Origin of the sequence: Demequina ureilytica (assembly GCF_048553575.1) — a bacterium.
Lineage (GTDB): Bacteria > Actinomycetota > Actinomycetes > Actinomycetales > Demequinaceae > Demequina.
Genome location: NZ_JBLZIE010000001.1, coordinates 1,389,037 through 1,446,707, shown reverse-complemented (window position 1 = coordinate 1,446,707; position 57,671 = coordinate 1,389,037). Strand labels below are relative to the sequence as shown.

At 67.8% G+C, this 57,671-nt stretch carries 37 protein-coding genes (1 of these 37 running past the window's edge); 13 read left to right on the top strand and 24 right to left on the bottom strand.

What is annotated here, in order from left to right:
• Positions 1-1,741 carry the 5' portion of an Rne/Rng family ribonuclease gene (locus tag ACNI3K_RS06590; protein ID WP_419391043.1) on the bottom strand. 842 nt of this gene lie to the left of the window's left edge, so only the first 1,741 of its 2,583 coding nucleotides appear in the window; it begins with the start codon at positions 1,739-1,741; its stop codon lies beyond the left edge, outside the window.
• 403 nt (positions 1,742-2,144) lie between these two features.
• On the opposite strand from ACNI3K_RS06590, the gene ACNI3K_RS06585 reads away from it, so the two are divergent.
• From ACNI3K_RS06585 to ACNI3K_RS06565, 5 genes are read left to right on the top strand one after another with little or no spacing between them, the layout of a single operon-like run.
• Positions 2,145-3,614, top strand: a complete 1,470-nt coding sequence (locus tag ACNI3K_RS06585) for a cytochrome ubiquinol oxidase subunit I (protein ID WP_419391042.1) — start codon at positions 2,145-2,147, stop codon at positions 3,612-3,614.
• 12 nt (positions 3,615-3,626) lie between these two features.
• Complete coding sequence (gene cydB, locus ACNI3K_RS06580; protein ID WP_419391041.1) at positions 3,627-4,652, top strand: cytochrome d ubiquinol oxidase subunit II; 1,026 nt, start codon at positions 3,627-3,629, stop codon at positions 4,650-4,652.
• 3 nt (positions 4,653-4,655) lie between these two features.
• Positions 4,656-6,242, top strand: coding sequence for an ABC transporter ATP-binding protein/permease (locus ACNI3K_RS06575; protein WP_419391040.1), 1,587 nt, complete (start codon positions 4,656-4,658; stop codon positions 6,240-6,242).
• A complete protein-coding gene (gene cydC / locus ACNI3K_RS06570) occupies positions 6,239-7,921 on the top strand; it encodes a thiol reductant ABC exporter subunit CydC (protein ID WP_419391039.1) in 1,683 nt (560 codons plus the stop codon). The genes ACNI3K_RS06575 and cydC overlap by 4 nt, the downstream gene beginning before the upstream one ends.
• Positions 7,914-9,527 (top strand): sensor histidine kinase, encoded by a 1,614-nt coding sequence (locus tag ACNI3K_RS06565; RefSeq protein ID WP_419391038.1) that lies wholly within the window; start codon positions 7,914-7,916, stop codon positions 9,525-9,527. Before cydC ends, ACNI3K_RS06565 begins: the two co-directional genes overlap by 8 nt.
• On the opposite strand, the gene ACNI3K_RS06560 is transcribed toward ACNI3K_RS06565, so the two are convergent.
• From ACNI3K_RS06560 to ACNI3K_RS06515, 10 genes are all read right to left on the bottom strand, one after another.
• Positions 9,528-10,115 carry a hypothetical protein gene (locus ACNI3K_RS06560; RefSeq protein ID WP_419391037.1) on the bottom strand — a complete coding sequence of 196 codons (588 nt, stop codon included), beginning with the start codon at positions 10,113-10,115 and terminating at the stop codon, positions 9,528-9,530.
• Positions 10,116-10,182: 67 nt separating this feature from the next.
• Positions 10,183-18,303, bottom strand: coding sequence for a ThuA domain-containing protein (locus ACNI3K_RS06555; RefSeq protein WP_419391036.1), 8,121 nt, complete (start codon positions 18,301-18,303; stop codon positions 10,183-10,185).
• Between the two features lie 561 nt (positions 18,304-18,864).
• Positions 18,865-19,482, bottom strand: coding sequence for a response regulator (locus ACNI3K_RS06550; RefSeq protein ID WP_419391035.1), 618 nt, complete (start codon positions 19,480-19,482; stop codon positions 18,865-18,867).
• Positions 19,483-19,518: 36 nt separating this feature from the next.
• Positions 19,519-20,448 carry a bifunctional DNA-formamidopyrimidine glycosylase/DNA-(apurinic or apyrimidinic site) lyase gene (gene mutM, locus ACNI3K_RS06545; protein WP_419391034.1) on the bottom strand — a complete coding sequence of 310 codons (930 nt, stop codon included), beginning with the start codon at positions 20,446-20,448 and terminating at the stop codon, positions 19,519-19,521.
• 33 nt (positions 20,449-20,481) lie between these two features.
• Complete coding sequence (gene rnc / locus ACNI3K_RS06540) at positions 20,482-21,219, bottom strand: ribonuclease III (RefSeq protein ID WP_419391033.1); 738 nt, start codon at positions 21,217-21,219, stop codon at positions 20,482-20,484.
• Between the two features lie 31 nt (positions 21,220-21,250).
• A complete protein-coding gene (rpmF, locus tag ACNI3K_RS06535) occupies positions 21,251-21,445 on the bottom strand; it encodes a 50S ribosomal protein L32 (protein ID WP_062132798.1) in 195 nt (64 codons plus the stop codon).
• A 2-nt stretch (positions 21,446-21,447) separates the two neighbouring features.
• Positions 21,448-21,960, bottom strand: a complete 513-nt coding sequence (locus tag ACNI3K_RS06530) for a YceD family protein (RefSeq protein WP_419391032.1) — start codon at positions 21,958-21,960, stop codon at positions 21,448-21,450.
• 158 nt (positions 21,961-22,118) lie between these two features.
• Positions 22,119-22,598: a pantetheine-phosphate adenylyltransferase gene (gene coaD, locus ACNI3K_RS06525; RefSeq protein ID WP_419391031.1), complete on the bottom strand. Its 480-nt coding sequence runs from the start codon at positions 22,596-22,598 to the stop codon at positions 22,119-22,121.
• Complete coding sequence (gene rsmD / locus ACNI3K_RS06520) at positions 22,595-23,155, bottom strand: 16S rRNA (guanine(966)-N(2))-methyltransferase RsmD (RefSeq protein ID WP_419391030.1); 561 nt, start codon at positions 23,153-23,155, stop codon at positions 22,595-22,597. The genes coaD and rsmD overlap by 4 nt, the downstream gene beginning before the upstream one ends.
• A gap of 36 nt (positions 23,156-23,191) precedes the next feature.
• Positions 23,192-24,208, bottom strand: a complete 1,017-nt coding sequence (locus ACNI3K_RS06515) for a sodium:calcium antiporter (RefSeq protein WP_419391029.1) — start codon at positions 24,206-24,208, stop codon at positions 23,192-23,194.
• A gap of 212 nt (positions 24,209-24,420) precedes the next feature.
• Between ACNI3K_RS06515 and ACNI3K_RS06510 the strand changes: the two genes are divergently transcribed.
• The gene (locus ACNI3K_RS06510; protein WP_419391028.1) at positions 24,421-26,250 is read left to right on the top strand and encodes a cellulase family glycosylhydrolase; all 1,830 of its coding nucleotides are present in this window, start codon (positions 24,421-24,423) and stop codon (positions 26,248-26,250) included.
• Between the two features lie 2 nt (positions 26,251-26,252).
• Here the strand turns inward: ACNI3K_RS06510 and ACNI3K_RS06505 are convergent, their stop codons facing one another.
• Positions 26,253-28,511, bottom strand: coding sequence for an ATP-dependent DNA helicase RecG (locus ACNI3K_RS06505; protein WP_419391027.1), 2,259 nt, complete (start codon positions 28,509-28,511; stop codon positions 26,253-26,255).
• Positions 28,508-30,010, bottom strand: a complete 1,503-nt coding sequence (locus tag ACNI3K_RS06500) for a DAK2 domain-containing protein (RefSeq protein ID WP_419391026.1) — start codon at positions 30,008-30,010, stop codon at positions 28,508-28,510. The genes ACNI3K_RS06505 and ACNI3K_RS06500 overlap by 4 nt, the downstream gene beginning before the upstream one ends.
• Positions 30,011-30,270: 260 nt before the next feature.
• Here ACNI3K_RS06500 and rpmB point away from each other — a divergent pair, with 260 nt between their 5' ends.
• On the top strand, positions 30,271-30,462 hold the full coding sequence (rpmB, locus tag ACNI3K_RS06495) for a 50S ribosomal protein L28 (RefSeq protein ID WP_419391025.1): 192 nt from the start codon (positions 30,271-30,273) through the stop codon (positions 30,460-30,462).
• A gap of 68 nt (positions 30,463-30,530) precedes the next feature.
• Here the strand turns inward: rpmB and ACNI3K_RS06490 are convergent, their stop codons facing one another.
• Genes ACNI3K_RS06490 through ACNI3K_RS06480 form a run of 3 tightly spaced genes read right to left on the bottom strand, consistent with a single transcriptional unit; the run spans position 30,531 to position 33,531 of the window.
• Positions 30,531-31,148, bottom strand: a complete 618-nt coding sequence (locus tag ACNI3K_RS06490; protein WP_419391024.1) for a hypothetical protein — start codon at positions 31,146-31,148, stop codon at positions 30,531-30,533.
• Positions 31,149-31,203: 55 nt separating this feature from the next.
• The gene (locus ACNI3K_RS06485) at positions 31,204-32,148 is read right to left on the bottom strand and encodes a thiamine-phosphate kinase (RefSeq protein WP_419391023.1); all 945 of its coding nucleotides are present in this window, start codon (positions 32,146-32,148) and stop codon (positions 31,204-31,206) included.
• 9 nt (positions 32,149-32,157) lie between these two features.
• Complete coding sequence (locus tag ACNI3K_RS06480) at positions 32,158-33,531, bottom strand: MATE family efflux transporter (RefSeq protein ID WP_419391022.1); 1,374 nt, start codon at positions 33,529-33,531, stop codon at positions 32,158-32,160.
• Between the two features lie 83 nt (positions 33,532-33,614).
• Here ACNI3K_RS06480 and ACNI3K_RS06475 point away from each other — a divergent pair, with 83 nt between their 5' ends.
• The 5 genes from ACNI3K_RS06475 (at position 33,615) to ACNI3K_RS06455 (ending at position 47,936) form a co-directional block, all read left to right on the top strand.
• On the top strand, positions 33,615-34,082 hold the full coding sequence (locus tag ACNI3K_RS06475; protein ID WP_419391021.1) for a DUF3515 family protein: 468 nt from the start codon (positions 33,615-33,617) through the stop codon (positions 34,080-34,082).
• Between the two features lie 122 nt (positions 34,083-34,204).
• Positions 34,205-41,491 (top strand): PQQ-dependent sugar dehydrogenase, encoded by a 7,287-nt coding sequence (locus ACNI3K_RS06470; protein ID WP_419391020.1) that lies wholly within the window; start codon positions 34,205-34,207, stop codon positions 41,489-41,491.
• Between the two features lie 454 nt (positions 41,492-41,945).
• Complete coding sequence (locus ACNI3K_RS06465; RefSeq protein WP_419391019.1) at positions 41,946-42,887, top strand: sugar phosphate isomerase/epimerase family protein; 942 nt, start codon at positions 41,946-41,948, stop codon at positions 42,885-42,887.
• A 639-nt stretch (positions 42,888-43,526) separates the two neighbouring features.
• Positions 43,527-46,862, top strand: a complete 3,336-nt coding sequence (locus tag ACNI3K_RS06460) for a PQQ-dependent sugar dehydrogenase (protein ID WP_419391018.1) — start codon at positions 43,527-43,529, stop codon at positions 46,860-46,862.
• A gap of 111 nt (positions 46,863-46,973) precedes the next feature.
• Entirely contained in the window at positions 46,974-47,936 is a 963-nt protein-coding gene (locus tag ACNI3K_RS06455) for a sugar phosphate isomerase/epimerase family protein (protein ID WP_419391017.1), read from the top strand.
• Between the two features lie 63 nt (positions 47,937-47,999).
• Here ACNI3K_RS06455 and ACNI3K_RS06450 read toward each other — a convergent pair whose 3' ends face one another.
• The 4 genes from ACNI3K_RS06450 to murA are packed head-to-tail and all read right to left on the bottom strand — an operon-like array spanning position 48,000 to position 52,126.
• Positions 48,000-49,097, bottom strand: coding sequence for a D-alanine--D-alanine ligase family protein (locus ACNI3K_RS06450; protein WP_419391016.1), 1,098 nt, complete (start codon positions 49,095-49,097; stop codon positions 48,000-48,002).
• A 4-nt stretch (positions 49,098-49,101) separates the two neighbouring features.
• Entirely contained in the window at positions 49,102-50,103 is a 1,002-nt protein-coding gene (locus ACNI3K_RS06445) for an NAD(P)H-dependent glycerol-3-phosphate dehydrogenase (RefSeq protein WP_419391015.1), read from the bottom strand.
• Positions 50,100-50,813, bottom strand: coding sequence for a lysophospholipid acyltransferase family protein (locus ACNI3K_RS06440; protein ID WP_419391014.1), 714 nt, complete (start codon positions 50,811-50,813; stop codon positions 50,100-50,102). The genes ACNI3K_RS06445 and ACNI3K_RS06440 overlap by 4 nt, the downstream gene beginning before the upstream one ends.
• Positions 50,814-50,815: 2 nt before the next feature.
• Positions 50,816-52,126, bottom strand: coding sequence for a UDP-N-acetylglucosamine 1-carboxyvinyltransferase (gene murA, locus ACNI3K_RS06435; RefSeq protein ID WP_419391013.1), 1,311 nt, complete (start codon positions 52,124-52,126; stop codon positions 50,816-50,818).
• A gap of 180 nt (positions 52,127-52,306) precedes the next feature.
• Between murA and ACNI3K_RS06430 the strand changes: the two genes are divergently transcribed.
• Positions 52,307-53,188, top strand: a complete 882-nt coding sequence (locus tag ACNI3K_RS06430; protein ID WP_419391012.1) for a PfkB family carbohydrate kinase — start codon at positions 52,307-52,309, stop codon at positions 53,186-53,188.
• A gap of 3 nt (positions 53,189-53,191) precedes the next feature.
• Here the strand turns inward: ACNI3K_RS06430 and ACNI3K_RS06425 are convergent, their stop codons facing one another.
• The 4 genes from ACNI3K_RS06425 to ACNI3K_RS06410 all read right to left on the bottom strand — a co-directional run bounded on the left by ACNI3K_RS06425 (position 53,192) and on the right by ACNI3K_RS06410 (position 57,610).
• Complete coding sequence (locus ACNI3K_RS06425; protein ID WP_419391011.1) at positions 53,192-54,139, bottom strand: arabinan endo-1,5-alpha-L-arabinosidase; 948 nt, start codon at positions 54,137-54,139, stop codon at positions 53,192-53,194.
• A 68-nt stretch (positions 54,140-54,207) separates the two neighbouring features.
• Complete coding sequence (gene arfA, locus ACNI3K_RS06420) at positions 54,208-55,719, bottom strand: arabinosylfuranosidase ArfA (protein WP_419391010.1); 1,512 nt, start codon at positions 55,717-55,719, stop codon at positions 54,208-54,210.
• Positions 55,720-55,760: 41 nt separating this feature from the next.
• Positions 55,761-56,576 (bottom strand): carbohydrate ABC transporter permease, encoded by an 816-nt coding sequence (locus ACNI3K_RS06415; RefSeq protein WP_419391009.1) that lies wholly within the window; start codon positions 56,574-56,576, stop codon positions 55,761-55,763.
• Positions 56,577-56,671: 95 nt separating this feature from the next.
• Positions 56,672-57,610 (bottom strand): carbohydrate ABC transporter permease, encoded by a 939-nt coding sequence (locus ACNI3K_RS06410; protein ID WP_419391008.1) that lies wholly within the window; start codon positions 57,608-57,610, stop codon positions 56,672-56,674.
• Positions 57,611-57,671: the final 61 nt, after the last annotated feature.

Sequence of the window (57,671 nt, the reverse complement as noted above, 5' to 3'; positions counted from 1 at the left end):
GGTCCATGCCCTTGGTGAGCATCTCGTCCACGCGGAGATCGGCGAACAGGTCTCCATCGCCCATGTACTTCTGCAGTCGCGGCAGCAGGTCGGGCGCGACCTGGCCCACGTAGGCGCTCAGCGAGTTCCAGGTGTCATCACCTTGAATCGTGAGCGACTCGAAGTCCTCGTTGAAGATGTCACGCACCACACGAATGGCCATGTCGGGCTCTCCGCGCAGCAGCGTGGGGCCCTTGTTGGACTTCGCCTCGGCCTGTATGTTGTCCCACTGGCGCTTGAGGCGCTCGACGTCGGCGCGCAGCTCCTCCTCGGAGGCGCCCTCGGCGGCGGTCCGCACGATGACGCCGGCGTCCGCGGGAATCACCTCGCGCAGCAGCTTCTTGAGGCGCGCGCGCTCGTTGTCCGGCAGCTTGCGGCTGATGCCGGTCACTCCCCCGGCGGGCACGTACACGAGGAAGCGCCCCGCGAGCGAGATCTGGCTCGTGACGCGAGCACCCTTGTGGCCGATGGGGTCCTTGGTGACCTGCACCATGACGGTGTCGCCGGGCTTGAGCGCGAGCTCGATCCGGCGCGGCTTGCCCTCGAGGCCTGCAGCGTCCCAGTTGACCTCGCCGGCGTAGAGCACGGCGTTGCGACCGCGACCGACGTCGACGAAGGCGGCCTCCATGCCGGGCAGCACGTTCTGCACGCGGGCCAGGTACACGTTGCCCGCCATGGACTGCTGCGCCTGGTGAGACACGTAGTGCTCGACGAGCACCTCGTCCTCGAGCACGGCGATCTGCACGCGGTGGTCCTTCTCGCGCACGATCATGTCGCGCTTGACGGACTCCCGGCGCGCGAGGAACTCGGCCTCGGAGATCGTGGGACGACGGCGCTGGCCGTCGCGGTTGTCGCGACGGCGCTGACGCTTGGCCTGAAGGCGGGTCGACCCCTGCAGCTGATCGTCTGATCCGGACTTGTCACCGGAGTTGGAGCTGGAGTTCGAACCGGAGCCGGAGCCCGAGCCGTTACTCGAGCGTGAGCCGCGGCGACGGCGGCGTCGCCTCGACGATCCATCGCCCTCGTCGTCGCCATCGTCATCCTGATCCTCGGCGGCCGAGCGATCGCCCGAGTCGCCCTGGTCGCCGCCCTTCGCGTCATCAGTCGGCTCTTCGTCGGACGAGCCGTCGCCGTCGGAACGCTTCTTGCCGCGCCCGCGGCCTCCGCGCCTGCGGCGGCGCTTGCTGCCGTCACCGTCGCCATCTCCGTCGGGTCCGTCGCCGGAGCTCTGATCGTTCTTGCTGGACGGCTGCTCGCCGCCGTTGCCGCCGGAACCAGCGTCGCCGGGCTTGCCTGACTTCTCCGACGTGCTTGAGTCGTCGGCCTTGTTCGGCTTGTCCGACTGGCCTGCCTTGCCGGACTGTGCGCCATCTCCAGACTGACCTGTGCCGTCGGCGCCGGCCGTGCCCTCTGACTTGACGGGCGCATCGGCCTGATCAGCGGCGTCCTTCTTGGCTGCGGCACTCTTGCCGCCCCTGCCCCTGCCGCCGGGCTTCTTCTTGGGCGTGTCGCCTTCCGAGCTGTCCGTTGCGGCCTTGCGCCCGCGGCGCGCGCTGGCGCCGGAGGTCGCGGGGGCATCGGCCGTTGTGGAGGCCTTGGGGGGGCCAGCAGGGGCCGATGCGCGCCGCGGCGCGGCAGGCTCGGGGGCCTGGAAGATAACGGCAGTCGAAGGTGTCTCGGGGCTGGTCTTGTCCTCGCTCAAGGCGGGTACCTCTGATCGATCCGGCCCACACACCGGACCGATGCTCTCTCGTCGGTCGTGACTCGCGTGATGCGGCCACCGAAGTCTTCAGGTCGCGGCGGACAGCGGCGCCTGCTCGAGAGCGCCTATCCCCGATGTCCCCCGCCGGCTGTAGCCAGCGGAAGACCATGGCGGGACTGGCAGCTGTTGCAGATACTGCGTCTGTCGCGCGGTAGGCACCCGGTGTGGCTGGGTGCGACCTGCCGACCATTGTGGCACAAGAAGTGCACAACGCCCGGATCATGCGGCGCGTGCCGAGCCGAGGGCCGATCCGGGACCAAGGTCCCGGGGTCCCACGCATACTCCCCCGGGTAGGTTATGTGCGGCGACTTCCCCGTGCCGCGCCTGACCCTGGAGGCCCTGAATGGACGTGCTTGAGCTTGCCCGCTGGCAGTTCGGGATCACGACGGTGTACCACTTCATCCTGGTTCCCCTCACGATCGGGCTGTCCACGATGGTCGCCATCCTGCAGACGGCCTGGGTGCGCACGGGCAACGAGAAGTATCTGCGCCTCACCAAGTTCTACGGCAAGCTGCTGCTGATCAACTTCGCGCTCGGCGTTGCCACCGGCATCGTCCAGGAGTTCCAGTTCGGCATGAACTGGGCCGAGTACTCGCGGTTCGTCGGCGACGTGTTCGGCGCTCCCTTGGCGATGGAGGCCCTGGCAGCATTCTTCCTCGAATCCACGTTCCTGGGGCTGTGGATCTTCGGCTGGGACAAGCTGCCCAAGAAGCTGCACCTCGCCACCGTGTGGGCGTTCGCCATCGGATCGTTCCTCTCGGCCTACTTCATCATCGCTGCGAACTCGTGGATGCAGCACCCAGTGGGGGCCCGCTACAACGAGGAGACCGGCCGCGCCGAGATGACGGACATCTGGGCCGTGCTCACGAACAACACGACCTTGGTGGCCTTCCCCCACGTCATCGCGACCGCCTTCCTCGTCGCGGGCACCTTCGTCGCCGGCATCGCCGTGTGGTGGATGGTGCGAAAGTCCCGCGAGGACCGCTCTCACCCCGACGTGTCGATGTACCGCACGGCGGCCCGGTTCGGTGCGGTGACGATGCTGGTCGCCGGCGTCGCGGTGGTCGTCACGGGCGACATCCAGGCCAAGCTGATGTTCGAGCAGCAGCCCATCAAGATGGCCGCCGCCGAGGGCCTGGTGCACACCGCAGAGCCCGCCGGCTTCTCGCTCCTCACGATCGGCAACCTCGCCGGTAACGACCCCGACTCAGTGGTGCACCTCGTCGAGATTCCCAACTTCCTGTCATACATGGCGACAGGCGACTGGAACGCCGAGGTCAAAGGTCTCGACGAGTTGCAGGAGATCTACGCCGAGCGATACGGGGAGTTCGACGAGAACGGCGAGGCGATCGAATACCGCCCTAACCTCGCCGTCACCTACTGGTCGTTCCGCCTGATGATCGGGCTCGCCGTCTTCAGCGCCGCGATGTGCGCCGCCGTGTTCTGGTTCACGCGCAAGGGGCGGGTCATCGACCAGGAGTGGATGTCCAAGCTCGCGTTGCTGTCGCTGCCGATGCCGTTCCTCGCCGCGAGCTTCGGCTGGATCTTCACTGAGATGGGGCGACAGCCCTTCGTCGTGGCGCCCAATCCCACCGGCTCTGACCAGGTGATGCTGATGACCATGTTCGGCGTCTCCAACGCGACGGATGTGGGCGAGGTCGCGACCTCGATGATCGTCTTCACCCTCGTCTACGCGGTCCTAGGAGTGTTCTGGTTCCGGCTACTGCAGCGGTACGCCTCTGAGGGTGCGCCGCACGTGGAGTACGAGGAGCCCAGCGACGACCCCGACCGACCCATGTCGTTCGCTTACTAGGGAGGGACAGACGTGGATCTCGCAACTTTCTGGTTCATGCTCATCGCGGTCCTCTGGACCGGGTACTTCGTGCTCGAGGGCTTCGACTTCGGCGTGGCCATGCTCATGGAGAAGGTGGGCAAGGGCGATCGCGGTCGGCGCACGGCGCTCAACACCATCGGTCCCGTCTGGGACGGCAACGAGGTCTGGCTGCTCACTGCGGGTGGCGCGATGTTCGCTGCCTTCCCTGAGTGGTACGCGACGCTGTTCTCCGGCTTTTACTTCCCTTTGCTGCTGATCCTGCTGGCGCTGATCGTGCGAGCCGTCGCGATCGAGTACCGCGGCAAGATCGACGATGACACGTGGCGGCGCCGGTGGGACTGGATCATCATGGGCTCCGCCTGGGTCCCCGCGATCCTGTGGGGCGTGGCGTTCGCCAACATCGTGCGCGGCGTGCCCATCGATGAGACCTTCACCTACACCGGCGGCTTCTTCAACCTGCTCAGCCCCTACGCGCTGCTGGGCGGTGCGACCACGCTCGCGCTGTTCCTCAGCCACGGGGCGATCTTCCTGTCGCTCAAGACGAACGGCGTGGTGCGCGAGCGCTCCGAGGCGGTGGCACGCCAGATGGCCCCCATCGCGCTCACGATTGCGGGAGTGTTCGCGGTCTGGACGCAGTTGATGTACTCCGCAGTGTGGTGGACCTGGATCCCCGTGGCGGTCGCGGCGCTCGGGCTCGCCACGGCGGTCGTCGCGGGCCGGCTGGGACGCTACGGATACGCCTTCACGGGCAACGCGGTGGCAATCGCCTTCGCGGTAGTGCTGCTTTACGGCTCGCTGTACCCGAACGTCATGCCGTCGTCGACGGACCCTGCCTTCTCGCTGACCGTCGAGAACGCCTCATCCACCGACTACACGCTGACGGTGATGACCTGGGTCGCCCTGATCCTCACGCCCGTGGTGCTCGTCTACCAGGGCTGGACCTACTGGGTGTTCCGGCGCCGGCTGTCCGCGGAGAACATTCCCGAGCACAGCTCCCTGAAGTTCCTCAAGAAGTAGAGCGTGCGTCCCCTCGATCCGCGCCTGATTGCCCGCATCGGCCCCGCACGGCGCTACGTCGTCACGACTGCGGTGCTGGGCCTGCTCACCGCCGTCGTCATCGGCCTGCAGGCGCTCGTCATCGCGCGTCTGTTGGCTCCTGTGCTCGCGCCCTCCCCCCTCACGGAGGACGGGCTCGGGTGGATCGGCGCCGTGGTTCCGGTGGGCGCGCGTGAGCTCGAGACCGGCCTGGCGTGGCTGGCGGCCCTCGTCACGGCGCGGGTGCTGCTGGTGGGCATCCAGGAGCGGCTCGCCCACCGAGCGGGCGTTGCCGTGGTGGCTGAACTGCGCGGTCGGGTCGTTGCCCACGCCGCCCGTCTGGGTCCCCGTTGGGCGGCATCGGGCGAGGGCTCGAACGTGACCACGACCGTCACGCGCGGCCTGGACGGGCTGCTTCCCTACTTCGTCCGCTACCTGCCTCAGCTCATGCTGGCCGCCACGGTGACGCCGCTCATGCTGATCGTGGTGCTCGACCTCGACTGGATCTCTGCGGCGATCATCGCCGGCACGCTGCCGCTGGTGCCGATCTTCATGGTGCTCATCGGCCTCGTCACTCGCGCCCACTCGGCCAAGCATCTGGACGCGATGCAGCGCCTGTCCTCGCGCGTTCTCGACCTCATCGCAGGCCTCCCCACCCTGCGGGCGCTCGGCCGCCACCGAGGACCGGCAGCGCGCGTGCGCGAGCTCGGTGACGCTCAGCGCCGCGCGACAATGGGATCTCTGCGCGTCGCGTTCCTGTCCGGCATGGTCCTCGAGCTCCTCACCACCCTGGCGGTCGCGCTCGTCGCTGTGACCCTCGGGTTCCGACTGGTGTACGGCGACGTGAGCATCGAGACCGCACTCGCCGTCCTCGTGCTCGCACCCGAGGTCTACCTTCCCGTGCGCAACGTCGGAACGCACTTCCACGCCTCCGCCGACGGTCTTGCCGCGGCCGATGCGGCGTTCGACGTTCTCGACACGGCCGTCGCGCCTGTGGGCGGCGACGCCGCCGCTCCCTCGCTGACCGGCGCCTCCCTGCAGATCCGAGAGCTCTCCGTCGCCACACCGGACGGCCGCAGGATGGCACCCGAGTCCCTCACGTTCGAGGCCCGGCCCGGCGCCATCACCGCTCTGGTGGGGCCCAACGGCGACGGCAAGTCCATGGCGCTGCTCGCCATGATGGGGCTGCTGCGCCCCGATGAGGGTGACGTCGTGGCGACGCTGCCGAACGGCACACCCGCTCCGCTCGACCAGATCGACGCCGACGCATGGGCCCAGCAGTTCGCTTGGGTCCCCCAACGCCCGGATCTTGGTGTCCCTGGCCGCACCATGAGCCTGGGCCAGCGCGAGCGCGCGGCGCTCGCGCGCGCCTTCGACTCGGGCCGCCCCGTCATCGTCCTCGACGAGCCCACCGCCCACCTCGACATCGAGGCGCGGGCCGAGGTCGTGAGCCGCATTCGCGCCGCAGCCGCAACCGGGGCGACGGTGGTGGTCGCCACCCACGAGCCGGAACTGATGGCGGCGGCCGATGCCGTGGTCGAGGTCGCCTCCGCCCGGGCGGAGGCGCCATGACGAACGCTCCGCACACGATCATCGACGCCCGCAAGGGCGCCCTCCGGCGCGTGCTGCGTGACGCGGGCCTGCACCCGGGCCGCACCGCCCTGGCGGTGCTCACCGGATCTGCCGCGCTGGGTTCCGCCGTGGGCCTCGCCGCTGTCGCCGCGTGGATGATCGCGCGCGCCGCAGGCATGCCCTCCCCCGCCGACCTGGCGGTCGCCGCCGTCGTGGTCCGATTCTTCGGCATCGGGCGCGGGCTGTTCCGCTACCTCGAGCGGCTGTCGTCCCACGGGGTCGCGCTGCGCGGCGCCGTGTCGCTCCGGGTCCGCGTCTACGAACGGCTCGCAGAATCTCCGGCAGCACGTGTGCTGCCTTTGACGCGCGGCCAGGTGATGGCGCGCATCGGCGCGGACGTGGACTCGATCGCCGATGCGGTGGTGCGGGGCCTCATCCCACTCGCCGTCGCGGTGGTGGTCTCCGCCATCTCCGTCGGCATCTCCGGCTTCCTGGTGCCTTGGGCAGGCGTCGTGCTCGCGGCGAGCCTGCTGGCCGCCGGCGTGGGAGCGGCGCTGCTCACGCTGCGTTCCGCACGAGCGGCGGCTGCCCTCGCGGTGACGGCCGATGCGCGGGTCACCGAGAGCGCGCTGTCCGCCTTGGAGGCCGCCGCCGAGCACCGCGTGTGGGGCACGAGCACCATCGCCTTGGTCGAGCTCGCCGAGGCGGACGCCGCATCTGCCAGCGCCCATGAGGCGACGGCACGCCCCGCCGCGTGGGCGGCCGCGGTCCAGGCGCTTGCGGCCGGCGCAGCGCTGGTCGGCTCGATCGCGGTGGCGGTGACCGCTGCTGCGAACGGGGAGATCGGGCCCACCACCGCAGCGATCGTTGCACTGCTGCCGCTCGCCGCCTTCGAGGCGGTGGGCACGGTCCCCGCCGCGATGCAGCAGTTGTTCCGCTCCGCCCGCGCGGCCGAACGCATCGAGGAGCTCGCGCCGCCTCGCGACGCGAGTGAAGACCCCGGTGACATCCATCGCCCAGGCTCTGGCGCATCGGCCGTCCTGGAGGCGCGCGAAGTGTCGGCAGCCTGGCCCGGCATGACGCCGACGGTCCCGGTGACCTTTCGCGCCGGGCCCGGAGACGTCGTCGCGATCGTCGGCCGTTCGGGCATCGGCAAGACGACGCTGCTCGCCACACTCGGCGGTGCCCTCGAGCCAGTATGCGGCGAGGCGCTCATCGACGGCATCCCCGTCGCCGAGCCCGACCTCGGGGCAGTCGTGGCGATTACCGCCGAAGATGCGCACGTATTCGGCACGACCGTTCTCGAGAATCTCAGAGTCGCGCACGGCGGCGTGACCGAGGCCCAGGCGCTCGACGCCCTTGAGGTCGTGGGACTTCGCCAGTGGGTGGGGACCCTGCCCGAGGGGCTCGCCACCGTGCTGGGGTCCGGGGGCGGAACGGTGTCCGGCGGAGAGCGGCGGCGCCTGCTCCTCGCACGGGCGTTGCTTGCCCCTCAGCCGATCCACCTCATCGACGAACCCGGCGAGCACCTTGATCAGGCGGGACGAGCGGCGCTCCGCGCGGCTCTTGCCCACCTGCGGAGCAATGGCCGTAGCGTGGTGATCGTGACCCACGACCTCAGCCTCCTCGACGCGGCGGACCGCACTGTCAGCCTCGATCCGGTGCACTCCGATGCCTGACGCCCACGCCAGAGAGCTCGCGCTCGCGCGGGCGGTGATCGCGCTCAACGCGGAGCTCGACCTGCCCTTGGTGCTCGACGCGTTCCTCAGCGCCGCCGCCGAGCTGACGTCCGCGCGGTTCGCCGCGATCAACGTGCTGGACTCGACCGGCGAAAGCACCGGCTTCTACGTGCACGGCATGGACGCCGAGCTGCAGAAGCGCCTGGGTCGGCCGCCCCGACCCATCGGCGTGCTCGGCGAGATCCCTGCCGACGGCACCATCGCTCTTGAGGATGTCTCCTCGCACCCCTCCTCGATCGGGCTGCCTCCCGGACACCCACCGCTCGACAGCTTTCTCGGCGCTGGACTCCACGTGGGGGGCCGGGCGTTTGGCCAGCTGTACCTCGCGAACAAGCCCGGCGGTTTCCTCAATGCCGACGAACGCGCGATCCAGGCGCTGGCGGCCGCAGCGTCCGTCGCCATCGACCACGCGCAGCTATACGACCTCGCCCGGCAACGCGAACGGTGGCTGGTCGCGACGCAACGCATCACGATGGATCTGCTCTCCGACCCAGGTGCGGAGGGTGCGCTGCAACGCACCATCGATGCCGCTCTCGAGCTCGCAGACGCGGGAGCGGCGGCACTGGTGCTGCCTGGCGTCGACGGAGCCTGGGTCATGGAGGTCACCGCCGGCGACGGGGCGGATCACCTGCTCGGGCTCGAGCTCCCTCCTGAGGGCACGGGCATGAACGTCATCCGCTCGGGCGAAGGCCTGGTGGCCTCCGAGCCGCCTGGCGCGCACGTGCTCGAACCCGTGATGTCCTACGGTCCCACTCTGTATGCACCCCTCGTCGCTCAGGGGCGCGCCGTGGGTCTGCTCATGCTGTGGCGGGAGCGCGGCACGCGCGAGTTCGACGCTGGCGACCTATCGCTCGCGCTGAGGTTCGCGGGCCAAGCGGCTCTCGCGCTGAGCCTGTCGGAGCTCAGCCACGTCAAGTCCGTCTCTGCCCTGCTCGAGGAGCGCGCCAGGCTCGCCGACGACCTTCACGACCTGGTGTCGCAGGAACTCTTCGCGACGGCAATGCAGATCGAGGCGATCGCAGAGGACTCGGACGATGCGGTGGCCACGCGCCTGCGCGGCACCCTCGATCACGTCAAGCGAGCCCAACACGAGGTGCGCGGGGTCATGAGCACCCTTGCCGGTCAGCGGAGCAATGAACCGATCGCCGAGCGCCTGCGGCGCGAACTGCTGCTGGCACGCTCATCCCTGGGATTCGAACCCTCGGTGTCGGCGGAGTGGCCGAACCTCGACGGTGCCGTCGTCGGGGATCCGTCCCTCGCGGACGATCTGGTGGCGGTGACACGCGAACTGGTGTCGAACGTGGCGCGACACGCAGGTGCTGACGCCGTTCGGATCGTGCTCGAGGCTCACGACGGCCGAGTCGAGGTCAGGGTCGAAGACAACGGGATCGGACCCGCAGGCGCTACTCAGCGCCACTCGGGGACGTCGAATCTCGCCAACCGCGCGCTGAGGCGAAACGGCACCTTCAGCCTGAATGAGAGGTGGCCGGGCGAGGACCGCCCTGGGTGCGTGGCCGTGTGGAACGTGGAGTGCTCGCACGGCTGACTATTGCCGTGAGCGTCGCCACGCCAGAAAGGCTGCTGCCAGAACCACGATGACGCCTGCGGCGGCGAGCCACGCGTAGGCCCCCTCACCGACGCCCTGGTCGTCGGTGAAGGCGAGGCCATCGGTGGCGGCCTGATCCTCAGTGGCGGCGGCACCACTGGAACTGGGCTCGGGTTCAGCCGGCTCATGCGCGGGTTCGGCATCGGCAGGTGGATCGAACGGAGCAAGGGTGTACTCAGCGGTCACCGACGCCTCCTCCGGCGTGGTCGTCGTCACCGTCACGGTCCAGTCGCCGGCATCGAGGAACGGCTCCTCAGACACCCAGCGTCCCTGCCCCTCCGCTGAGGAGACGAGCCGGATCGGCCCGCGTTCGATCCCGCCTGCCGACACTGCCTCCACCACGGGATCCATGATCGCCTCGACCACGTGCCCGTCCTCGACGTAGTACGCGAAGACCTGCACTCCGCCAGCGCCGTCGTTGTGTACCTCTAGCTCATACGGACCGCCGTGCGCCGCAGCCGCGGGGGCGTAGAGCACGCCTCCCGCGACTGCGGCGACCAGCGACACCATCATCATCACGATCCGCATGCTCCACGTGTGTCCCGGAAGGACTCGCGGTGCGACCGTCATGGTCTGGTGCTCATTCAATATGTCCTCACTGACTCACGTTGAAGTAGTCAAATCGGACCGTCGGTGCGACCGTCTGGTTGCCGGTGCCGAGCGAGTACAGGCCCACTGAGCCTGCAGCCGCAGCCCCGTTGGTGAGGGTGTCCGGGAACGGGGTCCACGTCTCACCGTCGACACTGATCGAGGCGGTGAAGTCGTCACCCGTCTTGGTCAGCTGCAACCACAGATTACCCGTGGCGCCATCCAGATCGATGTTCGGCTGCGGGTTCTGGACCTCGCCGCCGATCTCGCTCCGGAACTCGGCATTAACGTCGCGGGCACCGCCAACGGCGTTGGTCGCCACCAAGTCGAGCTTGACGTAGTTGTCGTCGTCAGCCCGAACGATCAGGCCAGCCTGCTGGTACTGGTGCACCAGCTCCGACGTGTCCACCAAGGTCTCCACAGTCCAGTCGCCCTCGAGCTGCTGCACCACGAAGTTGGTGACTCCGGTGTTGTCGGTCCCGTAGATGTCGCCCGCTGCGGGGTCGATCTCCAGGTTGCCGTCGATCACGCGGTACGCGGCAGCGTCCTCGTTCACCACGGTCCAGCGACACTCATCGAGGGCGTCGCCCTCGAAGTCATCGCTGGGCAGGCACACCGGCTCGTCCCCGACCTGGCGGAAGTAGTCGAAGCGAACGCTCGGCGTCTCCGTCTGGTTGTCGGTGCCGAGCGTGTACACACCCACCCCGCCGGCTGCCGCAGCAGCGTTGGTGAGGGTGTCCGGGAACGGGGTCCACGTCTCACCGTCGACACTGATCGAGGCGGTGAAGTCGTCACCCGTCTTGGTCAGCTGCAACCACAAGTTACCCGTGGCGGCATCCAGATCGATGTTCGGCTGCGGGTTCTGGACCTCGCCGCCGATCTCGCTCCGGAACTCGGCGTTAACGTCGCGGGCACCGCCCACGGCGTTGGTCGCCACCAAGTCGAGCTTGACGTAGTTGTCGTCGTCAGCCCGAACGATCAGGCCAGCCTGCTGGTACTGGTGCACCAGCTCCGACGTGTCCACCAAGGTCTCCACAGTCCAGTCGCCCTCGAGCTGCTGCACCACGAAGTTGGTGACTCCGGTGTTGTCGGTCCCGTAGATGTCGCCCGCTGCGGGGTCGATCTCCAGGTTGCCGTCGATCACGCGGTACGCGGCAGCGTCCTCGTTCACCACGGTCCAGCGACACTCATCGAGGGCGTCGCCCTCGAAGTCATCGCTGGGCAGGCACACCGGCTCGTCCCCGACCTGGCGGAAGTAGTCGAAGCGAACGCTCGGCGTCTCCGTCTGGTTGTCGGTGCCGAGCGTGTACACACCCACCCCGCCGGCTGCCGCAGCAGCGTTGGTGAGGGTGTCCGGGAACGGGGTCCACGTCTCACCGTCGACACTGATCGAGGCGGTGAAGTCGTCACCCGTCTTGGTCAGCTGCAACCACAAGTTACCCGTGGCGGCATCCAGATCGATGTTCGGCTGCGGGTTCTGGACCTCGCCGCCGATCTCGCTCCGGAACTCGGCGTTAACGTCGCGGGCACCGCCCACGGCGTTGGTCGCCACCAAGTCGAGCTTGACGTAGTTGTCGTCGTCAGCCCGAACGATCAGGCCAGCCTGCTGGTACTGGTGCACCAGCTCCGACGTGTCCACCATGGTCTCCACGGTCCAGTCGCCGGACTGCTCCTGCACCACGAAGTTCGTGGCGCCGGTGGCGGCCTGGTAGATGTCGCCCGCTGCGGGGTCGATCTCCAGGTTGCCGTCGACAACGCGGTACGCGGCAGCGTCCTCGTTTTCGACAGTCCAGCGGCAGTTGTCCAGCGAGTCCCCATTGAACTCGTCGTCCAGACCGACAACCGGGTCGCACAAGTCCTCCACGTACTCAGGGACATCGGCGGTCGCGACCGCGGACTGGTTGCCCGCGGCGTCGATCACACGTGCCGTGATGGTCTGAGCGTCGTTGGAGAGCTCGACATCAGCCGTGAACTCCGTCCACGCGCCTCCGTCGAGCTGGTACTCGAGCAGGGCCACGCCGCTGGTCTCGTCCGCACCCGACACCGTGAAGGTGCGGGGCTGGGACGAGAGCGCAGTGTCGATGCTGGCCGTGGGGTCCGTGCCGTCGATCTTGAACGACACGGACTCGGTCACGGTGGCGGTGTCCGGGTGGGACGCGCGCACCTCTGCGGTGTGCTGGCCATCCTCGGACACCTCGACGGGTGCAGTGAAGTCACTCCACTCGCCGCCATCGATGCTGATCTCCAGCTCGGCGCCGGACCCCCCGCCGCCGGTGACGGTGGCATCCACCGTCACCGCCGACGTGTACCAGTCCGCGTCGCCGTCCGGGGAGGCGGGCGAGACGGAGACGCTCAGCTCGAGCGGCTCCACCTCGTCCACGGGTCCGAACTGCTGGTTGTACCGGTTGAGGAACGCGGCGAACGCGTCACGGGTGGTCTCGTTGAACGGACGGAACTCGGCAACGCCGTTCTCCACCCATCCCTCGGTGATACCCGTGGACTCCAGCCACGTGATCTCGGTGTAGAACTCCGTGTTCTCCGACGTGATGTCAGAGAACGGAGACTCGACCGGGTCGGTCCACTCGGGCTCTCCCGCGTAGCGGTAGAGGAACGCCGCAATCGCATCACGAGTGATCGGCTCGAACGGACGGAACTCCTGTCCGCCGTTCACAGTCCAACCAGTGGAGATGCCCTCCTGAGCCAGCCACACAATCTCCTCGTAGAACTCCGTGTTCGTGGGCGTGATGTCCACGAACGGAGACTGCGCAGGAAGCGTGACGTCCGGCGAACCTGCGTAGCGGTACAGGAACGCCGCCATCGCATCACGAGTGATCGAGTTGAACGGACGGAACTCCGTGCCGTTCTCGGTGGTCCAGCCGTAGGTGATGTTCTGGTCCGCGAGCCACATGATCGACTCGAAGTGCTCCAGTGACCCATCGACGTCGGTGAACGCAATGTCACCGAACTCGGGGACGTAGGCGTTCGCCGTCGCGGACACGTTGCCCGCAGCGTCGATGGCCCGCGCCCTGATGGTCTGCCGGTCGTCGGAGAGCTCGACCTCAGTCGTGTACTCCTCCCACAGACCACTATCGATGCGGTACTCGAGCGTGGCCACACCGCTCTCGTCGTCCTCGCCCATCACCACGAGGGTGCGGGGGTCGGCCGTGAGATCAGTGACGATGTCGGCCGTGGGGTTCGTGGCGTCGATCTTGAACGACACAGACTCCATCACCTCTGCAGCCCCGGAGCCTGAGGCGCGCACGTCAACCGTGTGCTCCCCGTCCGTCGAGACCTCGACAGGAGCCGTGTACTCGCTCCAGTCGCCGCCGTCGATCCGGTACTCGCGGTAGATGGTGGACTCGCCACCTCCGGTGACGGAGGCGTCCACCGTCACAGGAGAGGTGTACCAGTCATTATCGCCGTTCGGAGCCGCAGGCGACACTGCGACGTCGAGCACGATTGGCTCCGCCTCGTCCCCGACCACTCGGAAGTAGTCGAAGCGGACGGTAGGCGTCACCGTCTGGTTGTCGGTCCCGAGCGCGAACACACCGACCTGGCCGGCAGCTGCGCCGGGGTTGGTCATCTGATCGGGGAAGTCGGTCCACGTCTCGCCGTCGGAACTGACGGCGCCAGTGATGACGTCGCCCTCCTTGGACATACGCAACCAGACGATGCCGTTCTCAGGGGCAGGCAACTGCGAAGCCCCTGCGGTCACGGCACCATCGATCTCGCTCAGGATCTCGACGCCAGTGTTCTTGGCGCTACCAACCGCGTTGGTGGCGACCAGGTCGACCTTGACGTAGTTGTCCTCGTCGGCGAAGGCGAGCAAGCCGCCCTGCTGGTACTGGTGCTCCAGCTCCGACGTGTCGACCTTGGTCTCCACCGTCCAGTCACCCTCAACGTCCTGCATCACGAAGTTCGTGACACCGGTGCCGTCCTGGTACATGTCGCCGGCGGCAGGATCGATCTCCAGCGCACCGCCGGTCACCCGGTAGGCGTTCGGGTCCTCGTTGTACACGGTCCAGCGGCACGCATCGAGCGTCGTGCCGTCGAAGTCGTCGTTCGGCTCACCCGCGGCCGACGTGTCGTCGGGCGTGAAGTGGAACCAGTCGAACTCCGCGTCGATCTCTGCAGCGGGCGAGCCGGCGCTGGCAAGCGCAAGCAGACCGATGCGGGGATCCTGGAGGTCCGCGATCGAGAACGTCTCGGGCATGTCAGTGAAGTTCTGACCATCGTCCGAGTAGGAGCCGTTGATGGACGAGCCATCGCTGGTGAGGCGGACCCAAGCGGTGTCCGGGTACGCGTCGCCGAGTGCGTCGGTGTTGTCCTCCGTCGCTGTGCCGTCAACTTCGTTGGCAAGCTGGAAGATTCGACCGGCCGCGCTCTCGTCACGAGCCTGGATCACCATCTTGGTGTAGTTGTCGTCATCGCCGTAGACCACGAGCCCTGCCTGCTGGTACTGCGCACGAGCAGGAATCGTCACCTTAGCGGTGGCCTGCCAGGAGCCTGCGGGCAGGTCCTGGAGGATGATGTTCGGCGTGTCGTTGGTGTCCTGGTAGATGTCGGTGAGCGAGGCGGGGATGACCAGGTGGCCGTCCACCACACTCACTTCCTGGTTGAGGCGGACCGAACCGTCCCAGCGCTGCGTGTCGAGCTGGTCGCCAGTGAAGTCGTCCGAACGACCGTCGAAGCAGAGAGCAACCTCCTGCGAGACAGTGATCTGGACATACTCTTCACCGGACACACCGGTCTCGTCCGTGGCACGCACACGCAGCAGGTAGCTGCCGGGCGTGTCGTAGACGAACTGCTCGGCCTCGGTGCCGGACACGAAACCGTCGCCGGTTCCCTGGTTCCACTCGAGCGTGACGTCGGTGCCCTCGGGGTCGACCGCCGTCGCAGTGGCGTTCACCGTGAGAGGAGCGATCCCCGACACGGTGTCGACCTCGAAGTCGATGACGGGAACGGAGTTGCCGTCCACGCCGTCGCCGAGCCACTCGAAGTAGTTGACGTTGACCTGTCCTGCGCGGTGCACGAAGTACAGGTTCCCCGAATCGGTCGGGAGATCCGTCAGAGCGACATCGAAGTCCTCGTAGGCCTGCCAGTCGCCGGTCTCGGTGAAGGCGATCTCACCGAGCTCGGGCCCGTCAGGTGCACCCCAGTGCATGGTCATCGAACCAGCGCCATCCACAGGGGACGCGAGGCGTGCACGCACACCATCGATGCCCTTGAAGTTCACCGGGTCGTACGACCACCAGTCGCCGGGCTCAACAAAGGACAGGTTCTGTCCCTGGTCGATGTCCGAGTTGTCCTCTGTCTGGACGCCCTCACCATCATTCTCCGGGTAGGCGTCCGTCAGCGCACCGGTGGCGTCGAAGAACTCCGCCTCCATGCGCTTGGGGTTGAGGATGTTGGTCGTGGAACCCGACAGGGGCACCCCGGCCGCGCCACCGTCATCAGTGAAGGACACGTCCACGGTCCAGAAGATGTTCTCCGTGATGCCGTGGCCCTCATCGCGCAGCGTGGGAATGACTCCCGTGCAGCCGGTGAGCGCACCCGAGGGGTGCTGATGCGAGGCGTGTCCCAGAGCGGGAAGCACGTTGACGTTGTCGCAGTTGATCTCGCCGGTAGCGTCGGGGTCGTTGATGACGACCTCGTAGTCCACCTCATCACCCCAGTTGAAGAAGCCTCCCTGTTCGGGGAAGACGATCTCCACGGTGGGAGCCGCGTTGCCGACCACGATGGTGACGTTCGCGACCCCAGTGAGGCCGTTCTCGTCGGTCACGGTGAGCTGAGCGGTGTACTCGCCCATCGCCGTGTAGGTGTGAGTCGGGTTGTCCTCGGTGCTGGTGTTTCCATCACCGAAGTCCCACTGCAGCGTGTAGTTGAGGAAGCCAGGGTGACGCGTTCCCTCGGAAGAGAAATTCACCGTGAGCTCGCTGCCAGCACCGCTGGTGACATCCGCAGATGCCCGCGCGATCGGCGAGGGGTTGCCCTCGACGTAATCGATGCGGTAGATCGCCGAATCGGCGTTGTTGGTGCCGTATCCGACTCCCCAGTCGATGACGTACAGCGAGCCCTCCGGGCCCCACGTGGCGTCCATGACCTGGGCGAACTCGGGGTTGTCGGAGATCAGGCCAGGAAGCAGCGGGGTGATCTTGGTGATCTCGGATCCCGGGTTGGTGGCGTCACCGCGGTTGAGGGTGATGGCGAAGGCGTCGCCGTTGTTCCAGTCACCCAGGAAGGCCTTGCCGTCCCAGTACTCCGGGAACTTGGTCTCGGAGACGAGGTCCGGGTCGTAATCATAAGCCGGTCCACCCATGGGTGCGCCGGTGTAGCCGTTGCTGCCCACGATGGGGAACGGGTTGTCCTGCGCGCCGCGCTCACCGTAGTACTCGGGCCAGATCACATCGGGAAGGTTAGTGAGACCCGTGTTGTTCGGGCTGTCGTTGACGAGCGCGGTCGGGTCGAATTCATCGCCCGAGGCGCCGGTCTCGAAGTTGTAGTCGTTGTAGCAATTGACTCCGTGGCAGAACGGCCAGCCGTAGTTGCCCGGCTCGTCGACGATGTTCCACTCGGTCGTGCCTGCAGGACCACGGGTGCCGCTTGCGCTGCCCGCGTCCGGTCCGTAGTCCGCCACCAGGTAGTTGCCGGTGTGGGGGTCGAGCCCGATCCGGAACGGGTTACGGAAGCCCATCGCGTAGATCTCCGGCCTCGTCAGGTCGGTGCCCTCCTCGAAGAGATTACCGTCCGGAATCGTGTAGGAGCCGTCGGGCTGCGGCGTGATGCGCACGATCTTGCCGCGCAGGTTGTTGGTGTTGCCCGAAGTGCCCTGGGCGTCCCACGAGGAACGGCCGTCGCGCTCGTCGATGGGCGTGTAGCCGCTCGAGTCGAACGGGTTGGTGTTGTCACCGGTCGCGAGCACCAGGTTGCCATCAAGGTCGAAGATCATGTCTCCACCCGCGTGGCAGCACTCGTCGCGCTGGGTCTCGACCTTCAGGACCAAGACCTCGCTAGCGGGATCGAAGGTGCCTGAGTTCGGGTCATACGTGAAACGCGAGATGCGGTTGTGCGGACCGTCCTCCGGCGACACCGTTGCCGGCGACCAGTAGATGAAGGCGTGATTGTTCGTCTCGAAGTCGGGGTCCAGGACCATGCCCAGGAGTCCGTCCTCGTTGCCGTTCGTCACGTTGAGGTCGATGGCCGTCGAGGTCTGCTGGGTCTCGGGGTCGATGCGCAGGAGCTCGCCGTCGCGCTCGAGATAGAACACCGTGCCGTCGTCAGCCACGTTCAGCGACATCGGGTTCCTGGTGTCGTCGGCGAGGTTCACGAGCTCGTACGCGTCGCTATCCGTGGCGTTGCAGTCGGACTGAACGACGCCAGCCGCAGTGCGAATGCCCTCGAGCACGTGCGTAGTGAACTCCGGCTCGGAGAACGATGCTGCGGTGTGTCCGCCACCGGTGTACCAGGACCGACCGCCGTCGTAGTTCTGGCACCAGGCGATCGGGTGATCGTCACCCATGGTGCCGCCGTTGTAGGAGTCGTCGTCCAGGCTGGCCAGCACGTGAACGTCATCACGCGGGTTCTCCTGGAAGGAGTACCACTCGTCAGTCCGGTTCCAGACGTCGGGCAGGTGCTGCGTCGACGGGTGCGCGAAGTCCTCGACGGTGATGTCCGCGTTGGGCGTGCCCGGGGGGTGACCCTCGAAGTAGGCGCCCACCAGGTCGCCGTACCACTGCCAGTCGTACTCGGTGTCGGAGGCCGCGTGAATGCCCGCGTAGCCTCCGCCGTTCTGAATGTAGGTCTCGAACGCGGCCTGCTGTGTCGTGTCGAGCACATCGCCGGTGGTTGAGAAGAAGATCACGACGTCGTAGTTGGCGAGGTTTTCCTCGGTAAACGCCGTCGCGTCCTCGGTGGCGTCCACCGTAAACCCGTTGTCCAGGCCCATCTGCTCGATAGCTGCGATGCCGTCAGGGATGTTTCCGTGACGGAAGCCTTCCGTCTTGGTGAACAGGAGCGCGTCAAACCCCGGCTCTCCCGTGACATCAGTGGCCAGGTTCGTGGGGGCCTCTGCTAGTGAGGCTTGGGAGGCTGTGCCGACAGGCTCAGCCTGGGCGGGTGCTGCTGCCACGAGCAGTGAGGTACCGGCTAGCGCCGTACCCATCACCGCCGCAGTGAGCCTGGAGCGGCTCTTATGCACATCTTTGTACAAGGGCTTTCCTTCCGATCATCGCGACGATGCGACTCAGTTGGTGTATCGGGTCGCGCACACCAGGACCTTGGTCCTGAGGCACGCTGATAGTGACACTACGAAGACTTATGTTGGTTGTCAACACAAAGGCGCCGACTTACGTCATTACATCGTCGCAATGCGCCCGCCAGGCGTCACCGGCACGGCAGATCACGTCCCATTCGGCTTGCTTGCCCTGGCAAGAGGCCGATGATCGGCGGAAGGAACCGCACATTCGAGCCGAGACACGTACGCATCTACCGAGCCGGCCCCGACCGGCCCGCCGGTCCGAGACTCTGGCGGCGCACCTATCGCCCCACTCGCCGCGGCGCGTGGGCGTGACCGTGATCCCACACGGTTATGACGGGAGTCGGCTTAAGGCCGCGACTCAGCGGACATGTCGGCCGCTGTCGAGTGACAGGGAACGCGGCGCATCGCGTGAGCGATGCTCGCGAGTGGGAACTACCGGCGGAAGGACTGGGCCCGCCGCTGAGTCGCCCAGGCGACCACCTGCGTGCGCCGTTGCAGGCCCATCTTGGCGAGGATGCTCGTCACGTGGTTCTTCACCGTCTTCTCGGCGATGCCGAGTTGGTCCGCGATCTCCTTGTTCGAGAGCCCGTCGCCTACTGCGGTCACGATCTTGCGTTCGGTCGGGGTCAGCGCGGCGATGTCGGCGTCCTCCTGGACATCGATGTGCTGGCCATGCTCACGGCCCGAGGCCGCGTCTCGCACTGCCTTGAGCACCTCCGCCGAGCCCGCCGTCTTGGCGACGAAGGCATCAGCTCCTGCGGTGCGCGCGGCGTCCTTCGCATCATCGTCGTCGTAGCTCGTCAGCACGACGATATGGGTGTCCGGGTGAGTCGCACGCACGTGGGCGATCACGTCAAGCCCGGTGCCATCGGGTAGGCGCAGATCGGACAGTACGACGTCCGGCCTGGTGGCGTCGACGCGGCGGATCGCCTGCGCGACGTTGGCGGCCTCGGCCACCACCTCGACTCCGTCTGCGCGATCAAGGATGTCGCAGATCCCACGTCTCACGACCTCATGGTCGTCCAGTACAAGCACTCTCACGTCAGCCATACTCCGCATCGTAGCCGGATGCCTGCGGGGTCTGACTCAGCCGCGCGCAGCGTAACGACGCTGACAGCGCGCGCACCAGTGAGTCGAGCGCCCGCCGATGCTCTCGCGGCGGATGGTCGCACCGCACCTTGCGCATGGCTCACCTGCGCGCCCGTACGCCTCCAGGGAACGTGAGAAGTAGCCGGACTCGCCGTTGACGTTCACGTAGAGGGCGTCGAAGCTCGTGCCGCCCTGCGCGAGCGCACGCGCCATCACCGCGCGCGCCGCGTCGAGCAGTGCGCGCGCCTGCGCCGCCGACACGGCCGATGCGGGACGCTCAGGGTGGATACGCGCCAGCCACAGCGCCTCGTCCGCATAGATGTTGCCGATGCCGCTCACCAGAGTCTGATCCAACAGCACCTGCTTGATTCCGCGCGCGCCCCGACGCCACGTCCGCAGCACCTTCGCCGTGTCGAGGTGCGGGTCGAGCGCGTCCCGGCCAATGTGCGCCACCGTGCCCGGGACCGCGGCGAGCGGCGATCCCTGTCCCCCCGCCAGGGCATCGGCGGTGGGCACAAGCGGCTCGATGTGCAAATAGCCGAAGGTGCGCTGGTCGAGGAAGTCGAGGGTGAGGCGGGCACCGTCGCGTTCGAGCCGGAGCCGGGCTCGGCAGTGAGGATGGGGTGCGGCGGCCTCGGCCCACGGGCCGTGGTGGACGCGGAACTGCCCGGACATGCCGAGGTGCGCCGAGAGCACGTCGGTAGGCTCCGGCGCTGCCGCGTGCGTGAGCGGGAACCACAGGAACTTGCCCCGTCGAACCACCGCCGCGATCCGGGCGCCGTCGGCGAGTGCCGCGAACTGGCCCGGACCGCCGGGAAGCAGGCGCACGCAGCTGTCGCGCAGGACCTGCGTCTCGCGAACGACGGCGCCGCCGATCAGGGGCGCCAGCCCTGCCCTGACGGTCTCGACCTCGGGAAGCTCTGGCATCTCAGGCGCTGTGGCAGGCGGGCGACACGGGTGTCAGGACAGGTTGGCTGGAGCCGGGCCATCCGAGATTGCGGGGCCCTCGTAAACGATGGAGGCGTAAGCGCGCTCCGCAGCCTCCTGCTCCGCATGCTTCTTCGCGCTCCCGGTGCCGGTGCCGCGCACCGCACCATCGACGGTCACGGTCGCCGTGAACGTGCGGGAGTGGTCGGGACCTGAGCCCTTGGCATCGTACGCGGGTACGCCTAGGTCGCGCTGGGCGCACGCCTCCTGGAGGGAGGTCTTCCAGTCGAGCGCGACGCCGGACGATGCCGCAGCGATCATCGTGGGACCCACGAGTCGCAGGATCACCTCGCGGGACTTCTCGATTCCATGCGTGAGATAGACCGCGCCGAACACGGCCTCGAGAGAGTCGCAAAGGATGGAGTCCTTGTCGGCACCACCGGTAGCGGTCTCGCCCTTGCCAAGCAGGACGCAGGGCCCGAGCTCGAGTTCGCGCGCGACCTTCGCGAGCGCGCGCTGAGAGACGGTGCCCGCGCGCATCTTGGCGAGCTCTCCCTCGGGGAGATCGGGATGATCGCGGTACAGACGGTCGGTGACCACGAGACCGAGCACCGAGTCCCCAAGGAACTCGAGTCGCTCGTTCGTGGGCAGGCCACCGGCCTCATATGCAAACGATCGATGGGTGAGGGCGAGCACGAGTAGTTCGGGGTCCACAAGGACACCCAACCGCTCGGCCAAGGCGTTGGCCGCAGCCTGCCCTGGAATGCTCATCGAATCGCCTCGCACATGCGGCGAGGGCCGATCAGGCCCCGTGCTCGGTGCGGAGCGCCTCGGAGTACTGGCGGCCGTTGTAGGCGCCGCACGTGGGGCATGCTGCGTGTGCGAGCTTCGCACCCTTGCACGCCGGGCACGCGGTGAGGTTCGCAGCAGTGGTCTTCCACTGGGAGCGACGTGCACGCGTGTTCGAACGCGACATCTTGCGCTTCGGAACTGCCACGGTTAACTCTCTTCCTGTTCAGTCAAACTTGTGAGCGCCGACCACCTGGGGTCGATCACTTCGTGGGCGTGGTCTGGATCGTCCTCAAGCCTAGCGCCACATTGGTCGCACAGCCCCGGGCAGTCCGGCCGGCATAGCGGAGTGAACGGCAGTTGCAACACCACCGCGTCCCGCACCACCTCTTCGAGGTCCACGGTCTCCCCGTCGAACTCGAAGACATCCTCCGACTCGCCTTCCCCGTCCGCCGCCTGAGCGTCGTCGAGCATGAACAGTCCCTGGACCGAGGCGGCGACGTCGAATCGCACCTCGTCCAGGCATCGTCCGCACTCCCCGACCGCCTCAGCAGTCACGGTTCCGGAGACCCAGATACCTTCGGACACAGACTCCAGGCTCGCGTCGAGCCTGACCTCCGTACCCTCCGGCACACCGACCATGACTGTGCCGAGGACCGCTGGGGCCGGAAAGGTCTCGCTGACCGTGCGCTGCGCGCCCGGGCTCCGCGCGATATCCCTCACGGAGAATCGATACGGAGAGCTGTTTGGGTGGTGCGACATACGCGCCTCCCATCCTTCCGGTCCAGGTGAACCTCGGCCCGTGCACGTTCGGCAGGACCGGCGCACTATCCTACGTGATCCCCAGGACGTCGCTCAACCCGGGTCGCGTGGGTCCGGATCTAGCGGACCTCAAGCGCTCCGCGGACCGCGGCACCCACGCCCGCGGGGACGTAGGCGTCGATGTCCCCGCCGTGCCGCGCAACGTCCCTCACGAGCGACGAGGCGATGTGGCTGAGCGCGTTGTCGCCGGTCAAGAACACTGTCTCGATCCCGGTGAGGGAGCGGTTCATCAGGGCCATGGGGCGCTCGACATCGTAGTCCGCTCCCCCGCGCAGGCCCTTGACGATCGCCGTGGCGCCCACCTCTTCACAAAAGTGCACGAGCAGTCCCTCGATGACCTCGACTCGCACACTCTCGAGGTGCGACGTCGCACCCCGGGCAAGGCGCGTCCTCGTCTCTGCGTCGAGCAGAGGGGTCTTGGTCGAGTTGTGGGCGATGCCGATGACCACCTCGTCGAACATGGTCGCCGCGCGGGCCGCGATGTCTACATGGCCCAGAGTGATGGGGTCATACGTGCCGGGGAGGACTGCGAGCGTCATGCGTCGACGCTACCCCAGCGAGCCCAGTGCAGGCGGGTCTGCCCGTAGTCGCGCTCCCGCTCGATCTCGAGCCCCACGGGCCAGTCGACGCGCAGTGCCTTGCTGGCCCACTCCACGACCACCACCGCATCGGCCGCCAGGCGGGGCGCGAGCGCGCCGAGCACCGCCGTGAGGTCCGAAGGCGCGATGTCGTACGGCGGGTCAAGCAGCACCAGGTCCCATTGGTCCGTGGAGCGAGTGAGGAACGGGAGCACCTTCTCCTTGACCACCCGCGCCTTCTCACCGACGCCGAGCTCGCGCGCGTTCGCCTGCAGCACCCGCGCCGCCGACCCAGCGGCCTCGACGAACGTCGCTGACGCCGCGCCACGGCTGAGCGCCTCGAGACCCAGCGCACCGGACCCGGCGTAGAGGTCGAGCGCCCGGGCTCCGTGGATGGCGTCCTGATGATCCAGGCGCGAGAACAGGGCCTCGCGAACGCGATCGGTGGTGGGGCGCGTGCCGCGCGGGGGCACGGTGATGCGGCGGCCGCCGAGGTCTCCGGCGATGATCCGTGTCATGCACCCAGGGTAGGGCGCGGCACGGTGCGCCCCGCGCTAGGCCGCAACGATGGCGAGCGCGATCGTCCCGAGGTAGATGCCTGGGATGGCGATGCCCTCGAATCCAATGCCACGCCTGTCGCGCACCACGAGCCCCGCGGCGAGCACGGCGCAGATGAGCGCCGTGCCTGCCAGGAGGACCAGCGACGTGGGCCCCACTGACGCGTAGATCGAGCCACTGAAGAAGAACACGTCCGCGACGGCGATCATGAGCGTGTCGAACACGTTGCCGCCCACGATGTTGCCGATCCCCAGCTCGATAGATCCAATGCGCACCGCGGCCAGCAGGGTGATGAGCTCGGGCAGCGAGGAGATGGCCGTCGTGATCGTGAAGCCTGCGACCGACGGCGGAATACCAGTGGCGGCGACGACACCCAGTCCCGCCTTCGCGACGACCCAGCCGAACCCGGCCACCACGACCCCCAGCACCGCGAACCACACCCACAGCGCGCGTAGAGACCTGTTCGACTGCTCGGGGGGCTCCTCGTCACCGGTGTCCGAAGTCTCCTTGGCCTTCCACTGCGGATGATCCTCGACAGACTTCACTAGCCGCAGCCCGTAGAAGTACAGCGCGGGGATGGCAAGCGTCAGCGGGTGGAACCACCCCCAGGTCAGGTCGGGGGTCGCGTACGCTGCCACGGGCAGTGCCAGGAGCGCCAGCAGGATCAGCGACTGGAGCAGGTTGGGCAGCGACGCGGCCGCGTGCTCGAGATTGGTGCGGCGATACAGCAGGTCCGCGATCGCGATCCACACAGTCTGGATCGCGACGCCACCAATGGGGTTGGCGATCGCAAAGTCGGCCTCTCCGGACAGTGCCCCCGTGGCCGTGGTCACGATGCCTGTCAGCGAGGTGACGGCGCCCAGGAGGAGCGCCCCCGCAGTGGCCTTTCCCATGCGTGTGCGCTCGGCCAACTCATCCGCGACATATGCAAGCCGCGTGCCCCCGAAGCCGAGCACCACCACGGCGGCCGCGAGTGCCGCTACCGACGGCCACAGGGGCCACGCGTCTTGCATGCGGTCACTCCTCATCCCAGCGCGCCGCTGCAACGGCCTGCCCGCCCGCGTGCGTCTTGCCTGGTTGACAAACACGGCAGGGACACCTGCGCATTCCGACGGCATCGCGTGAAGGCACGCGTCCCCGCGGCTGAGGCCGGCGGGTAGGCGGGCAACGGCGCACTCTGCGTGCAGCCCGTGACTAGGCTGTGCCTGAACTGAAGAGGGGCTCCATGAGCGACGACACCGCGCCCGATAACACCGCGCCCGATGACACCGTGACCGCCGACACCGCTCATCGCCGACGTTGGCGCCCCACCACGCGACGCGGCTGGCTGGTCGCGACGGCAGCGGTGCTGGTGCTCGGCACCGCCGCGGTCTGGGCGCTGGCGCAACCCGCCACCACCGACACCGCGTCACCGTCCTCCCCCTCACCGACCGCTGCGGCCACGGCGCCCGCGCACCAGTGCGCTGCCCGGCTCGTGGTCCGCGACGAGTGGCCCGGGGGCTTCAACGCCGACGTGGTCGTCAGCGCCACCGAGGGCGCACTCGAGTCGTGGTCCGTCGCGCTCGACCTGGGAGACGCCGTCGTCGATGGCGCATGGAGCTCGACGCTCGAGGCCGGCGCCACTGCAAAGGTCGAGGTCGCGAGCCTCGAGCACAACGGTGCGATCGCGGACGGCGCCGAGACCTCCTTCGGCTTCACGGCGTCAGGGACGGCCGATGCGATCTCCGCCGCGTGCGCCGGCTCGGCTGACAGCCAGGGCGGCTCGGGCGAGGGCGACACGGCTGACGAGCCCGCGACGGCCGCGGACGTCGCTCCCCCTTCGAACGCACCGAGCTCAGACGACTGGTTGAGCGTCGATGGCAACCGGATCATCGACGCCGCGGGCAACCCGGTGTGGCTCACGGGGGCCAACTGGTTCGGCTTCAACACTGCTGATCGCGTGCTGCACGGGCTGTGGGCCGTCAACCTCGAGAGCACCGTCGCGGCGATCGCGGAGCGCGGGTTCAATGTCTTGCGCATCCCCATCTCGACGGAGCTGCTGCTGGAGTGGCGTGCTGGTGCAGCCACGGCGACCACCAACGTCAACACGGCCACCAACCCGGATCTCGCGGACGCCACCACGCTCGAGGCCTTCGAGGCGCTGCTGGTCGCCTCTAAAGCGCACGGGGTCAAGGTGATCCTGGATGTCCACTCGGCGAAGGCGGACAACGCGGGCCACGTCGCGCCGCTGTGGTCGGCGGAAGGCATCTCGACCGAGGACTTCATGGTCGGCTGGGAGTGGGTGGCCGAGCGCTACCGCGAGGACGACACCATCGTCGGGTTCGACCTCCAGAACGAACCTCACGGCAGTCCGCCTGACGGTCCCCGCGCGACGTGGGGGGACGGGTCGGACTCAGACTGGCGCGCCGTCGCCTCGGAGGCCGCGCAGCGGATCCACGCCGTGCACCCGGACGCGCTGCTGCTGGTCGAGGGCATCGAGGCCACCCCGGCCGACGGCGAGCAGTGGTCGTCGAACGATCCGGGCGACTACGACATCACGTGGTGGGGTGGCAACCTGAGGCTGGCTGGCGCGCAGCCCGTGGAGGGGCCGGCGACCAAGATCATGTACTCACCGCACGACTATGGCCCCCTGGTCTACGAGCAGCCGTGGTTCCAAGGATCCTTCTCGGCCGCGAGCCTGGAGAGAGACGTCTGGGGCCCGACTTGGCTGTACCTACACGATGACGGCACCTCACCCCTGTTGATCGGCGAGTGGGGTGGCCGCCTGGGCGAGGACGAGCGCCAGGACCGGTGGATGACGCACCTGCGGGATCTCATCGTGGACCGGCACCTCCATCACACGTTCTGGGCGGTGAATCCGAACTCGGCCGACACTGGCGGGCTGCTTCAGGGCGATTGGACGAGTTGGGACGAGGACAAGTACGCGCTGGTCGAACCGGCGCTGTGGCAGGACGAGAATGGCACGTTCGTGGGCCTGGATCACGAGGTCCCGCTGCCGGGTGGCATCACGGTGACCGGGCACTACGCGGCCGGCGGGCGACCACCTGTCGACTGAGGTCAGCCGCGCTCGAGGTAGTCCTCGCGCTCGGGGCCGAGCCACGCGTCGATCGCGGAGGCGAGGGCTGGGACGGACGCCAGGCCCGGGTCCGCAGCCACCAGGTCTTGCGCGACCGCTCGCGCCTCCTCGATCACGTCCGCATCCTTGACCACCCGCAGCAGTCGAAGTGAGTTGCGCCCTCCCGACTGCGCGGCTCCCAAGACATCGCCCTCCCGGCGCAGCTCGAGGTCCTTCTCCGCCAATGCAAAGCCGTCAGTGGTGGACGCGACGGCATCGAGCCGTTCGCGAGACAACGACCCGGGCTCTGCCCTAGACACCAGCAGGCACAGACCCGGAAGCGCGCTGCGCCCGACCCGGCCCCGCAGCTGGTGCAGCTGGGACAAGCCGAACCGCTCGGCGTCCAGCACGATCATCACGGTCGCCTCGGGCACGTCGACGCCCACCTCGATCACCGTCGTGGAGACCATCACGGGCGCATCTCCTGAAGCGAAGGCCGCCATCGTAGCGTCCTTCGCCTCGGCCGGGAGCCGACCGTGCATGAGGCCGATGCGCACGCCAGCGAGTTCGGGCCGCGCGGCGAGCATCTTGGCCGTCTCGGTCACCGACGCGAGCGGCACGCTCGCCGGGGGCGCATCATCGCCCTCCCACTCGAGCGTGAGCGGCTCGTCACCGGGAGCATCGGCCGTATTAGTCGGCGGGGCGTCGTCCCCCCCTGCGAGCTCGTCAGCGTCGATGCGCGGGCACACCACGTAGACGCGCCTGCCCTGATCGACCTCCTCCCTCACCCGCTGCCACGTGCGCGCGAGCCAGGCCTCGTTCTCGGCAGGGACCACGTGTGTCACCGTCTCGGCTCGCCCCGGGGGGCGCTCCCCGAGCGTGGACGTCTCGAGGTCCCCGAACACCGTCATGGCGACTGTGCGCGGGATGGGCGTCGCGGTCATCACCAGCATGTGCGGCGGACGGTCGCCGCGAGTGCGCAAGGCGTCGCGCTGCTCCACGCCGAACCGGTGCTGCTCGTCGACGACCACGAGTCCGAGATCGGCGAACTGCACGCCCTCGCTCAGCAACGCGTGCGTACCAACCACGATCCCCGCGGCGCCCGATGCGGCCTCACCGAGCGCCTGACGTCTGACCTTCGATCCCTGCGAACCGGTGAGCAGGGTGATCCGCGTGGCGCGATCGTCCCCGCCCAGGAGCCCCGCGTGAGCAAGCGGACCGAGCAGCTGCTCCAGGCTACGCAGGTGCTGCGCCGCGAGCACCTCGGTAGGAGCGAGCAGCGCGGCCTGGCCCCCCGCATCCACCACTTGCAGCATGGCGCGCAGGGCGACCACCGTCTTGCCTGCCCCGACGTCTCCCTGGAGGAGCCGCATCATCGGAATGGTGCCCGCCAATGAGCGCGAGATCTCCTGACCCACCGTCGCCTGCGCGGTCGTCAGCGCGAACGGCAGCCGCGCGTCCAGCGCCGCGACCAGGCCGTCCGTGCGAGGCGGCCGGGGAGTTGCGGCGAGTTCCTCCCGCGCCGCCCGGCGGCGAGCGAGCGCCGTCTGCAACACCAGTGCCTCCTCGAAGCGCAACCGCTCGCGCCCGCGCTGCCAGATCTCCGGCCGCTCGGGCACATGGACGGCGCGCAGCGCCTCGAGCAGCGACGGCAGCTCGCGCGCCTCACGGACCGCGGCAGGAATCGGGTCCGGCACGTCCTCCTCGGTCAGCGGGTCCAAGACGGTGCGCACCGACCGGCCGATGCGCCAGGTGGGCACCGCCGCGGCGGCAGGGTAGATCGGGATGGGGCGGGAGGCCTCGAGCACGGCCTCGTCCTCGTCTGCGGCGTCCACGCCGACGATGAGGTAGTCCGGGTGCGTGAGCTGGCGCCGGCCGCGATATTCCCCCACCGTGCCCGTGAACAGGCCGGTGCTTCCCGGCTTCAGCTTCGACTCGTGCATGCGCAGTACGCCGGCACGCTTGGCGAAGAACGTGAGCTGAAGGGTGTCGCGGCCATCGGTCACGATCGCCTCGAGCATCGCTCCGCCGCGCGAGCGCATGCTGCGGACCTGGGCTGACCGGACCTCCGCCATCACCGTGACGTGCTCGCCGTTGGCAAGGGCCGCGATCTCCGACCTCTCCCCCGGGGATCCATAGCGCCGCGGGTAGTGCCGCAGCAGGTCCTCGACGGTCTCCAGCCCGAGCTTCTTCAGGCCGCCGGCGGTGCGGGCTCCGAGCACGCTGGTGAGCGGCTCGGCGAGCCGATCCGTGGCCGTCATGTGGGTGCGTGCTCGACGCCGATCAGCACCCCCGGGTACGCGTGCTCGCCGCGGTACACGTTCACGTCTGCGTCGGGAGACGCCGCACGCACCGACAGGCGGACCGCGTCCGCAACGCTGTCGGGGACACCCGCAGCGAGAATCAGGGAGACCACCTCGGTGGCGGAGTCCACCAGGCGGTCGACGTCATCGTCGAGGGCGTCGCCCGTGCTCTGTCCGACGGTGGTGGCAGCGACGGCACCCGCCATCTCGTCGGCGAGGTCTTGTCCCGGCGTGACGAGGGCCGCGGCGGCCACGGCCGAGATCACCTGAGCCTCGTGCTGGCTCTCGAGGACGGTGAGCGCGGGCTTGCGACGCTTGCGGGCGAGTTCGTCTGCCGCGGCCCGCAGAGCGGGGTGGCCGGCGACCACGACGGCCGCGACCCCGGACGCGTCCTTGACGGCACGCCTGAGCGCGCGCCGCTTCAGGGCCGTCGGATCGGGCACGACCAGCACGATGGCGCCTGCGTCTGCGAGCGGTTCCGCAAGGCCGGGGCATTGCGTGAGGGCGACGATGCCAGTCGACGCACGATCAGCGTCGTGACCCACGCGTACATTGCGCACGACGATCTGCCGTGCGTGGGCCTCGATCCCACGCGCCACGGCGAGGTGGGGTGAGTCGGTATGAACGTGGGCCTGCCACAGGTCGTGAGAGCCGGTGACGGAGACCGAGTCGCCGAGCGCCTCGAGGTCAGTGGTGAGCGACGCGTGGATGTCCTCGCGCGAAGTCGCGACGAACATCACCTCGTAGGTCCCGCCACGGTCGTGATGGACGTGAGAGATGCGGGTCGCGCCGACGTCGGTGACCTCCCATTCGACGCGGTCCAGGGAGTCCAGCACGGTGGGGCCTCCTAATGTCTCCGCGAGCATCTCGAGCTGGAGCATGAGTCCGGCAGCACCCGCGTCGACGACTCCGGCCTCCTTGGCGAGGGGCAGCTGCTCGTACGTCAGCACGAGCGCGGCGCGCCCCTCCTCCACGGCCGCGACAAGGGTGGCGTCGCGACCGGCGCCGCGCTCCATTGCGCGCTGCGCCCCGGCCGCCGCGGCGCGCGCCACGGTGAGGATGGTGCCCTCGACTGGCGTGCCCACTGCGCGGTACGCGGCGTCGGCTGCGCGCTCGAGCGACTGCGCGATCCCATGTGCGTCGACCCTGCCGAGCCCACCGTGCGCATCGATGGCGGACAGGAACCCCGTGAGGTACTGGGAGATGATCACTCCCGAGTTGCCACGGGCGCCCACCAGCGATCCGCGCGCGAACGCCGCCACGACCTCGCGGTGGCTGGCGTCGGCCCCGAGTTTTGCCACAGCGCGGTTGCCCTCGTGGAGCGTCAGGTACAGGTTGGTGCCGGTGTCCGAATCTGCCACCGGGAACACGTTGATCGCGTCAAGACGCTCGCGGGCATGCTTGACCGCGCGCGCACCGGAGTCGAGCCAGCGCCTCACGTCCGTCGATTCGTGCATTCATCCCGTCCAGTCGCGTGCTGCGGCGCGGTCCACCTCAGCCGCTGTCGCGGCACCGGACCTTACGATTTCCTGGGACCATGGTGTCACGGCGCACCCTGAAGGCCGGCGAGGTCCCCCTCGCCGATACCGCTCAGGATGCCGCCGGTTGCCCAGCCCGGCATTCGTCAGATACCCTAGTGCGGTTGTCCGACACCGGACAGATGAACGTGGCGCCGCCCAGTCGGGCGCAGCGCAAGTGGAACTTGAGGAGAACTATCGTGGCTGCCAACTGCGACGTCTGCGGTAAGCGTCCGTCCTTCGGACACTCGATCTCGCACTCGCACCGCCGTACCAAGCGTCGCTGGAACCCGAACATCCAGCGTGTGCGCGCCGTCGTGGCGGGATCGCCCAAGCGCGTGAACGTCTGCACCTCCTGCCTCAAGGCGGGCAAGGTTCAGCGCGCCGTCTAGACCAACGCGTAACTGAAAAGAGCCGGCGCCACCTTCGGGGGCGCCGGCTCTTTCACGCTCGGCGTCGCTCACCCGCGGACGTCGATATCGTGCCCACTGGCATCGGTCCAGTCGAACTGCTGGATCGAGGCCTCCGCAGTGTCCAGGTCGAGTTCCCAGGTCAGCTGAGACCAGCTGTCCGCCCACGCGTCCTGGTGGGAATCCCACCACTGACGCCACTCGCGACCGCCACGCTCAGGCTCTCCGTCGGGAACGTCGTGTTGCCCGGGCGGGGGCGGTGGGCCGTCCGCGCCGGGCGCGTCGGCAGCGGAACGGTCAGTGCGAGCGTCGCTCCCAGCCGTGCCTGCATTGCGAGACATTGCGTGCCCCATCGGGGCCGGGTCGACGGGACGCGGCTCCACCTGCACGGTGTCGACAGTCGATTCCGCCTCGACCGCTGGCGAATCCACCTCCGGCACAGATGCCGAGGCGCGGGTAGCGCGATCACCCTGAGCAACGCCGGTCGCGCGCTGATCGCTACCGTCGATGCCCGCTTGCGCCGCGACATAGGCGAGCCCGATCGATGCCAGCGCCACCGCAGCGGCCACGGCCGCGGCTCGCGCCACGAACCGCGCTTCTCGATCAGTGGAATCAGCAACAATCGCGCGCGGCTCGAGGGCGCGACGATCGGGCGAATCCCCTGGCATGAACATGACCGTAGCAGTGAAGCGCCCCTCACATGTGGCGCCCGTCACACCGCCGTCAGGAGAAGTGATCCCAGCCCTGATCCGAGGGACTCTGTCCGTCCACCAGCAGTTGGCCTTGGCCCTCTTCGGCCACGCCTATCACGTGCCATCCGGCGGGCACGGCCTGCGCACGTGGGAACGTCGCGAGCATGTGGTGGTCCTCACCGCCCGCGAGCGCCCATGCGAGCGCGCTGTCAGGCTCGCCGAGTCCTGCGGCCGTCCGGCGCGCCGCCTCATGCACCGGCACGGACTCCGAGTCGACGGAGATCGTCAAGCCCGATGCCCTCGCGAGCCTCGCCGCATCGCGCGCCAGGCCATCGGAGAGGTCCATCATCGCGGTGGCCCCGTGCAGCGCCGCCTCCAGGCCCGCACCGATGCGCGGCCGCGGGCGCAGGAACAGCCCGATCGCCTCCTCGTCCACACGCTCGCCCCGCGACAACTGCGCGAACCCCGCCCGTGCCGCGCCCAGCGCGCCCGCAACCGCGACGACGTCCCCGGCCCGCGCATCGGCCCGCGTGATCGGTTCCGTGCCGTGCGTCTCACCGATGGCCGTGACCGCGACGACGATCTCGCTCGCACCGGACAGATCCCCTCCGACGACCCCCACTCCGTGTGGCTCGCACGCCTCACGAAGCCCGTCCGCGAGCTCGAGAACGAACTCGACCGGGGTCGACGATGGAGCGCACAGCGTCACCTCCAGCGCGGTGGGGACCGCGCCCATCGCATCGATGTCCGCCAGGTTCTGCATGGCCGCTCGCCATCCGACGTCCGCGCCGTTCGACCACTCGAGCCGGAAGTGCCGGTTCTCGACGAGCACGTCGGTGCTGACCACCAGGTGGCCGTCGACCGCGAGCACCGCGGCATCGTCGCCCGGTCCGAGGATCGCGGCGTCGGTGCTGGGCAGTCGCGGGGAGAACAGCGCGATCAGCGCGTCCTCGCCCATCTCTCCGAAAGTCGTCATGCGAAGAGCCTAGGCTGCCGCATCGGCCGTCCTGAGCCAACCCCCGGTGCGGGTGAGCCGCCAGTACGCGGCGCCCAGCAGCAAGCCGCGCGCGACATTGAGCAGCGTGAAGGCGAGCCACAGATCGTCGTTGCTCGCCTCCCCCCGCACCCACGCGGGCACGAGGAACACCGGCAGATACACCCCCACGACCGCGACCAGCATCATGTTGCGCATGATCCGCGTCTGTCCGCTACCGATGAAAATCCCGTCGAGTTGATACGCCGCCACAGAGATCAGTGGGAGCCAGGCCGCCCAGTGGTAGTACTCAGCCGTGGTCTGCGCGAGGTCCGGCAGGCTCGTCATCAGCGTGATGAAGGGGCCCTGGCCGATCAGAAACAGCGCCGTGAACACCGCGGCGATGCCCAGCGCGGGCAGGGTCGCCGCCGCGTTCGCGCGGTGGAACTCGTCGAGCCTTCTTGTGCCGAGGGCGCGCGCGCTCATCGCCTCGGCCGCGTGGGCGTAGCCGTCCAGCCCGTAGCTCGCGAGCAGCGTCACCTGCAACAGGATCGCGTTGGCGGCGAGGACCTCCTCGCTGATGCGCCCGCCCGCGGCGGTCAGGAACGTCAGCGCCATGTACAGCAGCGCCGTACGGATCGCGAGGTCCGCGTTCATCGTCAGCAGCGCCCGCCACCGCGAGCGCAGCCCCTGCCCTCGCCAGCTTCGCAGGCGGGCCCTCAGCGCGGGGTCCAGGAACCGCCACAGCAACACGACCGCGACGGCCAACCCCAGCCACTCGGCAATCAGCGTCGCCCACGCGGCTCCGGATGCCCCCCAGCGGAGGCCGCCCACGAAGACGATGTCGAGCACAAGGTTCACGAGGTTGACGACCACGGCGATCGCAAGGGGACGGCGGGTGTCCTGCGAGCCGATGAAGTACCCGGTGATGACGGAGGTGGCGAGCACTGCGGGCAGCGAGTGCACCCGGATCTGCCCATAGGTCGTCGCGAGCTCGCGCACCTCGCCTGCGGGCGCCACGATGGACATCGCCAGCGGGATCGCCACCCACTGCAGCACCAGGATCGCTACCGCGATGACGCCCGCGAGCATCAGGCTGCGCTGCAGATGAGAGATCGTGTCCAGCGGGCGGCCGGCACCGACGGCGCGCCCTACCAGGCTGGTGGTGCCGAGCCTCAAGAACGACAGCACCCAGTACGCCGCAGACAGCACGATCGCGCCCGCGGCGACGGCCCCCAGGTTCTGCGCGTCCGAGAAGTTCCCCAGCATCGCGGTATCGACCAGTCCCACGAGCGGAACCGAGATGTTCGCGACGATCATGGGCCACGCGAGGGACAGCGCGTGCCGGTGCGGTAGACCGGCGAAGAGGGCGCGGCGGGATGTCACGGATCGACGCTACCTGCTTGCGCAGGCGGGACCGACCGATGCGGTGGCCGGGGGCGGCGCTCGCCCGAACTACGCTGGAAGCCATGCCTGGTCGCCTTGCCGTCGCCACCGCATCGGCCGTGCTGGCGGTGCCGATGCTCGCCGGCTGCGCGCACGCAGCCGTGGTCGAGGCCGCGCCGTACGCCGGCGACCCGGACTGCGCCCGCGTCATGCTCGCAGTTCCCGAGGACGTGGGCGGCCTGGACATGCGCGCGACCACGTCGCAGGCCACCCAGGCGTGGGGAGAGGAGTACCCCATCGTGGCGCGCTGTGGAGTCGAGCCCCCAGGCCCCACGACAGAGCAGTGCGTCGCCATCGACACCCCGGCCGCCACCGTCGACTGGCTGTTGCGCGAGGAGGGCGAGGACTGGGTCGCCGTGACCTTCGGCCGCTCCCCCGCTCTCGAGCTCACAGTCCCGCAGGTCCGCGCGGATGAGGCGGTGGGCGACGTGCTTGCGGAACTGTCCCCCGCCGCGGCGCTGGCTCCCTCCAACGGGCTCGAGTGCTCGTAGAGCGCTGATCACGGCGCTGGCTCTTCTCGCGAAAACTCGGGGTGGCGCTCGAGCCGCGCAGGGGTATTATGCGTGCATGTGACCGATGTCACATTCACACGTTTTGGGGGGAACGGATGACGATGAGCGGCGCTCGGCCCGGGGGGGAACAGACGAAAGCCGCTCAGCCATGGGGAGTCCGGCTACTGATCGTGCTGCTGGGCGCGGCACTGTGCAGTGTGGTGCTCGTCGCTTCGACGCCCTCCGCGATGGCGGACGTGGAACCGCTCTCCATGGACGGCTTTTCTGATGAGGCCGTGCTCACGACCGGCATCAGCGAGCCCATCGCCATGGAGTTCCTGCCCGGCGGGCGCATGCTCGTGCTCCAGAAGGGCGGTCAGATCAAGATCGGCAACCCCGCCACGGTGCCGATGGCGACCGAGACGTACCTGACGCTGACCGACATCGACAACAACGCGGAGCGCGGTCTGATCGACGTCGCGATCGATCCCGACTTCGCCACCAACGGGTACGTCTACCTGTACTACCACCCGAAGTCGGCCGGAAAGGGCCGCATCGCTCGCTTCACCCACGTCGAGAACACCGGCGGCACGTCCAGCCGCGCGGACCTCACCTCCGAGTTCGTGGTGTGGCAGGACAGCACCGGCTATACCAGCTGCTGTCACTATGGAGGAGGTCTTGACTTCGGCCCCGATGGAAACATCTGGCTGACGCTCGGCGACCAGTTCGATGGGAATCGCGCCCAGGACCTCACGGACGCGAGCGGGTCGATCATTCGAGTCGAGCCCGATGGCGATGTTCCGCCGGACAACCCGTTCGCGGACGGAACCGACGGCAGGCACCCGTACATCTGGGCCTATGGTCTCCGGAACCCGTTCCGAGCGAGCTGGGACATCCCCACCAACCGCTTCTTCATCGGCGAAGTGGGCGGCAACGACATCCCCGAGTCGTGGGAGGACCTTCACGTCGCGAAGTACGACGACGCGTACAAGGGGCTCAACTACCAGTGGCCGGGGTGCGAGGGTCCGTACCCCTATTCCGACTTCCCCACGTGCCCCATCGAGGATGGCGGCCTCGCGGAGCCGATCTTCGCCTACTCCCACGCTAGCGGGGGCACCGGCAACGCGTCGCTGACCGGCGGCGTGGTCTACCGCGGCAACCAGTTCCCCGCCGCGTGGGACGGCGTGTACTTCTACGGGGACTACACGCGCCATTTCATCCGCTACCTCACGTTCGACGAGTCGGGCGAGACGGTCACCGGCGACTTCCCTTTCAAGCCCTCGGGGCAGATGCCCGGCGGCGCCACGACCGTGGTCTCGATCGAGCAAGGCACTGATGGCGCGCTGTACTACGCGCTGATCGCAACCGGGCAGATTCGTCGCATCGTCTACGAGGGCGGGAACCAGGCGCCGACGATCACCACGGCCGAGGCCGATGTGAACTCCGGTCCGGCGCCGCTGACGGTCGCGTTCTCCGCCAGCGCCACCGATCCCGAGAACGACCCGCTCACGTACACGTGGCACTTCGGTGACGGCAGCACGGCGACCGGGGCGACCGCGCAGCACACGTACACCGAGGAAGGCCCCTACGACGCCTACGTGAGTGTCTCCGACGGCAGCCACGCCCAGACGTCAGAGCCGATCCCGATACAGGTGGGGGTGCTCCCGGACGTGACGATCACGTCGCCCACCGGCGGTGCTCTGTTCAGGGCCGGCGACACGATCCAAGTCGCGGGCGAGGCGACGGACGACGGCCCGCTAGAGGCGGCTGACTACGCGTGGACCGTGCAGTTCGGCCACGACAACCACTTCCATCCTGCCGATTCGATCCCCAACGGGACCTCCGGAGAGTTCGAGGTGCCGACCAGCGGGCACGACTACAGCAATGAGACCTGGTACAAGATCACGCTGACCGTCACGGACTCCGACGGGCTCGTCGGAACCGACACCGTCGAGGTCCATCCAGACAAGGTCGACTTCACCGTGGCGACCGAGCCCGCGGGGCTCGTCGTGAACCTGGACAGCGTCCCGCGTGCGGCGCCGTGGGTGCATGACACCCTCATCGGATTCGAGCACACTGTCTCCGCCCGCTCGCCCCAGTGCCTGGGCGGCGACTCCTACGTCTTCGACTCGTGGTCCGACGGCGGCGCGGCAACCCACACGTACACCGTGCCTGACACGGCCTCCACGCTGACCGCGACCTTCGTCCCGAACGGGCTGTGCTCCGCGCCCGTGTCAGAAGGCCTGGTCATGCGCCTCCAGGGCGATCAAGGGGTAAGCACGAACGGAGGCGGCGTCACCGGGTGGAACGACCTCACATCCTCGGGCAACAGCCTCGGCGTCGTCTCCGGCTCCCCCACCGTGCTCACCGGCGCACTGAACGGCCACAACGTCGTGAGCTTCGACGGGGAGGACGACGGCCTGGGCCGCACGGGCTTCACGGACCTTCCCATCGGCAACGCGGACCGCTCGGTCTTCGCGGTGGTCAAGTATGACGGCGCCTCGCCGATGGGCGGATGGGCGGGCTTCACCTACGGCTCGACCTATCCGAACCAGTCGTGGGGCCCCGTGCGCACCAGTGACGGCGACCTCGGAATCCAGGGCTGGGGAGGCGGCAACGACTACGACTCCGATGCTCCGGCAGACGGCGAGGGCTGGCTAGTGCAGTCCATCGTCAAGAGCGGCGACGAGTTCGTTCACTACAAGGACGGCACCGAGATCGACGCCGGAAGCCACGCCTACGAGACTGGCACGGGCGCCGTCCGGCTCGGCACCGAGTTGAACGGCGCGCGGAAGATCGACATGGACGTCGCGGAGATCCTGGTCTACGACCGCGCCGTCAGCGACCTGGAGAGAGACCAGATCGAGGCGTACTTCGCGCAGCAGTACTCCCTCGACGGCCCACCCCCGCCGACCCCGCCCACCGTAACCGTCACCGCCCCCACGCAGGGCGCGACGGTGCGGAGCGCCGATGTCGAGGTGACGTGGACCACCGCCGGCGACCTCGCGCCCGGCGACCACGTCCACGTCAGCCTCGACGGTGGACAGTACGTCCCGGTGATGCAAGCTGCCGGTTCACACACCTTCACGGACGTCTCGGACGGAGCCCACACGGTCGAACTCCAGATCGCGCGCTCCGACCACACCGTCTACACACACCCGGGATCCACCGACTCCGTCGAGTTCACCGTCAACACGACCGCACCGAGCGGCGACCTGCCGCTCGATGGACTCGTCCTGCACCTCGAGTCCGATCTCAACGTCATCGGCGCAGGCGCGGGTGGCGTGGGCGGATGGCTCGATCAATCCGGTCGCGGAAACGACTTGGACGTCGCCGCGGGAGTCCCTGCGATAGGCGAGGCGACGACGCCGAGCGGTGTAGCCGCGGTCTCCTTCGACGGGGTCGACGATTCGTTGCGGCGAAACGGAGCCCTGAACGGGATACCTACGGGTGACGCTGCGCGCACTGTCTTCGTCGTGGCCGATTACCAGTCCAATGGCTGGGGTGGCTTCTCGTGGGGTGCGCCGTACTGCGGCATGACGTTCGGCACCACCGTCTCCGCCGACGGCGACCTCGCCCTCCAAGGCTGGTGCGGCGACTACGACTCAAATGTTGACGGCAATGGGGCGGGCTGGCTCACCCAATCGGTCGTGTACGACTCCGAGACCTTCACGCACTACGCGAACGGCGCCGAGATCGACTCTGGCAGCCACTCCTTCAACACCTCCGGGGACAGGATGATCCTCGGTGCAGAGATCGACGGCACCCCGTTCGTCGACATGGACGTCGCCGCCGTACTCGTCTATGACCGAGCGCTCGGCAGCGCCGAGCACGACGACGTGCGCTCCTATCTGGACCAGAAGTACATCTCCGGCACGGTCGAAGATGCCGCCCCCTCGGCGCCGGTAGACCTAGACGCCGTTGCGGCCGACGCCGAGGTCTCGCTGTCGTGGGCCGAGTCGACGGACATCAACGGCGACCTTGCGGGATACCGTGTCTACCGCGCCACCAGCGCGGGAACGATCGACCCGGCCACGGATGCTCCGCTCGCCACGGTGACTGCCCCGGAGTTCATCGATGACACGGTCGACAACGGCACCGAGTACTTCTACGCCATCACCGCCATCGACGACGCTGAAAACGAGTCTGGCCTGTCAGGCGAGGTCGCCGCCACGCCGCAGGTGCCGGAGCCGGACACGACGCCCCCGGGGACGCCGACGGGACTCGACGCCACCGCCGCAGACGGCACCGTGACCCTTGCATGGGACGGCCAGAGCGAACCCGACCTTGCCGGATATCGGGTCTATCGCGCCACCAGCGCGGGAACGATCGACCCGGCCACGGATGCTCCGCTCGCCACGGTCACTGCCCCGGAGTTCCTCGATGACACGGTCGACAACGGCACCGAGTACTTCTACGCCGTCACCGCAATCGACGACGCGGGCAACGAGTCCGCCGCTTCGCAAGAGGTGGCAGCCGCCCCGGAGGAAGTCGAGGATGTCGCGCCCTCGGCCCCCAAAGGGTTGGAGGCTGCTGCGGGCGACGGCGAGGTCTCGCTGTCGTGGCAGGCATCCACGGACATCAACGGTGACCTCGCCGGCTATCGCGTCTATCGTGCCACCAGCGCGGGAACGATCGACCCGGCCACGGATGCTCCGCTCGCCACGGTCACTGCCCCGGAGTTCGTCGATGACACGGTCGACAACGGCACCGAGTACTTCTACGCGGTCACGGCCGTCGACGGGGCGGGGAACGAGTCCGCCCTCTCCGCCGTCGTCACAGCGACTCCGGCAACGGTCCAGGTGCCGGACGGCTGCGCGGCCCCGGGCGGCGACACCGCCGTGTTGTGCCTGGAGGCGGACTCAGGGCTTGCGGGCACCTCGACCGTCACGGGATGGAGCGATCTCTCCAGCTCGGGCAACGACCTGACCGCAACGGGCGCGCCGACGCGAACGACCACTCCCAGCGGCCTCCCGGCAGTCGCACTCGACGGAGTCGATGACGCACTGACCCGGGACGACTCGCTGAACGGCATCCCGACCGGTGATGCTGCCCGAACCGTGTTCGTCGTCACGAACTACCGCTCCAATGGCTGGGGCGGGTTCTCCTGGGGCGCCCCGTACTGCGGTATGACGTTCGGCACCACCGTCTCCGCCGACGGCGACCTTGCGGTGCAGGGCTGGTGCGGCGACCACGACTCCGACGTCGCTGGCAACGGCGCCGGCTGGATGGTCCAGTCCGTCGTCTACGACTCCACCACCTTCACGCACTACGCCGATGGCACCGAGATCGACTCCGGCACCCACACCTTCAACACCGCCAGCGACCGAATCATCATCGGCGCAGAGATCGACGGCACCCCATTCGTCGACATGGACATCGCCGCCGTGCTGGTCTACGACCGGGCACTCGGCATCGCCGAGCACGAAGAGGTGTCGTCGTACCTCGACCAGAAGTACCTCTCGGGCACAGTCGAGGATGCTGCCCCCTCGGCCCCGGGAGACCTGGACGCGGTTGCGGGCGACGCCGAGGTCTCGCTGTCGTGGACCGCCTCCACCGACGTCAACGGCGACCTTGCGGGATACCGGGTCTACCGCTCCGAGACCGCAGGCACGATCGATGTGGCAACCGATACCCCGCTCGCCACCGTCGACTCCGCCGCCTACATCGACGCCACCGTCGACAACGGCACCGAGTACTTCTACGCAGTCACCGCCATCGACGATGCAAGCAACGAGTCGGCCCTCTCGACCGAGGTTTCCGCCACGCCGACAGCTCCAGAGGCCCCAGAGCCGGACACCACCGCGCCAGCCGCGCCCACCGGCCTCGACGCCACCGCCGCGGACGGAACGGTGACCCTTGCATGGGACGGCCAGAGCGAACCCGATCTTGCCGGATACCGGGTCTATCGCACCGAGACCGCAGGCACCATCGACGTGGCGACCGACACCCCCATCGCCACCGTCGAGGCGGCCGGGTTCGTCGACGCCACCGTCGAGAACGGCACCGAGTACTTCTACGCCATCACCGCCATCGACGACGCCGACAACGAGTCCCCCGCCTCGCCGGAGGTCTCCGCGGCACCCGAAGCAGATCCGGCACCAGAGCCCGATGCGACCCCGCCTGCCGCGCCGACCGGCCTGGCCGCTACGGCCGCGGACGGCACGGTGACTCTCGCGTGGGACGGCCAGAGCGAACCCGACCTCGCGGGATTCCGGGTCTATCGCGCCACCAGCGCGGGAATGATCGACCCGGCGACCGACACCCCGCTCGCCACGGTCGATTCGGCTGCGCACGTCGACGGCATGGTCGAGAACGGCACCGAATACTTCTACGCCGTCACGGCTGTCGACGACGCGGGCAACCAGTCCGACCTCTCGACCGAGGTTGCCGCCACGCCGACAGCGCCAGAGCCACCGGAGCCCGACACGACCCCGCCGGCCGCGCCCACCGGCCTCGACGCCACCGCCGCGGACGGCTCCGTGACTCTCGCGTGGGACGACCAGAGCGAACCCGACCTGGCGGGATATCGGGTCTATCGCGCCACCAGCGCGGGAACGATCGACCCGGCCACGGATGCTCCGCTCGCCACGGTCACTGCCCCGGAGTTCGTCGATGACACGGTCGACAACGGCACCGAGTACTTCTACGCCGTCACCGCGATCGACGACACCGACAACCAATCCGAAGCCTCGCAAGAGGTCTCGGCCCTCCCCGCAGCACCCGAGACGCCCGAGACTCCGGCCGGGTGCGCGGCCCCGGGCGGCGACACCGCCGTGTTGTGCCTGGAGGCGGACTCAGGGCTTGCGGGCACCTCGACCGTCACGGGATGGAGCGATCTCTCCAGCTCGGGCAACGACCTGACCGCAACGGGCGCGCCGACGCGAACGACCACTCCCAGCGGCCTCCCGGCAGTCGCACTCGACGGAGTCGATGACGCACTGACCCGGGACGACTCGCTGAACGGCATCCCGACCGGTGATGCTGCCCGAACCGTGTTCGTCGTCACGAACTACCGCTCCAATGGCTGGGGCGGGTTCTCCTGGGGCGCCCCGTACTGCGGTATGACGTTCGGCACCACCGTCTCCGCCGATGGCGACCTTGCGGTGCAGGGCTGGTGCGGGGATCACGACTCCGACGTCGCTGGCAACGGTGCCGGCTGGATGGTCCAGTCCGTCGTCTACGACTCCACCACCTTCACGCACTACGCCGATGGCACCGAGATCGACTCCGGCACCCACACCTTCAACACCGCCAGCGACCGAATCATCATCGGCGCAGAGATCGACGGCACCCCATTCGTCGACATGGACATCGCCGCCGCACTGATCTACGACCGGGCACTCACGTCCGACGAGCACCAGGCAGTCACCAGCTATCTCCAAACCAAGTACCTGTCCGGCAGCTGAGCAACCGCGGACCCTGGGTGTCCCCTCGCACGGCGCGCGACGCTGGCCGTGGCTCGCTCAGGTGCGATCCTGCGACCTACGCAAAACGGACCGATGGTTATATCTGCCTTCAGACATCTTTCGTTTGACGGGCGACATAAGCGGGGTTAGGTTCGCAGCATGATCAAAGTCGATCAGCCCCGACCGGCATCGTCCGGACGCCTCCGGTGCCGAACCCGACCCGATCGCTGCGACATGCCTGCATACTCCCTCCGCGCGGTCCCACCTCGACGCAGCCGGGAGACCCTCAAGGGCCACGATCCTTGAAGTACAACGTCCCACCGGGCTTCGGCTCGCTGCACTAGACGTGGGGCAGGACCTCCCTCAGCGGTTCTGCGCCCCGCACCGCCGCTCCTCGAGAGGGGGCGGCCCCACCAACACGATGGCAACGTTGCCATCGAGAAGGAGAGCACTCATGAACACCACTCACAGCCTCAAGCGCAGGATGGTGGCAGCTCTCGCTGCCACCGCTGCGGTCGCGGGAAGCGCGATCGCCCTGGGAGCGCCGGCCACGGCCAAGCCCAGCGACAACGCGAACCCGAGAGCGCACGAGGCCACCCAGTGCGCCGGACGCTCGGTGCCTGCGAACAAGATCTCGATCCAGTTGTACAGCTACGCGTCGTGGATCGGACAAGAGGGCATCGACACGGTGCTCGATGAACTCGACGACATTGGCTTCCGCAACGTCGAGCCGTACGGGGGGTCGTTCGGCGACTACACGAAGGCCGAGTTCCGCGACGAGCTGCGCGACCGAGGAATGCGAGCCTTGTCGTCACACGGCAGCACCAACGAGGCCACCTTCGACGCCACCCTCGCCGATGCGAAGGATCTTGGTCAGAAGTGGGTCGGCTCGGGAGGCTTCGCCAGCCCCGGCATCGACTCGTACGAGGACACGCTCGCGACCGCGGAGGCCTTGAACCGGCTCGGCGAACGCTCCGTGAAGAACGGCACCGGCAAGATCTTCGGCCACAACCACTGGTGGGAGTTCGAGACCCAGTACGCGGACCCGGAGACCGGCGAGATGAAGAGCGCGTGGGAGATCATCGTGGAGAACACTGACCCGCGCTACGTCACCTTCCAGCTCGACGTCTACTGGGCCATCAATGGGGGCGCCGACCCGGTCGCTCTGCTCGAGGAGCATGGCGACCGCATTGAACTGCTCCACATCAAGGACGGCACGGCACCGTACGGCTTCGGCGACCTCACCGATGTGGGCGAGGGCGACATCGACTGGGGGCCGATCCTGCGCGCTGCCCAGGGCAACGTGAAGCTGTACGTGCTCGAGCGCGACGGTGCGCCGGCTGACGCAGAGTTCGCGCGTGACAGCTTCGATTTCCTCACCTGCTACACATACTGATCCACACCTGACAGCTCGAGCGCCCCGGCCCAGTAGGGTCGGGGCGCTCGTGCGTCCGGCCCCAGCCGCAGACGAGGACTGCTCGGCGAGACACAGCGAAGATCGGGCAGCACCACTCCGATCAGAGTCCAGTGCCATGCCCGAACCCCGCGAGCACGTCAATGCCGAGTGCGAAGTGGAGCGGTCGATCCCACGTGTCCCGGCGAACCAGGTCAATCTGGTCGAAAACCTATCGAAACGTTACGCCGCCGGTTGAGCATCTTTCGGTTGCACTGCGTTATAAGGGTGGTATGGTCAACCCATGATCAACGACGATCAGACTGGTTCAGCCGTAGCTGGACGCCAACCTCGCGGAGCATCTACCGTCCGCGAACAGGTGCCCGCCCTCACTCGCGGACACCCTCTCGCGCGCTGCGCGGCTCCCTCATTACAGCCCGCGCGAACCTCTGCACAAGCGGTGTTCGCGGACGCATTTCGCCGTGAGAGGAGGTACCCGCCCCACCCCTGACACAAAACAGTCCCGCCGCCACGGCACTTGGACGAGTACGTGACGACGGGACACCAGCATCAACCACCCGACAAGGGCGTCGGCCCCATCTCACACGGTCACCGACGCCTGTTCCCCGGAAGGAATGCCAGATGAATTCTACTCGAGCAGGCGTAGCGGCCACGGCGGCCACGATTGCCGCCGCGCTAGCGCTGACGTCGATATCCACCGTGGCTCAAGCCCACGATGGCATCGACCACGACGATGAGCCGGGTGCCGCAGCGGCACTGGACTGGTCGAACTACGAGAAGATCCTTCTCACCCAGGACGTGGGCGAGCCGATCGGCATGACGATCATGCCCGACGGCTCCGTCCTCCACACCGCCCGCAACGGCGACATCCGACACACCGATCCGTCGACGGGCGTGACGAACGTCGTCAACACGATCGACGTGTATGCAAACTCTGAAGACGGTCTGCAATCACTCGCCATTGCACCCGACTTCGAGGAATCAGGCTGGGTCTACCTCTACTACGCGCCGCGCGTCATGGACGACCCGGAGTACCCCGAGACGACCCCGAACGGCTCCGCGCCCAACTCCCTCCCAGACGGCGAGGACGAGTCCTATTGGGATGCGTGGAAGGGCTACAACCAGCTCACCCGCGCGCAATGGGACGACGCCACCGGCTCGATCGACCTGTCGACCGAGCAGGTGCTGCTCAAGGTCGAGGTCCAGCGCGGCCAGTGCTGCCACGTGGGCGGTGACATCGACTTCGACGGCGAGGGCAACGTCTACCTGTCGACTGGCGACAACACCCCCGCGAGCACCCCTGGCTCAAATGGCTTCGCTCCGAACAACAACGCACCGGGAATGAACCCCGGCTTCGACTCACGGCGCGGTGCCGGCAGCACCAACGACCTCCGCGGCGCGATCCTCAGGATCCACCCCGAGGACGACGGGTCGTACACGATTCCCGAGGGAAACCTGTTCGAGCCCGGCACCGAGCTGACGCGGCCCGAGATCTTCGTCATGGGGCTGCGCAACCCCTTCCGTATGGAGGTCGATGCCGTGACTGGCGCAGTGAGCTGGGGCGACTACGGCCCCGACTCCGGAGTTGCGAGCGACGAGCGCGGCCCGATGGGCTACGTCGAGTGGCAGAGCACGACCCAGCCTCTCAACGGCGGGTGGCCGTACTGCCATGGCCCGAATGCGAACTACAACGAGTGGGACTTCGAGACCGCGACGCCCGGAGAATGGTTCGACTGCGAGGCGGGTGCTGAGAACAACTCGACGTGGAACACCGGGCTCGACGTCTTGCCCGCGGCCACCGCTCCGCAGGTGTACTACGGCGACAACCCGGGCGACCAGCCCTTCGACGAGTTCGTGGAGTTCGACGCCCAGGGAGGCCAAGGCCCCATGGGTGGCCCCACGTTCCACTACGACCCGGACGGCCCGAGCACGCAGTGGCCCGCGTACTGGGACGGCAAGGCGTTCTTCTACGAGTTCTCTCAGGACTACATCGCTGCGCTCACCATCCCCGACCCAGACGGCCCCGTAACTCACGTCGAGCACGTCCTGCCCAATGCGGCCCTCACGGACAACGTGCAGGCGATCACCGACGGCCCGATCGACATGGAGTTCGGTCCCGACGGCTCGCTTTACATCCTCGACTACGGCAACGGCTTCTTCCGCCAGAACCCCGAGGCGGGTCTTTACCGCGTCGACTACGCCGAGGGCGACAAGAGCCCCACCGCCGTCATCGCTGCTGACCCGATCTCATCGTCAACGGCACCGCTGACCGTCGAACTCGACGGTTCGGGGTCCTCCGACCCCGAGGGCGGCGCGCTCACCTACGAGTGGGACTTCGACGGAGACGGCGTGTTCGACGAGACCGGCGTCTCCGCCATGGCCGAGTACACCGAGCTGGGCCAGTACACGGTCCGGCTGCGCGTCACCGACCCGGGCGGCCGCACCGGCATCACGTCGCGTGCGATCACCGTGGGCAATGTGGCTCCGACCCTCACGGCCGACTACCCGGCTGACGGGGGGTTCTTCACCTGGGGCGACGCGGTGCCGTACAGGTTCGCGACGACCGATCCTGAGGATGGCGACGAGACGGTCTGCTCGAACCTGAGCTGGACGGTCGGACTCGGACACGACACCCACGCCCACCCCGAAGAGCTGGGCAGCGGCTGCGAGGGCGCGTGGGCCATGCCGATCGACGCTCCCGAGCACGGCGAGACGGAGAAGCTCTTCTCCGTGATCGTCGCGAACTACACCGATCAGGGAAATGGCGACATCCCGCCGGCGCAGGCCGAGGTCTCGCTAGTGCTCAACCCGTTCGCCCAGGAGGCCGAGCACGCCGACATCATCTCCGGTGCCGACGTGGTCGCGGATGACACAGCCGGTGCCCTTTCCAAGGTCACGGGGCTCGACCCAGGCGACCACCTCTCGTGGGATCCGGTCAACTTCACCGGCATCGACGGGGTCGAGGTCCGCGGCGCGGGCACCGGCACGATCGAGCTTCGCTGGGGCGCGGCCGAGGCGGAGGCATTCGCCACCGCATCGTTCTCCGGAGTTGGCTGGGCTGATGTCCAGGCGGAAGTCTCCGCCTTCCCCGAGGGCACCGGCGAGTTGTTCGTCACGTCGACCGGCGGCGTCGAACTCGACACGCTCACCTTCCAGGGCGACGGCGTCACGGACGTCACGCCTCCCGAGGCGTCCGTGTCGCTCGATCCGGCCGAACCGACCGGCGACAACGGCTGGTACACGGGCCCCGTCGATGTCTCAGTTGCGGTCACCGACAACGGTGGGATCGACGACGCCGAGATCTCGTTCGATGGGGGAGAAACCTGGATCAGCCTGCGCGCGTGGTACTGGGACTTCTTCCAGGCGCTACTCCCGTACACCGTCGAAGACGACGGCGTGCACGAGATCCTGTATCGCGGCACCGACACGGGCGGCAATCTCTCCGAGGTCGGATCGATCACCGTGAGCATCGACGGCACGGCACCCGACGTCGCAATCACCGGGGTGACCGACGGAGACACCGTCGGCTCGACCGCGACGATCGACCTGGGAGCCACGACCGAGGACGAAGTCTCGGGGATCGACTCGACCACGTTCACGCTCGACGGCGAGGCCGTCGAGCCGGGCGAGATCGACGTGGCGACCCTCGATCTTGGCGACCACAGCCTGACGGCGACGGCGACAGATGTCGCCGGCAACGTCAGCGAGGTCACCGTGACCTTCATGGTAGAAGCCACGGTCGGCGACCTCGAGAACCACGTCGATCGCGTCATTGCGGACGACGACACCGCTCCCAACGAGGCGGCGCAACTAAGCGCCTTCCTCGACCAGGCCACACGTCACCTCGACGCCGGCCGGACCAGCCAAGCGATCAAGGCGCTCGAGAGGCTGGCCGACGCCAGTTCCGACGAGCTCCTGACGCGGGATATCGCGGCGATCATCGACTCGCTGCAGTAAACCGTGGGGCGGGGCGCTCCCCGAGCGCTCCGCCCCGCACCGCCGGCCGCAGACCGCGGCCGGGTTTCCCACCACGGCGACGAAGATGCCGCCGAGAAGGAGAACATCAAGATGAACACCAGTCTCACTCTCAAGAGAAGGACCGTTGCGGCTCTCGCCGCAGCGGCCGCCGTGGCCGGAAGTGCGTTCGCGCTCGCCGGGCCGGCAACAGCAGCACCTCCGAGCGACAATGCCAACGACCGGGCGCACGCCGCCTCACAGTGCGCCGGACGCTCAGTGCCCGCGAACCAGATCTCGATTCAGATGTTCAGCTACCTGGGCTGGATCTTCGAGGACGGCATCGACACCGTGGTCGACGAACTCGACGAGATCGGCTTCCGCAACATCGAGCCGTTCGGCACGCCGGGCAGCTTCTTCAGTTCTTACGGCGACTACTCGGCGGAGGAGTTCCGTGACGAGTTGCGCGACCGTGGCATGAGGGCACCGTCCTCGCACGGCAGCACCGACGAAGCCACGTTCGGCACGACCCTGGAACTCGCGAAGGACCTGGGCCAGAAGTACGTGGGCTCGGGCGGTTTCGCCTCTCCGGGCATCGGATCGTATGAGAACACGCTCGCGACTGCTGAGACGATGAACCGCCTTGGTGAGCGGTCGGTCCAGAATGGCACCGGCAAATTCTTTGGGCACAACCACGCCAGCGAGTTCACCACTCAGTATGAGGACCCCGCCACGGGCGAGATGAAGAGCGCGTGGGAGATCCTCGTCGAGAACACCGACCCGCGGTACGTCACGTTCCAACTTGACGTGTACTGGGCAATCAGCGCGGGCGTAGACGTGGCGGCGCTGCTCGAGGAGCACGGCGACCGTGTCGAACTCCTCCACATCAAGGACGGCACCGCGCCCTACGGCCGCGCGGACCTCACCGATGTGGGCGAGGGCGACATCGACTGGGGGCCGATCCTGCGCGCCGCCCAGGGAAACGTGAAGCTCTACGTGCTCGAGCGCGACGGTGCCCCGGCCGACGCGGAGTTCGCGCGTGACAGCTTCGATTTCCTCACCTGCTACACGTACTAATCCACACCTGACAGCTCGAGCGCCCCGGCCCAGTAGGGTCGGGGCGCTCGTGCGTCCGCTCAGCTATCGCAGGCCGACGCTGCGGGCGAGCGCACCGGTGAGCAGCGTCTCGATCAGCTCCGGGTAGGTCACGCCGGCCGCCGCCCACATGCGTGGGTACATGCTCGTCGACGTGAAGCCTGGCATTGTGTTGATCTCGTTCACCGTGATCGTGCCGTCCTCGGCGACGAACACGTCCACGCGCGCAAGCGACTCCGCTCCGACCGCCTGGAACGCACGCAGGGCCATGTCCGCCACGCGCGGCGCTACGTCGTCGGGGAGCACCGTCGGGCACCGCAGGTCGACCGCCGCCTCGTCGAGGTACTTTGCCTCGAAGTCGTAGAACTCGCGGCCGCCGCCGGTGACGATCTCGCCCGCTGGCGAGGCCACCGGGCCCTCCGGCCCGTCGAGAACGGCGGTCTCGATCTCCCGACCGATCACCGCCTTCTCCACGAGCACCTTCGGGTCGTGCTTGAGCGCGGCGGCGACGGCGGCGTCCAGCTGCGACCATTCCGAGACCTTGGAGATGCCCATCGATGAACCGGCACGCGCGGGCTTGACGAACAGCGGCATCCCGAGCGCCTCGATCTCCGCACGCTTGGCGTCGGGGCTCTCCCCCGGATTCAGCACCACGTCAGGAGTCACCGGCAGGCCCGCAGCGCGAAGAACGATCTTCATGTACACCTTGTCCATGCCCACGGCCGAGGCCAACACCCCGGAGCCGACGTAGCGCACGTCGATCAGTTCGAGGGCGCCCTGGATGGTCCCATCTTCGCCGAACGGTCCGTGCAACAGCGGCAGCACCACATCGACATCGGCAAGCGCCGATGCGCGGCCGTCCTTGGCGAGCACCCGCCACGTGCGCTCGGTCGCGTCACGGGGCGGCAGCACGGTGCGGTCGTCGGCTGCGACCCGCGGCAAGGCACCGTCGCGGATGCGCCAGTCGCGCGCATCGTCCGATGCGGGCACCCAGCGGCCGTCCTCGGTGATGCCCACCGCGACGACATCCCAGCGGTCGCGATCGATCGCCTCAAGCACGCCCCCCGCGGTCGCGCACGAGACCGCGTGCTCGGAGGACCGACCGCCGAACAGCACGGCGACGGTGGGCTTGGACGAGGACACCACGTCAGCTCAGCTCCGCCTTGCGCGGCCGAGACAGCAGCGAGGCCAGCACCTCCGCGAGGGGCTGCTGGTGGTGCAGCATGTCCACCACTGCATCACAGATGGGAACATCAATGCCGTGGGCGCGCGCCAGCTCCTGGATCGACAGCGACGTCTGCACGCCTTCTGCAGTACCGCCCGTGCGTTCGATGGCGTCGGTGAGGCTGAGGCCACGGCCGATGTGCGCTCCCAGCGTGTGGTTGCGCGACAGCGGAGACGCGCACGTTGCGATCAGGTCACCCATGCCGGCGAGGCCTGAGAAGGTGTCGGGATGCGCACCGAGTGCGACGCCCAGCCGGGTGATCTCTGCCAGACCACGGGTGATGACCGTCGCGGTGGTGTTGTGCCCGAAGCCCATCCCGTCGGTGACTCCCACTCCGACGGCGATGACGTTCTTGAACGCGCCGCACAACTCGACGCCCACGACATCGGGGTTGGTGTACGGGCGGAAGTAGCTCGACGCCGTCGCAGTCGCGAGCATCTCTGCGGCCGAGGCATCGGTGCCCGCCACGACGGTCGCGGTCGGTTGCTTGACCGCGATCTCTCCTGCAAGGTTCGGGCCCGACACCACCAGGGTGCGTTCGGCGGAAAGCCCCCACACCTCGCGCAGCACGTCGCTCATGCGCGCGTGCGTGCCAACCTCGATGCCCTTCATGAGCGAGGCGACGACCGCATCGGCCGGGACCGCATCGGCGAGATCGCCGATGATGCCCCGCACCTTCTGAGCGGGAAGCGCGACCGCGACGATGTTTGCGCCCGCGAGGGCGCCCCGCGCATCGGTGGTCGCGGTGATCCCCTCGGGCAGCTCCATGCCGGGCAGGGAACGTTCGTTGCGGCGCTCGGTGTTGATCTGCTCGGCGACCTGGGGATCGCGTCCCCACAACGTCACCTCGGTCCCCGCGTCGGCTAGCACGGCGGCGAACGTCGTGCCCCAGGCGCCCGAGCCCAGCACCGCTGCGCGGGTCATCGGCCGCCGCCCTCGCGGCGCATGTCCCAGGGCTTCGCCGGCGCCGTCTCGCCACGGATCTCTTCGAGCATGGAAGTCAGCGTAGCCATGATGCGGTCGGTGGCAGCGCGTAGCACTTCGATGTCGAGGGGCCGTCCGCGAAACTCTTCCAGGTCGACGGGAGGACCAGCCTTCACGGTGACGGTCTTGCGGGGAAAGAGGCTCGGTCGCTTCGAGTACTGCGGGAGCAGCCGGTGCGCCCCCCACTGGGCGATCGGCACCACCGGGACGTCATAGGCGAGCGCCATCCGCGCGGCTCCGGTGCGTGCGAGCATGGGCCAGAGGTCTGGATCACGCGTGAGAGTGCCCTCCGGGAACACCGCGATCGAGTCGCCCCGCTCCAGGAGCTTGGCCGACGCCTCGACAGCGTCCCGCGCCTGAGAGCCGCCGCGGTGCACGGGAACCTGGTCGAGGTGTGCGAGGAACTTGCCAGCTACGGGGATATCGAACAGCGGGGCCTTGGCCAGGAAGTGTGGCGCGAAGCCGTGGTCGTACAGGTAGTGCGCGAAGGTGAAGGGATCCGCGTACGTGACATGGTTCGAGACGGCGATGAAGCCTCGATCCTTCGGGAGGTTCTCGCCGCCCGACCAGTTCCGCCGCGTGGATGCCAGCAAGGCGGGCTTGACGAGTGCCGCCGCGGCGCGGAACCCGGCGGGGGTCTTGGGCGCCATCGCTACTCGACCGACGCGCCGAGCGCCGTCAGCTTCTCGCGGAACGCCTCGTAGCCGCGGTCGATGATGCCGATGCCGGATACGTTCGAGGTGCCCTGCGCCGCGAGCGCGGCGATCAGGTGAGAGAAGCCACCGCGCAGGTCCGGGACCTCGATATCCGCAGCCGTGAGCGGCGTGGGGCCCGAGATCACGGCGCTGTGCCGGAAGTTGCGCTGGCCGAACCGGCACTTCTTGTCTCCCAGGCACTCGCGGTAGAGCTGGACCTGCGCGCCCATGGCGACCAGCGCGTCGGTGAAGCCGAACCGATTCTCATACACGGTCTCGTGGACGATGCTGAGGCCCTTGGCCTGAGTCAGCGCGACCACCAGCGGCTGCTGCCAGTCAGTCATGAAGCCAGGGTGGACGTCCGTCTGCAGCGGAATCGCGTTCAGATCTCCGCCAGGGTGCCAGAACCGGATCCCGTCCTGCTGCACGTCGAACTCGCCGCCGACCTTGCGGAACACGTTGAGGAACATGCCCATGGTGCGTTGCTGGGCTCCATGGATCGTGATGTCGCCCTGGGTCGCAAGCGCTGCGCAGGCCCACGAGCCCACCTCGATCCGGTCCGCGAGCGCGGTGTGGTCGTAACCTCCGAGCCGCTCGACGCCCTCGATGGTGATGGACCGGTCGGTGTCGACCGAGATGATCGCGCCCATCTTCTGCAGCGTGTCGATGAGGTCCTTGATCTCGGGCTCGACGGCGGCGTTCTCGAGGGTGGTGATGCCCTTCGCGAGCACCGCGGTCAGCAGCAGCTGCTCGGTGGCGCCGACTGACGGGTATGTCAGCGTGTGCGCGATTCCGGTGAGGCCGTGGGGCGCGGTGAGGTGCAGGCCATCGCCGGCCTGTTCGACCTGGGCCCCGAACTTCTTCAGTATCTCGAGGTGGAAGTTGATGGGCCGGTCGCCGATGCGGCAACCACCGAGGTCGGGGATGACGGCCTCGCCGAGCCGGTGCAGGAGCGGGCCGCACAGCAGGATCGGAATGCGGGATGAGCCCGCGTGGTTCGCGATCTGGAGCGCGTCTGCGGATTGCAGCGTGGTCGTGTCGAGGGCAATCTCACCGCTGTCGACGTTGTAGTCCACGCCGGCGCCGTGCAGGCGGAGCAGTTCGGAGACCACCTTCACGTCGCGGATGTTCGGAACGTTGCGCAGCGTGGAGGGCGCAGAGCCCAGCAGGGCAGCGACCATGGCCTTCGAAACGAAGTTCTTGGCGCCGCGCACCGTGATTTCGCCCCGCAGGGGCGCGCCGCCGTGCACGCGAATGGAGTCGGTCATGCGCTCTATCTTCCCTCATCACGGGTGGCGGCGCGTCGCTGGCACCTCCGGCGCGTCTGACGGTCTCGCGCAGCCCCCTCGCGCCGGGCCCCTACCTGTAGGGACGTTCCGTACACAGATCGCTGTCGCGGGGCACGCTGTAGGAAGAATCTGCCCGCTCCCTGGTGGCACGATGGCCGTGTGACCGCCGCTACGCCCCGCGCCCTTTTCGCAGGCCTGTGCACGCTCGACGTGATCCAGTCCGTGGACCGCGTCCCTGGTGCCAACGAGAAGGTCGCCGCTCACGAGATGCTGATCGCCGCAGGCGGTCCCGCGACCAACGCCGCCGTGGCGTTCGCCCACCTGGGCGGTGACCCGACCCTGGTGACGCGTCTCCCTCGTCATCCGCTCACAGACATCATCACCGCGGACCTCGCCGAATGTGGCGTGACGCTCCATGCCGAGGAGGACGGCACGGATGCGCCAGTGACCGCATCCATCATGGTGACGCGCGCCACGGGTGAGCGCGCCGTCGTCTCGCCGTCCTCGGGCACCACCGCGCTCGACCAGCCGGCCATCCCGCTGCCGCCTGTCGACGGGACGGGCGCCGCCCTCGTCGACGGCTACCACCCGCGGACGGCGATCGCGGCGGCCAAGGCCGCCCGCGCATCGGGCATCCCCGTGCTGATGGACGCCGGAAGTCGAAAGCCGCATACCGCAGAGGTGGCGCGAGAGACCGACCTGGTGATCGCATCGGCCGATCTCACGACCCCGGAGGGATCGCGAGAACCCGACGAGGTGTTCGCATGGCTCGCCGCGCTGGGAGTGGAACGCGCCGTCATCACCCGCGGAGGCGGCGACGTGCTGTGGCGCACCCCGGGCGGCTCTGGGTCGGTCGCGATCGAGCGAGTCGAGGTGGTTGACACCCTGGGCGCCGGGGACTTCTTCCACGGTGCGCTCACCTGGCGAGTGGCGACGCTCGGAATATCCGATGCGCGGCTCGCCGAGGACATCGCGTGGGCTTCTCGAGCGGTCGCCCCATCGCTGACATCGTTCGGGACACGGGAGTGGCTGCGCGGGTGAGCGCTACCAGGACAGAGCTGGCCACCCGTCTGACCATTCGACCTCGATGAGCCCCAACTGCGGCTGTCCGTTGAGCGTCGCATCGTAATAGTGCAAGGCCATCACCCCGTCGTGGACGGACTGCCCCCCGGGACCGATCCTCTCGCCCTCGGACTCGAGGAGCACCGTCACGCCGCCGTCGAGCAGCGGCACACCCTCCCTGTCCACGAACGGCCCTTGTGGCGAGTCCGCACGGCCCACAGCGATCCGATATGTGCTGTCCAGAGCACGACAACAGCTGTCCCAGGACACGAACAGGAACCAATGGCCGTCATGCTCGACGAGGTACGGCGCCTCCACTGCGTTGGGTGCCGCGCCCCGATCTGCGATTCGCAAGGGCTCCTCGGTGTCTGCTCTCAACCCGCTGGGCCACTCGAGTTCGACCATCCGGATGCCGGACCAGAACGACCCGAACGCCATCCAGGGAGTGCCGTCGCCGTCGACCGCGATGCCGGGGTCGATAGCGTTGAAGTCGTCCTCCTCGGACGACGAGAGCACCGGGCCCTGGTCCACCCACTCGTAGTCGGGATCCTCGGGATCGAGCGTGGTGTTCGTCGCGAGCGCGATCGTGGAGGTCTGCGACCCGAAGGTGGACGCCGAGTAGTACAGGTACCAGGTGTCGTCGTGTTCGATGAGCTCGGGCGCCCAGAGATTGTCGACGCCCGGCACGGCCTCGCTCAGCCACGACGGCTTCTCATCCCAGACGAACCCGGCCCTGCTCCACGTCTGGCCGTCGTGGGACGACCTTACGGGGATGTTGCCGTCCTTCACCGTGCCCGTCCCGGTCGAGTACGTGAACCAGGTGTCGCCGTCCCGTGCGAGAGCGGGGTCGTGGACGTCGAGGTCCCCTTCGAGGTCGTCTTCCACGTCCCAACCGCTGTCCGTCGAGCAACCTGTCAGGATCAGGCTCACGGCTAGCGCACTTGCCGAGAGCGCGCCCAAGCGGCCGCCGAACGGGCGTCCCCGGGGCACGCGTCCCATCACCCCAGCGCCAGCGCCGTCCACGACACGGGTGGGAGCGTGATGGTCAGCACCCCTGAGTCGATGGAAGCGGAGCCGTTCTGGTGCGGCGCGACCCGCTCTGGGTCCTCGAGGGTGTTGCGCGCGTAGATGTCGTCGTCGCTGAGCGTGTGGGCCTCGAGAACTGAGACGTGGCCGAGCCGGGCAACGTCGATCGTCAGCGTCACGTCCTCGTCAGCCGAGCGGTTGACAAGGAAGACTGCGGACTGGCCGGTCTCCTCATCGTGCGTCGCGACCGCGTCCACCAGCGGCACCTCTCCGTGACGGTCCGTCGCATAGGTGGGGGCGTCGAGCTTGAGCTCGAGCGCCTTGCCTCGCGCCAACCGGGAAGTGATCGAGAACGGGAAGAACGTGGTCTGCCTCCAGGCCGGGCCTCCCGGCTCGGTCATGATGGGCGCAATCACGTTGACCAGCTGCGCTAGCGACGCGCTCGTCACGCGGTCAGCATGCTTCAGCAGCGAGATCATCAGGTTGCCGAACACCACCGCATCCGCAACCGAGTAGACGTCCTCGAGCAGGCGCGGCGCGACGGGCCAGTTGTCCAGTCCCGCGACCTTGTCCACATTCTCAAAGCGGGTGATGTACCAGACGTTCCATTCGTCGAAAGAGATGTTGACTGTCTTGTCGCTCTTCTTGAGCGCCTTCACGTGATCCGCAGTAGCCACCACCGTCTCGATGAACCGATCCATGTTGACGGCCGAGGCCAGGAACGAGTCCAGATCGCCGTCGTACTCCTCGTAGTACGCGTGGCACGAGATGAACTCGACGGCCTCGTAGGTGTGCTCGAGCACGGTGCGCTCCCACTCGCCGAAGGTGGGCATTTGGGCGCTCGACGAGCCGCACACCACCAGCTCGATGTCGGGGTCGACCTGCCGCATCGCCCGCGCGGTTTGGATGGCGATCTTGCCGTAGTCCTCGGCGTTGCGGTGGCCCAACTGCCACGGCCCATCCATCTCGTTGCCCAGGCACCACATCTTGACGCCGAAGGGGCGGTCGCGGCCGTGTTCGCGACGGAGATCGGACAACGCGGTGCCGCCCGCGATGTTCGAGTACTCCAGCAGGTCAAGCGCCTCTGCGGTGCCCCGTGTGCCCAGGTTGACCGCAAGCATCAACTCGCTGCCGACCTTCTCCAGCCACGACGAGAACTCGTGCAGGCCCACCTCGTTGGTCTCCGTGGAGTGCCACGCCAGGTCCAGCCGACGTGGCCGCTGCTCCCGTGGCCCCACCGAGTCCTCCCACCGGAAACCCGAGACGAAGTTGCCTCCCGGATAGCGGATCGTGTCGACGCCGAGTTCCCTCACGAGCTCGATCACGTCGGTGCGCCAACCCTCCTCGTCGGCGGTCGGGTGGCCGGGCTCGTAGATGCCGTCGTAAACGTGGCGTCCAAGGTGCTCGACGAATCCCCCGAACAAACGGCGGTCGATGGGCCCTACTGCGAAGTGAGGGTCGATGGTCAGGTGAGCTTCAGGCATGCGTAGGAGTGCTTTCTGTGAAGAGAGAGAGTAACGACGGGCTATTTGACCGAGCCGATGGCCAACCCGCCCTGCCAGTAGCGCTGGAGAAACAGGAAGGAGAGCAGTAGCGGAATGACAGAGATGAACGCTCCCGACGTGATGAGGTTCCAGACCTGCTCTCCGCCCGCGCCCGCGTTCGACAGCTTGGTCCAGTTGTTCAGCCCGACCGTGACCGGCAGCAGCTCCGGATCGGAGAGCATCGCGAGCGGCAGGAAGAAGTTGTTCCAGGTGGCGACCACGCTCAGCAGCAGCACCGTGACGACCGCTGGCTTGAGCATCGGCAATGCAATCCGGAAGAACGTGCGGAACTCGCCGGATCCGTCGATTCGTGCCGCCTCGAGCATCTCGTCCGGAACCGCATCCTGCGTATACACGCGCATGAGGTACACGCCGAATGGGCTGAGGAGCGAGGGCAGGATCACCGCCCACATGGTGTTGATGAGGTTCACGTTGCTGAGCAGCAAGAACGTGGGGACCACTAGCGCAGTGAGCGGCACCATCACCGATCCGAGGATGAGCCCGAACGTGAAGCCGCGACCGCGGAAGCGGTACTTCGCGAACCCGTATCCGGCCAGGATGGCCAGAATCGTCGCTCCGAACCCACCAGCGAAGGCGTACAGGAAGGAGTTCCCCAGCCACGTCCAGTAGATGCCTCCTTGATGAGTGAAGAGGCCCTGCACGTTCGTGATGAAATCCGCCGGACTGTCGAACCACAGCGGTGCCGAGGAGAACAGGCTGGATGTCGACTTCGTGGCCGACACCAGCAACCACCACAGCGGCAGGATGAAGTAGATCGCGAGAATGACAAGCAGCACGTGAGAACCGATACGCCGGGAGGACCCGACGCCGCTCTCGGTGTGGTCTACCTGAGCGCGGCGCTTTCTGACCGCGGGCTTATCGGTAATGGAGGTCATCGGTCCAATCCGCTCTGCTTGCGAGTGAAGTAAAGGAACACATACGAGCCCATGAACACCAGGATCCCGAGTGAGAAGGCAATGGTCGACGCGTAGTTGAACTGGCTGTACTGGAAGGCCAGTGCGTAGGCGTACATGTTGGGCGTGTACGCCGCGTCGATGGCTCCCGGCGTGATGTTGCGTAGCACCACCGGCTCCGTGAAGAATTGAAGTGTGCCGATGATCGCGAAGATGAGCACCATCACCATCGACGAGGAGATCATGGGCACCTTGATGCGCAAGGCGATCTGCAGACCGGTAGCCCCATCGACGCGGGCGGCCTCATAGATCGAGGAGTTGATCGACCTCAGTGCCGCGTAGATCACGATCATGTAGTAGCCCGACCACTGCCACGTCACGATGTTGACGAGACTGCCGAAGATCATGCTCGAGGACAGGAACTCTGGGGCATCCAGACCGAATACCTCGAAGAGGGTGGAGGCGGGACCGAACCGCGGGCTGTACAGGAATCCCCACATCAGTGCGCCGATCACGACCGGGATCGCGTAAGGCGCAAAGATCAGCAGTCGCGAGGCCTTCGACAGCTTCGTGGCGAGCGTGTCAAGGAACAGGGCCGCTACCAGTGCGATGCCGATTTGCAGCGGAATCATCACCAAGGCGAATAGGGCGACTCGGCGCATACCGTCGAGGAAGATCGGGTCCGTGAATGCAGTGACGTAGTTGTCGAGCCCCGTGAACGTTGTGCCAGCCGCGAGTGTCGACGTGAACAAGCTCATGTAGAAGGCGTAGCCGAGCGGAATGACGAGAAAGATCAGGAAGATGAGCAGAAACGGGGAGACGAACAGCCAGCCCACGCGCTGACGGCGTCGTGCCACTGTTCCGGGGTGCTGATCCGCGTTGCCACGAGCGCGTGCCGGCGATGTCATGGTTGCCATGAGAAGACTCCGAGAGTGATCGGGATCCGCCGGTCGGGCCGGGAGCCTGCGCTCCCGGCCC

What these genes read in the sequence shown, in the direction of transcription:
- ACNI3K_RS06460 (WP_419391018.1), top strand. Translation starts at nt 43,527, where the DNA reads ATGAATTCTACTCGAGCAGGCGTAGCGGCCACGGCGGCCACGATTGCC.
- ACNI3K_RS06410 (WP_419391008.1), bottom strand. Translation starts at nt 57,610, where the DNA reads ATGGCAACCATGACATCGCCGGCACGCGCTCGTGGCAACGCGGATCAG.
- murA (WP_419391013.1), bottom strand. Translation starts at nt 52,126, where the DNA reads ATGACCGACTCCATTCGCGTGCACGGCGGCGCGCCCCTGCGGGGCGAA.
- ACNI3K_RS06500 (WP_419391026.1), bottom strand. Translation starts at nt 30,010, where the DNA reads ATGCACGAATCGACGGACGTGAGGCGCTGGCTCGACTCCGGTGCGCGC.
- ACNI3K_RS06475 (WP_419391021.1), top strand. Translation starts at nt 33,615, where the DNA reads ATGCCTGGTCGCCTTGCCGTCGCCACCGCATCGGCCGTGCTGGCGGTG.
- ACNI3K_RS06485 (WP_419391023.1), bottom strand. Translation starts at nt 32,148, where the DNA reads ATGACGACTTTCGGAGAGATGGGCGAGGACGCGCTGATCGCGCTGTTC.
- arfA (WP_419391010.1), bottom strand. Translation starts at nt 55,719, where the DNA reads ATGCCTGAAGCTCACCTGACCATCGACCCTCACTTCGCAGTAGGGCCC.
- ACNI3K_RS06560 (WP_419391037.1), bottom strand. Translation starts at nt 10,115, where the DNA reads ATGCGGATCGTGATGATGATGGTGTCGCTGGTCGCCGCAGTCGCGGGA.
- ACNI3K_RS06505 (WP_419391027.1), bottom strand. Translation starts at nt 28,511, where the DNA reads ATGACGGCCACGGATCGGCTCGCCGAGCCGCTCACCAGCGTGCTCGGA.
- rnc (WP_419391033.1), bottom strand. Translation starts at nt 21,219, where the DNA reads ATGAGCATTCCAGGGCAGGCTGCGGCCAACGCCTTGGCCGAGCGGTTG.
- ACNI3K_RS06565 (WP_419391038.1), top strand. Translation starts at nt 7,914, where the DNA reads ATGCCTGACGCCCACGCCAGAGAGCTCGCGCTCGCGCGGGCGGTGATC.
- ACNI3K_RS06470 (WP_419391020.1), top strand. Translation starts at nt 34,205, where the DNA reads ATGAGCGGCGCTCGGCCCGGGGGGGAACAGACGAAAGCCGCTCAGCCA.
- ACNI3K_RS06550 (WP_419391035.1), bottom strand. Translation starts at nt 19,482, where the DNA reads ATGGCTGACGTGAGAGTGCTTGTACTGGACGACCATGAGGTCGTGAGA.
- ACNI3K_RS06455 (WP_419391017.1), top strand. Translation starts at nt 46,974, where the DNA reads ATGAACACCAGTCTCACTCTCAAGAGAAGGACCGTTGCGGCTCTCGCC.
- mutM (WP_419391034.1), bottom strand. Translation starts at nt 20,448, where the DNA reads ATGCCAGAGCTTCCCGAGGTCGAGACCGTCAGGGCAGGGCTGGCGCCC.
- cydC (WP_419391039.1), top strand. Translation starts at nt 6,239, where the DNA reads ATGACGAACGCTCCGCACACGATCATCGACGCCCGCAAGGGCGCCCTC.
- ACNI3K_RS06490 (WP_419391024.1), bottom strand. Translation starts at nt 31,148, where the DNA reads ATGCCAGGGGATTCGCCCGATCGTCGCGCCCTCGAGCCGCGCGCGATT.
- coaD (WP_419391031.1), bottom strand. Translation starts at nt 22,598, where the DNA reads ATGACGCTCGCAGTCCTCCCCGGCACGTATGACCCCATCACTCTGGGC.
- rsmD (WP_419391030.1), bottom strand. Translation starts at nt 23,155, where the DNA reads ATGACACGGATCATCGCCGGAGACCTCGGCGGCCGCCGCATCACCGTG.
- ACNI3K_RS06445 (WP_419391015.1), bottom strand. Translation starts at nt 50,103, where the DNA reads ATGACCCGCGCAGCGGTGCTGGGCTCGGGCGCCTGGGGCACGACGTTC.
- ACNI3K_RS06585 (WP_419391042.1), top strand. Translation starts at nt 2,145, where the DNA reads ATGGACGTGCTTGAGCTTGCCCGCTGGCAGTTCGGGATCACGACGGTG.
- ACNI3K_RS06510 (WP_419391028.1), top strand. Translation starts at nt 24,421, where the DNA reads ATGAGCGACGACACCGCGCCCGATAACACCGCGCCCGATGACACCGTG.
- ACNI3K_RS06440 (WP_419391014.1), bottom strand. Translation starts at nt 50,813, where the DNA reads ATGGCGCCCAAGACCCCCGCCGGGTTCCGCGCCGCGGCGGCACTCGTC.
- ACNI3K_RS06465 (WP_419391019.1), top strand. Translation starts at nt 41,946, where the DNA reads ATGAACACCACTCACAGCCTCAAGCGCAGGATGGTGGCAGCTCTCGCT.
- ACNI3K_RS06515 (WP_419391029.1), bottom strand. Translation starts at nt 24,208, where the DNA reads ATGCAAGACGCGTGGCCCCTGTGGCCGTCGGTAGCGGCACTCGCGGCC.